This is a genomic window from Xanthomonas sp. WHRI 7065, from assembly GCF_040203115.2.
Classification (GTDB): domain Bacteria; phylum Pseudomonadota; class Gammaproteobacteria; order Xanthomonadales; family Xanthomonadaceae; genus Xanthomonas; species Xanthomonas arboricola.
On sequence record NZ_CP168194.1, the window covers coordinates 1,541,326 to 1,598,996 of the forward strand.

The window sequence follows — 57,671 nt, forward strand, 5'->3', positions numbered from 1 at the left end:
CGCCAGCCTCAATGCCCGGCGTGCACCGTCCAGGCCACCAGCCGTATCACCAGCGGTCGCACCACCAGCACGCAGCAGAACGCGGTGGGCATCGCAATGCGGTAAGCGTCCAGCACGCGCCACAGGTAGCCGGGGGCAAGGCCGGTGTTGGCGCCGGTGATCACCAGGCACATCAGCAAGGCCATGATCGTGGCCATATAGAACGCGAACACAAACGGGGTGGTGCGCACGCCGAGTTTCCAGCGCGGGCGCAGCAATGAGGAGGAGGGGGGAGATGACGACATGCAGTGGCCTCGGTTGCCGTGGATCGGCGTGATGGGCAGCACTGTAGAGACGCCACCGCGGGCGGGGTAGATCGCGTAGCCTTGCGGCTTACGTAAGAAAAACTTACGAATCGTTTGGTAATACTTGCCTAGCCAATGAACATTCTTCAGTCCATCCGTAGCTTTGTCAGCACTGTCGATGCCGGCAGCATTGCCGGCGGTGCCAAGTTGCTGGGGATCAGTGCGGCCGCGGTCAGCCAGAACATCGCGCGACTGGAGCAGCACCTGGGCGTGCGTCTGCTGCACCGGACCACGCGCAGCCTGGCGCTGACCGAGCGCGGCACGCTGTACTTCGAGCAGGTGCGGCAGCTGGAGCGCGACCTGGAGCGCGCGCGCCAATCAGTGGCCGGGCCGCAGCAGGCGCCGGCGGGGCGCTTGCGGGTGGCCAGCACCGCGGCCTTTGCGCGGCACGTGCTCGCCCCGATGCTGCCGGCCCTGCGTCAGCAGTATCCGCAGCTGGAGATCGAACTGCTATGCACCGACCGGGCGGTGCAGCACGCGCAGGAAAGCGTGGATGTCAGCCTGCGCATCGAAGCGCAGTTGGAAGACGGCCTGGTCGCACGCTGCATCGCCCAGGTGCCGCTGGTGGTCTGCGCAGCGCCCGAGTATCTGGCGCGTTGCGGGACGCCGCAGGGTGCGGACGACTTGAAGTATCACGATTGCCTGCTGCTGCGTTACCCGGTCGACGGGCGCTGCCTGCCGTGGAATTTCGTGCGCAATGGCGTGCGCTTCCAGCCGGAACTGGGCAAGGCAATGGTCAGCGACGATATCGACGCGCTAGCCACCATGGCCGCGGCCGGCGGCGGCATCGCGCGGCTGGCCGCCTATGTCGTGCAGCCTTACCTGCAGCGCGGCGAGCTGCAGCCGCTGTTTGTCTCCGATCTCGGCAGCACCGCCCAGGCATTACCGGAGCCGCTGCGGATCTACCTCTGCGTCGCCGACCGCCGCGACTTCACCCCGAAGGTGCGCGCCTTCATGGAACACGTGCTTGAACGCCTGCCGGTGCAATGGCGTACTGCCGAGCCTGCGCTGACGCCGGCTCACGCAGCAACCGGAGTGTAGCCAGCATTCGACATCTGGAGAGCGCCTGGTCCGTGCGCTGTTCGACAGGGCGCACGCGGGGGTGACGTGCTGATGCGTGATGCATGCCGGGTTGCTTGAGAGCGGTCGACGCTGAAGACACAGTTTGCGCAGTCGTCGTTCTCGACCAACGACTACGGCGGCAGTTGATGCTGCCGCCGCCATCGCTCACTCCAGCTTGAGCATCACGACCGAGCGCGCCGGCAGCGCGACAGTCACTGCGTTGCCTTGCATGCGTGCCCCCTTGAACGCCTTGGGTTCCACCGCATGTGGCTGGGTAAAAGTGTTGTGCGCAGTGATCGCCGGCCCGGTCAGAATCTGTCCGGTCATCCCGCGCGCCGTCAGGCCATCCACCTGCACACTGACGCTCGCGGCCGACGTCGCATCCAGATTGGTCAGGGCGATATAGACGTGTCCATCCCTGGCCTTGACCGCCGAGCCGTGCACTGCGGGCACGTGGACATCGCCGTGGCGATACTCGGGTGCACTTAGTCGCAACGGCAGCTGGGTGGCGTCCTGGTAGGGCTTGTACAGCGCGAACACATGGTAGGTGGGCGTCAGCACCATCTTGTCGCCGTCGGTGAGGATCATCGCCTGCAGCACATTGACCATCTGCGCGATGTTGGCCATGCGCACGCGCTCGGCATGCGCGCTGAAGATGTCGATGTTCAACGACGCCACCAGTGCATCGCGCAGCGTGTTCTGCTGATGCAGGAAGCCCGGGTTCGCATCCGGCAGCCCGGCGTACCAGGTGCCCCATTCGTCCACCACCAGCGCGACCTTCTTGCCTGGGTCGTAGCGGTCCATGATCGCGCTGTGTTTGCGGATCAGCTCGTCCATTACCAGCGTGCGCGACAGCGTGTCGATCCAGGCGGCTTCGTCGAAGTCGGTGGAGGAGGCGCGCGGCGGCCAGCCACCGGGCACGGTGTAGTAGTGCAGGCTCAGGCCGTCCATCAGCGTGCCGGCCTCGCGCATCATCACCTCGGTCCAGTGGTAATCGTCGTTGTTGGGGCCGGGCGCGATCTTGAGGATCTTCTGATTGGCCGGCGCCTTGACGAAGGTCTGGTAGCGCCGATAGACGTCGGCCGCGTATTCCACGCGCATGTTGCCGCCGCAGCCCCACAGCTCGTTGCCCACGCCGAAGTAGGGCACCTGCCACGGTGCATCGCGGCCATTGGCGCGGCGTTCGTTGGCCAGGCTCGAGCGGGTCGGTGCCGTCATGTATTCGGCCCACTGCGCGATCTCGTCCGGCGCCGCATTGCCCACGTTGCCGGCGATATAGGCCTGGGTGCCGAGCAGCTCGGTGAACTCCATGAACTCGTGCGTGCCGAAGCGGTTGGACTCTTCCACGCCGCCCCAGTGCGTGTTGACGCTGACCGGGCGCCTGGCCGGCGCACCGACGCCATCGCGCCAATGGTATTCGTCGGCAAAACAGCCGCCGGGCCAGCGGATGTTGGGCACCGCAATCGCCTTCAACGCGGCCAGCACATCGTTGCGATAGCCGCGCGTATTGGGAATCGCCGAGTTCTCGCCGACCCACACCCCGCCATAGATGCCGGTGCCCAGATGCTCGGCGAACTGGCCAAACAGTTGCCGCGACACCTGCGCACCGGGCTGGTCCACGCGCAGCGTGCCGGTCACCTTGACCTCGGCCGCGGGGGCGGCGAGCGCGCTGGCGAGCAAGGCCGCGGCAACGACAGCCTGCAACAGCCGTCCCGGTGAGATTCGCAAAGTGGGGGAAATCCACTGCATCGGCTTGGCGCTCCTGTGCTGATCGATCGAGGGGGGGCGCACGCCGCTGCGGGGCGGGCGCGTCGCTAGCCTAGTGCCTGCGATGTCTGCTTGTCGCTGCATCGCGATCAATCAGCCAGAGGCTGGCGCAGGTCTCGCCGACATGGTCATCACGTCGCACGCCAGGATGTGCGCCGGGGCATGGCCGGCGACCGCGCTCCCCCGCTATGCTCGCCAGCTTCCAGTATCGGCAGGACGATCCATGCAGCGAGTGTTCGGGCAGTTGCCAGACGGTGTCGAAGTCCACGCGCTCACGCTGCGCAGCGATGACGGCCTGGAGGCGGAGGTGCTCACCTACGGCGGCATCCTGCATGCGCTGCGGCTGACCACCGAGCACGCGGTGGTGCCGCTGCTGCTGGCATTGCCGGATCTGCCGGCCTACGCCGCCGATGGCGACAGCCTCAACATCCTGGTCGGCCGCTTCGGCAACCGCATCGCCGGCGCGCGCTACACGCTGGATGGCGTCACCCACACGCTGGCGGCCAATGAAGGGCGCAACCAGTTGCACGGCGGCCTGCGCGGCTTCGGTCGGCGCGTGTGGAGCGTGCTGGAGCAGGCGCCGGACCAGGTGCTGCTCGGTTACGACTCGCCCGATGGCGAAGAAGGCTATCCCGGCAATCTGCAGGTGCGTGCGCGGCTGCACCTGCAAGGACGCAGCCTGCAGCTGGACTTCGAGGCGCACTGCGATGCCGCCACCGCGTTGAACCTCACCCATCACCCGTACTTCAACTTGTCCGGCGACCCGCATCGGCGCGCCGCGCTGCAGGTGCTGCGGGTGCCGGCCGATCGCTATTTGCCGGTGGATGCCGAATCGATCCCGACCGGCGAAATCACCTCCGTCGCCGGCACGCCGTTCGATTTCCGCCATGCTGCGGCGTTGGCCGACAAGATCAATCCGTTGCACCCGCAGGTGGTGCTCGGCAAGGGCTACGACCAATGCCTGGTGCTGGCCGCCGGGGCCGATTGCGTTGCCGAGCTGTACTCGCCGCACAGTGGCGTGGCGCTGCGCATCAGCAGCGACGCGCCGGCGGTGCAACTCTACGAAGGCCAGCATCTGGACGACCACCATCCCGGACTCGGCCGCGGCGTCTGCCTGGAGCCGCAGGACTACCCGGACGCGCCCAACCACCCCAATTTCCCGTCGACGATCCTGCGGCCCGGGCAGGTCTATCGCCGCCGCATCGCCTATCACTTCGCCAGCCCGGGGCCGGATCAGCCGTGGGCGGTGGTGAGCGCTGCGCTGGACGCCTGAGCGCGGGTATCGTAGCGACGGCGGGGCCGGGACGGGCCTGAATCCAACGCGATCAGCGCGGCCCCAACACCAGCTCGATCACGAACTTGCTACCGAAGAACGACAACACCAGCAGCGCCATTGCGGTTAGCGTCCAGTGCACCGCCTTGGTGCCGCGCCAGCCGTTACGCCAGCGGCCGATCAGCAGCGCACCGAACACGATCCACGACAGGATGCTGAGTACGGTCTTGTGCAGCAGCCGCTGCGCCAGGAAGTCCTGCACGAACAGCAGGCCGGTCAGCAGGGTCAGGCTCAACAGCACGAAGCCGACGGTGATCGTGCGGAACAGCAGCGTCTCCAGCTCGGTCAACGGCGGCAGCGCGCGCAGCCAGGTGTGGAAGTCGCGCCGGCGCAGGGCGCGCTCCTGCAGCCACAGCATGATCGCCAGCAACGCGGCGATGCCCAGCGTGGCATAGGCCAGCAGCGCCATCCATGCGTGCAATTCCAGCCGCCAGCCCAGGTCCGAGCTCGGTTCGTGGCCGTAAGCGTGATAGCAGGCCAGCAGGATTGCCGACAGCGGAAACACCACCACGCCCACCGCCGCCATGCGCCCGCGCGCGCCGAACACTGCCGTCAGCGCGGCCATGCCCAGGCCGCATAGCGATAGCGCCGCGAAGAAATGCATGTCCGGCCCGCCGGCGGTGCGCAGCGCCACCAGCACGTGGTACCCGGCGTGCAGCGCCACGGCCGCCAGTGCCGGGATCAGCCAGCGGGCAGGCGCCTGGTTGCCATCGCGCAGCACCGAGCGGGTGAGCAGTGCCGTGGCCAGCAGATACAAGGCGAACGCGATGAGAACGATTGTCATCGTGGAAGTTTCGCATATTGGGGGCTGGGATTCGGGAATCGGGAATCGGGAATCGGGAATCGGGAATCGGGAATCGGGAATCGGGAATCGGGAATCGGGAATCGGGAATCGGGAATCGGGAAAAGCAGTTGCGAGCTGCGGGGGCTGGAGGTGGGCTGGCGTGCTGGGGGCGGAGCGCGAGCGGGCAGGGGCTACCTGCTGGCACCGCAGTTGCCGTTCCTGTCCTGGCGCTGCTGCGCTGGTTGGCTGTGCGCGTTGGTGAGGCTGCTCGCGGGTCGGCTTCGCCGGTCGGGCGCTGGCGGCCGCCGGGGCGGCCGGGGCGGCCGGCTGGCCGGTGCCGCTATAATCGACGCCCGTTTCCCCTCACGCGGTCCCTTGCGCATGTTCGAGTCCCTTACCCAACGTCTCTCCGGCACCATGGAGCGCCTGCGCGGCCGCGGCCGCCTGACCGAGGAGAACATCCGCGAAGCCACCCGTGAAGTGCGCATCGCGTTGCTCGAAGCCGACGTGGCGCTGCCGGTGGTGCAGGCGCTGATCGAGCGCATCAAGGTGCGCGCGGTCGGTCAGGAAGTGCTCAAGTCGCTGACCCCTGGCCAGGCGCTGATCAAGATCGTCCGCGACGAGCTGACCGCCGTGATGGGCGCGGCCGCCACCGACCTCAACCTCAACGTGCCGGCGCCGGCGATCATCCTGATGGCCGGCCTGCAGGGCGCGGGCAAGACCACCACGGTCGGCAAGCTCGCCAAGCACCTGAAGGAAAAGCGCAAGAAGAAGGTCATGGTGGTCTCGGCCGACGTCTACCGTCCGGCCGCGATCGAGCAGCTCAAGACCCTGGCCGAGCAGGTCGGCGTGCTGTTCTTCCCGTCCGACGCCTCGCAGAAGCCGGTCGACATCGTGCGCGCCGCCATCAGCGATGCGCGCAAGTCGTTCGCCGACGTGCTGCTGGTCGATACCGCCGGCCGCCTAGCCATCGATGCGGCGATGATGGAGGAGATCAAGGCGCTGCACGCCGCGGTCAACCCGACCGAAACCCTGTTCGTGGTCGATGCGATGACCGGCCAGGACGCGGCCAACACCGCCAAGGCCTTCGGTGAGGCGCTGCCGCTGACTGGCGTGGTGCTGACCAAGACCGACGGCGACGCCCGTGGCGGCGCCGCGCTGAGCGTGCGCTACATCACCGGCAAACCGATCAAGTTCGTCGGTACCGGCGAAAAGACCGACGGCCTGGACGTGTTCCATCCCGACCGCGTCGCCAGCCGCATCCTGGACATGGGCGACGTGCTGTCGTTGGTGGAGCAGGTCGAGCACAGCGTCGACCAGGAAAAGGCCGCCAAGCTCGCCGCCAAGGTCGCCAAGGGCAAGAAGTTCGACCTCAACGACATGAAGGAACAGCTCGAGCAGATGCAGAACATGGGCGGCATCCATGGGCTGATGGACAAGCTGCCGGGCATGGGCCAGATCCCGGACAACGTCAAGCAGCAGGTCACCGGCAAGGAAGTGCCGCGCATGATCGCGATCATCAATTCGATGACCAAGAAGGAGCGCCGCAACCCGGCCCTGCTCAACGGCTCGCGCCGCGCCCGCATCGCCCGCGGCTCCGGCATGCAGCCGGCCGACGTCAACAAGCTGATGAAGCAGTATCAGCAGATGGAAAAGATGATGGGCAAGCTGGCCGGCGGTGGCATGAAGGGCCTGATGCGCAACATGAAGGGCATGATGGGCGCGATGGGCGGCCGCGGCGGCATGCCGTTCCGTTGAGTTTCAATCGGCGACGCGCGCGGTAAGTCCTTCGACAGGCACGCGTGGCGTTGAACTCGCGCATGACGCGTCATCACTTCAGGCCGCGCACGATGGTTTCGTTTTCGCAGATCGACGCCTTCCAGCAGCGTTTTGGTTTAGGCCTTCCCATCCTGCTCAGCCCCATGGCCGGTGCCTGCCCGGTGCCGTTGTCGGCGGCGGTTGCTGAGGCTGGCGGCATGGGCGCGATGGGTGCGGTGTTGTCGCAACCGCAGGACATCGTGGCGTGGATGACGGCCTTTCGCGACGCGAGCGCCGGGCCTGCCCAGGTCAATCTGTGGATTCCCGATCCGGCCCCTGTGCGCGACGCCGCGGCAGAGGCGCGTGTGCGCGCGTTTCTGTCGCAGTGGGGGCCGCCGGTTCCCGAGGATGCGGGCGACGCAACGCCGGCCGACTTCGGTGCCCAGTTCGACGCCTTGCTCGCCGCACGGCCCGCCGTCGCCTCATCGATCATGGGCGTGTTCCGGCCCGATCAGGTTGCGCGGCTGAAAAGCGCCGGCATCGCCTGGTTTGCCTGCGCCACCACGCTGGACGAAGCGCGTGCGGCCCAGGCGGCCGGTGCCGATGCGGTGGTTGCACAGGGCGCCGAGGCCGGTGGGCATCGCGGTGCATTCGACGCCGCTCGCGCCGAGCGGCAGATGACCGGGTTGTTCGCCTTGTTGCCACGATTGGTCGATCACCTGGATCTTCCGGTGATCGCCGCAGGCGGCATCGCCGATGCGCGCGGCATTGCCGCGGCGCTGACGCTGGGCGCAAGCGCCGTGCAGATCGGTACCGGCCTGCTGCGCACGCCCGAGGCGGCGCTGCCGAGCGCCTGGGCCGACGCCCTGGCCCAGGCCGAGCCGGAACAGACCCAGCCGACCCGCGCATTTTCCGGCCGGCTGGGGCGTGCGCTCGCCACGCCCTATGTGCGTGCTGCCATTGCCGCCGAGGCGCCGGTGCCGGCGCCGTATCCGGTGCAGCGCGCGCTGACCGCACCGATGCGTCAGGCCGCCGCGCGCGACAACCGGCTGGACGCCATGCAGGCCTGGGCCGGCCAATCGGCCTGGATGGCACCGGCCCAGCCTGCCGCGCAATTGCTAACCCAGTGGTGGGCTGAAGCACAGGCGCTGTTGTGCCGCTGATCTTCTGCAACGGCGCAGTGGCGACAGCGCAGCAGTTGGGCGCGGCCGCATTGATCAATTACGGCCACTTCACCACGTTGCAGGTGCGCGGCGGGGCGGTACGCGGGCTGGACCTGCATCTGCAGCGGCTGCAGCACGACGGCGCTGCCCTGTTCGGTGCATCAATCGATGAGGCATCCCTGCGCGCCCAGTTACGCGCTGCGTTGTTGGCTGCGAACTGCGAAGACGCCAGCGTGCGCATCACCGTGTTTGCGCAGGACTTCGACCTGCGCGATCCATTGCGCCAGCTTGCACTCGATGTGCTGATCTCCATCGCGCCCGCAGCCCGGATGCCAGCCACTGCACTGCGCGTGCAGCCGGTCCGTCATGTGCGCGAGCAACCGCGGCACAAGCATGTCGGCACCTTCGCGCTGCTGCATCTGCGTCGCCAGGCCATGGCGGCCGGCTATGACGATGCATTGCTGATCGACGCGCAGGAGCATCTGCTGGAAGGCGCTTTCTGGAATCTGGGCGTGTGGCAGCAGGGCAGGGTGGTGTGGCCACAAGGGCCGGCGCTGCCCGGCACCCAGCAGCGTCTGCTGCAGGCCGGCCTGCAGACGCTCGGTATCCAGCAGGAGTTTCGCCCGGTCGTGCTGAGCGAGCTGGGCGGCTTTGATGGCGCCTTCAGCTGCAACGCGCGCGGTCAGCAGGCGATCGTGCAAGCCGGCGCGGCGTCATGGCCGGCGCAGGCCGCGCAGCTGCCATTGCTGGAACAAGCCCTGCAGACCCAGGCCTGGCAGGGGATCTGAGCGATTCCGGGGTGACTTGGCTTCGCCGCCGGAGCCCGCTATAATCGCCGGCTTACCGCGCCATTCTGGCGACTGGGCAACTCAGGAAAACGACACCATGGTCAAGATTCGACTGACCCGCGGCGGCGCCAAGAAGCGTCCGTTCTACCACATCATCGTGACCGACGTGCGCAGCGCGCGCGACGGCCGCAACATCGAGCGTCTGGGTTACTACAACCCGGTTGCGCAGGGCGCAGAACCGCGCGTCGTGCTGGACGTTGCTCGCGTCGACCATTGGGTCGGCCAGGGCGCCCAGCTGACCGACAAGGTGCGTAACCTGTATCGCGAAGCATCCAAGTCTCAGGCCGCTGCGGCCTGATCCTGGAGGGCCGGGCGCCAGCGCCTGGCCCAGAGTCGACGCAGATGAAGCCGACCGAGCGCCGCATCCTGTTAGGCAGGATTGTCGGCGCTTTTGGTGTCAAGGGCGAGCTCAAGCTCGAATCCTGGACCGAGCCGCGCAGTGCGATCTTCCGGTATCAGCCGTGGATCGTGCGGACGCCCTCGGGGCAGGAATCGGTCGTGAGCGGCGTACGTGGGCGCGATCAGGGCAAGAATCTGATTGCGGTGTTCCCCGACGTCACTGACCGCGACACCGTCGAAGCCATGCATGGAACCGAGATTTACGTCGCGCGCAGCGTGCTGCCGCCGCCCAAGCCCGATGAATATTATTGGGTGGATCTGGAGGAGTTGCAGGTGGAAACCGTCGAGGGCGTCAAGCTCGGCACGGTGTCGCACCTGTTCTCCACCGGCTCCAATGACGTGATGGTGGTACGTGGCGATCGCGAGCGGCTGGTGCCGTTCGTGCTGCCGGATTTCGTCAAGTCGGTCGACTTCGAAGCCAACCTGATCGTGGTGGACTGGGATCCGGATTTCTGACCGGAATGGCGCATCGTGCCGCTCCGCTCTTGCTTTACCCATTCCCCACTTCCGATTCCCGATTCCCCAGTGCGCATCGACGTCATCAGTCTGTTCCCCGAGTTCATCGCGCAATGCGCGGCGTTCGGTGTGGTCGGGCGGGCGCAGGAGCGTGGCTTGCTGGAATTGCAGGGCTGGAATCCGCGCGAGCATGCGCAGGGCAATTACCGCCGGGTGGACGATCGTCCGTTCGGTGGCGGGCCCGGCATGGTGATGTTGATCGAGCCGTTGCGGGCCTGCCTGGACGCGGTGCAAGCGGCAGACGCGCGTCCGGCGCCGGTGATCTATCTCAGCCCGCAGGGGCGGCCGCTCACCCAGCCGCTCGCTCGCGAGCTGGCGCAGTTGCCACGCATGGTGTTGCTGTGCGGGCGCTACGAAGGCGTGGACGAGCGCTTTCTGGCGCAGGCGGTGGATATGGAAATCTCCATCGGCGACTACGTGTTGTCCGGTGGCGAGTTGGGCGCGGCGGTGCTGGTGGATGTGGTGACGCGGTTGCAGGAGGGGGTGTTGAACGACGCCGAATCCGCGGCCCAGGACAGTTTCGAAGGCCCGCAAGGCCTGCTCGACTGCCCGCACTACAGCCATCCATCGACCCATGACTGGGGCGATGTGCCGGAAGTCTTGCGCTCGGGCAATCACGCTGCAATTGCGCGCTGGCGTCGGCAGCAGTCGCTGGGCCGGACCTGGTTGCGTCGCCCGGACTTGCTCGATGAAGCCGGGTTGGACAAGAACGATCGCCGTCTGCTGGACGAGTTTCGCCGCGAACTCGCCCCGGGCGACGAGAAATAAGGGCTCCACCCCTAGCTCTTGCATTATCGATTGGGGTACAATATGCGGCTTGCTGGCCAGCCTTGCGTCTGGCCCTCCTACGAACCTCGAGCAATCGCCGTGCGGCGACTGCCGGTCCAATATCACCAGACACGCGGTGCCCATCATGAGCAAACTCAACAAGACCATCCTGGCTGACTTCGAAGCCGCCCAGATTCAGCGCAAGCTTCCCGAGTTCAACCAGGGCGACACCGTCGTGGTGAACGTCAAGGTGAAGGAAGGCAACCGCGAGCGCGTGCAGGCCTATGAGGGCGTCGTGATCGGTACCAAGAACGCCGGCCTGAACTCCGCGTTCACCGTGCGCAAGATCTCGCACGGCTTCGGCGTCGAGCGCGTGTTCCAGACCCACAGCGCCATCATCGACTCGGTCGAAGTGAAGCGTCGCGGTAAGGTGCGCGCCGGCAAGCTGTACTACCTGCGTGGTCTGGAAGGCAAGGCTGCCCGCATCAAGGAAGATCTGGCCGCCGCTGCACAGGCCAAGGCCGCTCGCCAGGCTGCTGCCAAGGCTGAGTGAGTCACTGGCAGGCTTGTCCTGCTGTTGCCAGACGGTCGCCTTCGGGCGGCCGTTTGTGTTGTGGGAATCGGGAATCGGCATTGGGGAATCGAGATTAGGGATTAGGGATTCGCCGGTTGTGCGTACGCGATGCTCACAGGTTTACACGTGAGCGCGCGGATGTTGCGCAGTGGGGCGGGATGTCTTTTCGTGGCGACTTGGCGAGCGATGGCGTCCGTCGGCTGGGCCGATCACTCAAGAAATCCCTGCGCGCTGTCTTGATCATTTCAATACAGCGCCTGGCTCCTGCTTTCGCGTGATGTCGGCCGGTGTGGCAGCGTTCCGCCTGGTGCCAGCCGACGTCAGCGCTGGCGGGGCTGCGGCGCGCCTGCGATGGGCGCGGTATCGGCGACCGGCGAGGCCGGATGCGCCGGCACTTCGGCGGCGGCGGCGAGTCCGGCAGGATCTGCCGGCGTGGTCAGCATGCGTGCCTTGCGCCAGCCGCCCCAGCGGTAATACGCCAGCGACAGCAGCATCGAACACAGCGAACTGATCGGAAGACTCCACCAGATGCCGTCGGCTCCCAGATGCGGAATCAAGGCGTTTGCCAGCGGCACGCGCACGCCCCACAGACCGAAGGCCAGGATCAGCAGCGGCGGGATCACCGCACCGGTGGCCCGCACCACGCCGGAAACCACGAAGCTCACGCCGAACAGCAGGAACGACCAGATCCCGATGTGGTTGAGATGCCGCGCGACCTCCAGGGTCGGGCTGTCGGTCGGCAGGAACAGCGCCAGCGTCCAGCGATCGAACACGATCAGCAGCCCGATCAGCACGCCGGTCATCAGGAAGTTGGCCGCGATGCCGGTGCGTGCGGTCGCATCCACGCGTGTCCACAATCCCGCGCCCACGTTCTGCGCGGCCATCGTCGAACACGCCGCGCCCAGTGCCATCGCCGGCATCTGCACATAGGTCCACAGCTGCAACGCGGCGCCGTAGGCGGCTGCGGTGTCGGTACCGAAGCCGTTGACCAGCGTCATCATCGCGATCATGGCCAGCGAAATCAGCACCATCTGCAGGCCCATCGGCACGCCTTTGACGATGAGCGCGCGCAGGATGGTCGGCGCGATGCGGAACAGGTGCAGATCGGCGCGGCCCAGCCACAGTACATGGCGTTTGCTGCGCAGATACAGCAGCAAACCGCCCAGTGCCACCGCCTGCGCCAGCAAGGTGGCCCAGGCCGCGCCGGCGATGCCCAGCGCCGGGAACGGGCCCAGGCCGAAGATCAGCAGCGGGTTGAACACGATGTCCAGCACCACCGACACCAGCAAGAAGCGGAATGGCGTGCGGGCATCGCCGGTACCGCGCAGTGCCGCCGACAGAAACGCAAACACATAGATCAGCGGCATCGCCAGGAAGATCACCCGCAGGTACTCCTCGGCCAGTGTCTGCGATGCAGGCGGCGTGCCCATGGCGGTCAACAGATGCGGGGCCAGAAACCAGCCCAGCACCGCGATAAGCGCCGATAGTCCGCCGAAGAAACTGGCACTGGTGCCCATGACCTTGCGCGCCTGCGCAATGTCGCGCGCGCCCATCGCCTGGCCGATCAGGATGGTCGAAGCCATGCCGATGCCGAACACCGAGCCGATCAGGAAGAACATGATGCTGTTGGCATTGGCCGCCGCAGTCAGCGCCGCCTCGCCGAGGTAGCGGCCCACCCAGATCGCATTGATCGAGCCATTGAGCGATTGCGCGATGTTCCCGGCAAGGATCGGCATCGCAAACAGCAGCAGATTCTTGCCGATCGGGCCTTCGGTCAGGACAGCGGATTTGGGCATCGCAGGCGCGCCGTGGTGCGGAAGCTGCGAACACTAGCATTGGCAGGTGTGAGGCGTGCTGTCGCCAGGTCGATGACACGGAGCACGCTGTGCGGACCAGTCTGTATGAGTCAGCCAGCGTGTAGAAGGAAGGCTGTACTTGGACGGCGGCGACGCTTGAGTTACAGCGGGCTTGCCCAGATATTTCCCGCTCAACGCAGCCCGTTGCGACGCGCCGATGCAGCGGCGATCACGGCAGCGGCCCGCAGCCCATTGGACCCGACGGCAAGCACAACGCGATGACTCAACTGGTGGAACAAGCGACGACGGTCAGGCTGGATGTCTGGCTGTGGGCGGCGCGCTTCTTCAAGACGCGCAGCCTGGCCAAGACGGCGGTGGACAACGGCAAGGTGGACGTCGCCGGCCAGCGGCCCAAGCCCTCGCGCACGCTGCGCAGCGGCGAGCAGTTGCGCATCGACCGTGGCGGCGAGATCTTCGAGATCACCGTTGCCGCGCTGAGCGATGTGCGCGGCCCCGCTCCGGTCGCACAGACGCTGTACGTGGAAAGCGATGCCTCACGCGAGGCGCGGGCGCAATGGCGGCTGCAGCGCGCCGCCGAACGTACCGGCTATCGCGCACCCGAGGGCAAGCCGGACAAGCGCGCACGCCGGCTGATCAACGCGCTTGGCGATATCGACGCGTTGTAGCACTGCGCGGGCTATTCGCTGCGAATCGACTGGCGGAAACAAAAAACGCCTGGGCCTCCGTCATGTTGTTCAATCAATAAAAACGGCGCTTCTCCATCGCGGGGAAGCGCCGTTTTCTGTTGCGGTGCGCGATGTAGCCGGTGCAGAACCATCGATCGGAAGCTTGAGAACCGCTCATAAGACCTGGCCGGCTGGCTAGCGGTCGAGTGGTGGCGGTGTTGGTGCAAGCCGCACAGTATCCAACCAGCGCACGTCATGCTCTGCTCTTAACCAAGCACACACCGACCATCTCGACGGGTCCTTGCCCGCTCACCGTCGCGGGACCTTACGCGGCATGGATGCCGCGTAAGAGCCTGCAGGGACGTACTTGCGGCGTGTCCCGCGAGGGTGGGCGGGCAAGGGCCTTGCAGCCAAACCGCAGACCCGCCGCTCCACTGACGTCTTCAGGGCCGAGTCGAGCTCTTGCGTGTATTTCAACACCGCTGCATGCGCACGCACGAGGGCGTGCGCCTTGCAACTCACGCCAGATCGAAACGATCCAGCTGCATCACCTTGGTCCAGGCGGCGACGAAGTCCTGGACGAACTTCTCCTGTGCATCGGCACTGGCATAGACCTCGGCCACCGCACGCAGGATCGAGTTGGAGCCGAACACCAGGTCCACGCGCGTGCCGGTCCACTTGGCTTCACCGGTGCTGCGGTCGCGGCCTTCGTAGATCTCCTTCGATTCGGAGGTGGCTTTCCACTCGGTGCGCATGTCGAGCAGGTTGGCGAAGAAGTCATTGCTCAGCACGCCGGGGCGGGCGGTGAATACGCCATGGCTGGAGTCGCCGACATTGGCGCCGAGCACGCGCAGGCCACCGACCAGCACGGTCAACTCGGGCGCGGTCAGCGTCAGCAGCTGTGCCTTGTCGATCAGCAATGCCTCCGCAGGCACTGCGTAGCGTTGCTTGGCGTAGTTGCGGAAGCCATCGGTCACCGGTTCCAGCACCGCGAACGATTCGACATCGGTCTGCTCCTGCGAGGCATCGGTGCGGCCGGGTGCGAACTGCACGGTGACGCTGTGACCAGCGGCCTGTGCGGCATGTTCGACCGCGGCATTACCGGCCAGCACGATCAGGTCGGCCAGCGAGATCTGCTTGCCGCCCGACTGCGCGCCATTGAAGTCGGCCCGGACGCGCTCCAGCGTGCCCAGCACCTGTGCAAGCTGCGCGGGCTGGTTGGCCTGCCAATCCTTCTGCGGTGCCAGACGGATGCGTGCGCCATTGGCGCCGCCACGCTTGTCCGAACCGCGAAAGGTCGATGCCGATGCCCACGCGGTGGACACCAGCTGCGCCACGCTCAGGCCGGAGTCGAGGATGGTCTGCTTGAGGGCGGCGGCGTCCTGCGCATCGACTAGCGGGTGGTCGACGGCCGGCACCGGGTCCTGCCACAGCAGTTCTTCGCTCGGCACTTCGGTTCCCAGGTAACGCGAGCGCGGGCCCATGTCGCGGTGGGTGAGCTTGAACCAGGCGCGGGCGAACGCGTCGGCGAACTGGTCGGGGTGTTCGTGGAAGCGACGCGAGATGGCCTCATAGGCCGGGTCGAAACGCAGCGCCAGATCCGTGGTCAGCATGGTCGGCCGATGCTTCTTCGCTGCATCGTGGGCGTCGGGAATGATGGCGTCGGCATTCTTGGCCACCCACTGGTGCGCGCCGGCCGGGCTCTTGCTCAGTTCCCACTCGAACTTGAACAGATGGTCGAAGAAGTCGTTGCTCCACTGCGCCGGGGTGGTGGTCCAGGTGACTTCCAGGCCGCTGGTGATGGTGTCGGCGCCCTTGCCGCTGCCGTAGCGGTTGTGCCAACCCAGGCCCTGGCTCTCCAGCTCGCCGGCTTCCGGCTCGGCACCGACGTTGTCGGCCGGGCCGGCGCCGTGGGTCTTGCCGAAGGTGTGGCCGCCGGCGATCAGCGCCACGGTCTCTTCGTCGTTCATCGCCATGCGCGCGAAGGTGTCGCGAATGTCGCGCGCGGCGGCGACCGGGTCGGGCTTGCCGTCCGGGCCTTCCGGATTGACGTAGATCAGGCCCATCTGCACGGCTGCCAGCGGGTTCTCCAGATCGCGGGTGTGCGGCACTTCGCTGTCGTCGTCCTTCACCAGCACGCCGTGCGCTTCGTCGACGCCGGGCGAACCACGCGAATAGCGCTCGTCGCCACCCAGCCACTTGGTTTCGCGGCCCCAGTACAGGTCCTGATCCGGTTCCCAGGTGTCTTCGCGGCCACCGGCAAAGCCGAAGGTCTTGAAGCCCATGCTTTCCAGCGCGACGTTGCCGGTGAGGATCATCAGGTCGGCCCAGGAGATCGCCTGGCCGTACTTCTGCTTGATCGGCCACAGCAGGCGGCGCGCCTTGTCCAGGCTGACATTGTCCGGCCAGCTGTTGAGCGGTGCGAAGCGCTGCTGGCCGCGACCGCCGCCGCCACGTCCGTCGCCGATGCGGTAGGTGCCGGCGCTATGCCAGGCCATGCGCACGAACAGCGGCCCGTAATGGCCGAAGTCGGCCGGCCACCAGTCCTGCGAGTCGGTCATCAGCGCACGCAGTTCCTGCTTGAGCGCGGCCAGATCAATGCGCTTGAACGCCTCGGCATAATTGAAGGTCTGGCCCAGCGGGTTGGACTTGCTCGAATGCTGGCTGAGCAGGTCCACGCGCAACTGCTTGGGCCACCAATCGCGGTTGGTGGTTCCGGTGCCGACGACGGCGTGATTGAAAGGGCACTTTGCTTCGGTTGTCATGGCAATACCTGTGTGCGTGAGCACTTGGGGAGCTGTGTGCCGAAACTGCGGACACGTGCTGGTGGAATCGAAAAGGTGGGCAATGCGTCAGCGGTGGTCATCGATCGAAGGCGCAGATGCGGCCATGGGGTTATCGAGAATGGTCGCCGGGTGTGCCGATGCTAGCGCCTGCCTGCAGGCGCCGGTATAGGTCGATATGCAGACTGTGACTGGCAGACAGACGCATCAGGCGGACTCATCGTGGTGGCGTGCGCACACGATAAGCAGCATCGATCGGTTGGGGAATTCGAATTATTCAACCATATCGATAGCGAGACGCTATGGATGGCACGCCGGTGCCGAACCGACCTGTGCCTGCGATCTCAGCGCTTGCCGAACAGGCTGCCGCCGAGCTTCATGACATCGCCCAGTCCAAGCTTTCCGTCGCCGTCCTGATCCAGCACGCTGCCCAGCAAGCCGTTGATCCCGGTGTTGCTGCTGGCGCGCTGCTGTTCCTGCGCCAGGGCCGGGCCGAGCTGGCTGCTGGCATCGGCAGTGCCGCCGAGGAAGCGCTTGGCCAGATAGGCCATCACGATGGGTGCCAGCAACTGCAGCAGCTGATTGGCCTTGCCGGTTTCCAGCCCGGTGGCCTGGCCCAGACCAGCGGCAGCCTGCGGCGCCCTGTCGCCGAACAGATGCCCCACGATACCGGCGCCATTGCCTTGCGCACCGCTGGCCGAGCCGCCCAGCAACGTACCGAGCAGGCTGCCGATGTCCGGGCTGCCGGCATGATCGCGCTGCAAGGCACCCAGCAACGCATCGGTGCCGCCGGCCTGCTGGCTGTTACGGCCCAGGGCGCCCATCAACAGCGGCAGCGCGGTCTGCACCGCCGATTGCGCCTGCTCGGGCGCAATGCCGAGCCGGCTGGCGAGCTGCTGCAACTGCGGGCCTTGCAACTGCGCGGCGAGTTGATCGGTCAACGAGGCGGACGTGGTCATGGGTGTCTCCAATTGGACAAAACGTTGCCGCAGCGTGCGCCCGTCGCGGCAGCAGAGCAACACGGCACGCGTCGCAATGCAGGGCGAGGGCAGCGATACCGCACAGTGGCAGTCAAGCCACTTCCTCCGACAACAACACGGCAACGGGTTGACCAACCCCGCAAGGCTTAGAGCCAGGCAACTACGCTCTTACGATTCCCGATTCCCGATTCCCGATTCCCCGCACTCAAAGCAACGCCTTCAACCGATACAAGGCTTCCAGCGCCTGCTTGGGCGTGAGTTCGTCCGGGTCCAGCGCCTGCAGCGCTTCCTGCGCAGCGGACGAGGGCGCGGTAAACAGGCCGAACTGTTGCGGGGCGTCCAATGCGGCCGGCGCCATCTGCGCGACATGGCTTTCGCCGCCGCGTTGTTCCAGTTCGGCCAGACGATGACGCGCCTGGGTCACCGCGGCCTTGGGCAATCCGGCGAGCGCGGCCACCTGCAGGCCGAAGCTGCGATTGGCCGGGCCGTCCTTGACCGCATGCATGAACACCAGGCGCTCGCCGTGTTCGACTGCGTCCAGATGCACGTTGGCGATGCCGCTGGCACCGCCGGCATGCGACTCGTCGGCCAGTGCGGTGAGCTCGAAGTAATGCGTGGCAAACAGCGTGTAGCAGCGGTTGGTATGCGCCAGATGGCGTGCGACGGCATCGGCCAGCGCCAGGCCGTCGTAGGTGGATGTGCCGCGGCCGATCTCGTCCATCAGCACCAGCGATTGCGGCGTGGCGTGATGCAGGATGTAGCTGGTCTCGGCCATTTCCACCATGAAGGTGGATTGCCCGCGCGCCAGATCGTCGCCCGCGCCGATGCGGGTGAGGATGCGGTCGATCGGCCCGATCACCGCGCGGCTGGCCGGCACATAGCTGCCGATGTGCGCCAGCAGCACGATCAGGGCGTTCTGGCGCATGTAGGTCGATTTACCGCCCATGTTCGGGCCGGTGATGACCAGCATGCGGCGGTCGGCATGCAGCTCCAGATCGTTGGGTTCGAACGGCTGGTCGCGCACCGCTTCCACCACCGGGTGGCGTCCGCGTTCGATGTGCAGGCAGTGGGCGCTGTCCAGTTCCGGCTGCGACCAATCCAGTGCCTGCGCGCGTTCTGCGAATCCAGCCAGCACGTCGAGTTCGCTCAATGCACTCGCGCAACGCTTGAGACCTTCCAGCTCGCTGCCGAGTGCATCGAGCAGGCCTTCGTACAGCAGTTTTTCGCGCGACAACGAGCGCTCGCGCGCCGACAGCACCTTGTCCTCGAAGCTCTTGAGTTCTTCGGTGATGTAGCGCTCGGCGTTGGTCAGGGTCTGCCGGCGGCTGTAGTGCAGCGGGGCCTTCTCGGCCTGGCCCTTGCTGATCTCGATGTAATAGCCATGCACGCGGTTGTAGCCGACCTTGAGCGTGGCGATGCCGCTGCTGGCGCGTTCGCGCTGTTCCAGGTCGATCAGGAATTGATCGGCATTGGTGGACAGCCGGCGCAACTCATCCAGATCGGCGTCGTAGCCGGTGGCGATCACGCCACCGTCGCTGAGCTTGAGCGGCGGTTGGTCCGCCACCGCGCTGATCAACAGGTGCGCGGTGGCATCGTGCTCGCCGAGTTCGGCGTGCAGCGTCTGCAGGCGCGGCGAATCCAGTGGTGCGAGGATCGCGCGTACCTTCGGCAACAGCGCCAGGCCATCGCGCAAGGTGGAAAAATCGCGCGGGCGCGCCGAGCGCAGCGCCACGCGGGTGAGGATGCGTTCCAGATCGCCCAGCGCGCGGAAGGCCTCGCGCACGTCGGCATCGGCGCCGCTGTCGATGAGGGTGCCGACCGCGTGGTGGCGCTGCACCAGCACCTCGCGCAGGCGCAGCGGGCGGTGCAGCCAACGCCGCAGCAGGCGCCCGCCCATCGGCGTGACCGTGCTGTCCAGCACCCCGAGCAAGGTGTTGCGGGTGTCGCCATCGACGCGCGTGTCCAGCTCCAGATGCCGGCGCGTGGCCGCGTTCATCGAGATCGCTTCGCTGGCCACTTCCATTGCGATGGAGGTCAGATGCGGCAGCCGCTGTTTCTGGGTTTCCTCGACATAGCCCAGCAGCGCGCCAGCGGCGGCGGTAGCGCAGGGCTTGTCGTCGATGCCGAAGCCGGACAGATCGTGCAACTTGAAGAACGCCAGCAACTGGCGCCGGCCGCTGTCGGCGTCGAACAACCACGTTGGCCGCCGCCGCACGCCGACGCGGCCGCGCAGGAACTCCGGCCAGTTGTCTTCGTCGGGCACCAGCAGCTCGGCCGGTTCAAGGCGTGCGATCTCCGCTTCCAGCGCGTCCACGCTGTCCACTTCGTTGACCAGAAAACGCCCGCCGGCCAGATCGGCCCAGGCCAGGCCGTAGCCTTGCTTGCTGCGCGCGATCGCCATCAGCAAGGTGTCGCGACGTTCGTCCAGCAACGCCTCGTCGGTGACCGTGCCGGGGGTGACGATGCGCACCACCTTGCGCTCGACCAGACCCTTGGCCAGCGCCGGGTCGCCGATCTGCTCGCAGATCGCCACCGACTCGCCCAACGCCACCAGCCGCGCCAGATAGCCCTCGTAGGCATGCACCGGCACGCCGGCCATGGGGATCGGCGCACCGCCGGAGCTGCCGCGCTGGGTCAGGGTGATGTCGAGCAGCCGCGCAGCCTTGCGCGCATCGTCGTAGAACAGCTCGTAGAAATCGCCCATGCGGAAAAACAGCAGCAGGTCGGGGTAGTCCGACTTGGCGGCGAAGAATTGCTTCATCAGCGGGGTGTGCTCTGCAGCCCCACCGGTGTTCTTGGTTTTTTCTTTTGTGTCAGTGCTTTGCAAGAAATGTTCTTCCGGGATGTGGCGGTCAATCAGGGTCGCCAGCGGCGAGTAACGGTGATTTGTTGCGAGGCTGTTGCGACGACCCTCCAAACGAGATCAATCGATGTTGCGACGAAACGGACGAAGCGTTGGACTGGCACGGGATGTTGTGACGGAACCAGGAGCCGCCTCACGTCGGCGCGGATGCAAGTTTAAGCCCACCCACCGACAAATCCTTGCGCTGGCGGTCGAGAGGGTGCCGGCCCTGGGTCCAAGTGGGCGATTGGCCATCGGGCCAGGGCCTCCAAACCTCCATTGCCGGCTCGCTCAACGCATACCGCCGCTGTCGCAGACGAATCCGCGACAGCGGCGCTAGTGCGCACGGCTGCCGGCTGGGCGTCCTGATCCCTGAGCGTGTGGCTCGGTCAGCCCGAGCACGTGCTGCTACGTCACGACCTGTGGACTTCCCGCAAGTCAGTACCAGTCAAGATGAGACCTCTACGGTCAATGTTGATGACAAAACTTGGCAGGTGTTGGACCGCCGACGCTGTCGTGCGGTCCTTGTTGGTTGTCGTCGGCCAGCCATTGTCCGTTCTGTTCGCGGAACGCGCTTCGCGTACGCAAGATGCAGCCATGCGAGCACCAACAACGCAGCGTGCGGCGCGGCCATCAGCCGTCAAGCGACGCATGCCCGGCTTGCTTGGCACGCTGTTCGGCGCTCACGGCGCAAAGGCCCGCGTGTGCGCGGCGCATTGCACCAACCGCCTGTTGCTTTGGGACTCTTTCGCCTTGGGAAAAGCTAAGATCGAAACTTGTGCAAAGTCGGAGGCGCTAATGATCGATCGTCGTACCTTTCTTGCCACGGGTGTGGTGGCCGCCGCCAGCTTCAGTGCCTCGGCAGCTCGCATCGCGCAAACGCCACGCGCCAGCAGCCCCGCGCCGTGGGGTGCGGTGCCCAGCGCGCGACAGCTGCGCTGGCATCGGTGGGAGCAATACGCCTTCGTGCATTTTGCGATGAACACCTTCACCGACAAGGAATGGGGCTACGGCGACGAGAATCCGCGCAAATTCGATCCCAGCGATTTTTCAGCCGATCAAATTGTTGCTGCTGCCAAGGCCGGCAATCTGAAAGGGCTCATTTTCACGGCCAAGCATCACGATGGGTTTTGTCTTTGGCCGACGCGCTTGACCGAGCATTGCATCCGGAACTCGCCCTACAAGAACGGCAACGGTGACATCGTCGGCGAAATGGCAGCGGCGTGTCGACGCGCTGGCCTGGCGTTCGGCATCTACCTGTCCCCCTGGGATCGCAATCATGCCGAGTATGGGCGTCCCGGCTATCTCGACTATTTCCGCAAGCAGATCGTCGAACTCTGCACAGGCTATGGCGACCTATTCGAGTTCTGGTTCGACGGCGCCAATGGCGGCGACGGCTACTACGGTGGAGCGCGCGAATCGCGCAAGATCGATGCGCCCGCTTACTACAACTGGCCACGGATGATCGAGCTGGTGCATCGGCACCAGCCGATGGCCTGCACCTTCGATCCGCTCGGCGCCGATATCCGCTGGGGCGGCAACGAGGACGGTATCGCTGGCGATCCGAGCTGGCCAACCATGCCCAATGCCCCGTATACCCAGGAAAACGGCAATTCCGGCGTGCGCGGCGGGGCGCTGTGGTGGCCGGCCGAAACCAACACCTCAATCCGCCCTGGCTGGTTCTACCATGCCGATGAAGACGGCAAGGTGCGCAGCCCGGAAAATCTGGTGCGCTATTTCGACACCTCGGTCGCGCGCGGCACCAACATGAACCTCAATCTTCCGCCCGACCGACGCGGCCGCATCCCCGACCACGATGTGGCGGTGCTGCAGAGTTTCGGCGACGCGATCCGCGCCAGCTTCGCCATTGATCTGGCCAAGGGTGCCAAGGCCAGTGCCAGCGCATCGCGTGGCCCCGGGTTCGAGCCGGCGCGCGTCCTCGACCGCCAGCCGGACAGCTACTGGTCCACGCCGAACGAGGTCACCGCGCCGACGCTGACGCTGGAATTGTCGGCGGTGCACAGCTTCGACCTGATCCGGCTGCGCGAGTATCTGCCGCTGGGCGTGCGCGTCACCCGCTTCGCGGTCGAAGCCGAGGTCGATGGGCAATGGCGGCGGCTGGCCGAAGCGCAGTGCATCGGTGCACAGCGCATCATGCGGCTGGACCGCCCGGTCGCCGCACGTCGGGTGCGCCTGGTCGTGCTGGAGGCGCCGGTGTGCCCGGCGATCAGCGAATTCGCGCTGTTCCGCGCCGTTGCGCCCGTGCCGGTCGCGCGGCCGATCGCGAACGCGCCAGACGTGCTGTCCACCGCCGGCTGGCGAATTGTCGAGGCCAGCGCGCCAGGGGCGGACATGTTGCTCGACGACGATGCCAGCACGATCTGGATCACGCCCGCTCCCACGCCGGGCCATCCCGTACAAGCAACCATCGACCTTGGTGCGCTGCGTCAGGTTGCCGGCTTCAGCCTCACACCCTCGCGCACGGTGATGAACGGTGCGGCGCCGCCTAAAGGCTATCGCGCTGAAACCAGCGAAGATGGGCAGCACTGGCAGCCGGCTGGCGCCGGCGAGCTGTCCAATATCGCTTATGCGCTCTCGACCCAGCGCCTGAATTTCCCCGAGATCCGCCAGATCCGCTACCTGCGGCTGTCGTTCGCGGAGACGGCGGTGCCCGCCGACCGGTTGGCGATCGCGGGTATCGGTGCGTTCTCGCGCTTGCGATGAGGCTTGCGCTCCCGCGCCGCCACGCGCCGCGCGGGAGCACATCGTTGCGGTGATGCAGTGTCGCGGGCCTGAGATGGGTCAGGCGAAGCGATGGAGATAGAAATCACGTGTTCGCATCACGTGATGACCTGAATCTCGAACCGTGCTTGCACACCGCCGTTCCGGATGGCGCGCTATGGTGCGCGGCGCATGGGGCAAGCGATCGGTTGGGTATGGAACAGAAACAGCAAGAGTGGATGCAGGCCGTGACCGAGGCGCTCAGCGACCTGCTGGCCGCACGCGTGGCGCAGGCCACGCTGCTGGAAGCGATGATGGTCTCGCATCCGGATCCGGTGATGCTGCGCAAGGCGTGGGACGAGCTGTCGTCCCAGCGCATCGCGTATGTCGCGCAGAAAAAAGCGGTCGCCACCGATCCGCGGCCGATGGATGCCTACACGCTTGAGCAGTTCCAGGCGTGGGAAGAAAAGCTCAGCCGCTACTTTCCGCGTGCGCCGGATTCAGGTAGCACGGATGCGTGAACCCGCCCGCCAGTGGTCCAGTCGCCGGGCGTAACAGCGATGGGCCGGGCGGGTGTAACCACTGCATGTCGCCTGCGCACGCGGGCGCAGGCGACTGACTGTGCCGGGAGCCGGTCATGGCTCCCAGTCCTGCGGTCGGTTGGTCCCGACATGGGTCCTGATAATCACTGCAGCCGCTGCTACGGCCTGCGTCAGGCCACCGATGCGCGCAGTTTGGCCTTGTCGGCCTCCAGGCGCAGGGTGGCAGCGGCAAGGCCGGGTGCGGTGGCCTGCAAGACGATGCTGCCGGCGCTGCGCGTGCTCTGCAGCAGGGCCGCACACAGTCCATTGAAGGCCTTGCGTTGCGGCGCCTTGTCGTCCTCATGGCTGGCGGGGTCGCCGTTGCCCACGCCGATCAACCGCGCAGGCCCGCGCAGCGCGAACTGCACCAGGCTGTCGGCGGTCGGTACCAGGCGGCCCTGCGCATCGACGATCTCCACCTTGACCACCGCCACGTCTTCGGCATCCGCGCGCACTGCATTGCGGTCGCAGCTCAGGCGGATCGCTGCCGGTTTGCCGGCCGTCTCGCGGCGTTCGCTGAGCACCAAGTTGCCGCCGCGATAGCCGCGTGCCTCGATCACGCCCGGTGCGTAGACCACGCGCCATTCGACATGGCCGTAGGCCGGCACCTGCTGCAGGCCCTGGCTGACGCCGTTGACCAGCAGTTCCACCGCTTCGAGATTGCTGTGGCACCAGACCTGGATGCGGCCCTTGTCATCGGGCTGCAGCAGGCCGTCCCAGTTCCAGTGCGGGAACAGATGCAGCACCGGTTCGCTGGTCCATTGCGCGCGGTAGTACCAGTAGTTGTCCTTGGGAAACCCGCAACTGTCGAGCACGCCGAACTGCGAGGCGACATTCGGCCAGCGGTTGTAGGGCGTGGGTTCGCCGCGGTAATCGAAGCCGGTCCAGATGAAGCCGCCAGCGATATACGGGCGCTGCGCGACATAGCTCCACCAGGCTTCGGCGGTGCTGGCCCACCATGGGTGGTCGGTGTCGTAGGCGCGGGTGTAGCCGCGCGCATCGTCGCGCCGGTAGTTGCCACGCACCGACACCGTGCTGCCGGTTTCGCTGCCGTAGATCGGAATGTGCGGATATTGCGCGTGGAAGCCATCCATCTGACTGGTGCGGTAGTTGAAGCCGACCACATCCACGACCTGGCCGACGCCATCGCCAAAGCCCTTGTCCATGGCGAAAGTGGTGGGACGGGTGGGATCGAGCTGGCGCACGCGTTGCTGCATGCGGCTGACGATGCGTGCGCCGCGCTCGGTGACCTGCTGCGGCTCTTCGTTGCCGAGCGACCACAGGATCACGCTGGGATGATTGCGCCCGCGCCGCACCATCGTCTCCAGCTCGCCCATCGCCTCGGGGTCGGTGGACATGCGGCGGGTTTCCTCGATCACGAACATGCCGAGCCGGTCGCACAGCGCGAGCAGTTCGGGCGTGGCCGGATTGTGCGAGCTGCGGTACGCGTTGCAGCCCATCGACTTGAGCTGGCGCAGGCGCCATTCGTGCAGGCTGTCGGGGATGGCGGTGCCGACGCCGGCGTGGTCCTGGTGATTGTTGGTGCCGTGCAGCTTGAGTGGCGTACCGTTCAACAGGAAGCCGCGCTGTGCATCGAAGACGGCCGTGCGCACGCCGAACGGGGTGACCAGCGCATCGACCGCCTTGCCGTCGCTGTGCACGCTGGTGGTCAGGCGGTAGAGCTGCGGAGTGTCGATCGACCATAGCGCCGCTTCGCCGAGCGGCAGGGTCTGTTCGACGAGGTGCACCTGGCCGGGTGCAACGGTGACCGCGGTGCTGGCTGCCTGTGCGACGACGCGTCCATCCGGTGCGGTCACGCGCGCCTGCACCGTGCACTGGCGCGGGGCGCTGCCGTCGTTGCGCACCTCGGTGGACAGCTGCGCGGTTGCGGTGGCGCCTTGCAGCGTGCTGCGCACGAACACGCCGTCCTGCGGCAGATGCAGCGGGTCAGTCTTGTGCAACCACAGATGGCGATAGATGCCGGCGCCTTCGTAGAACCAGCCTTCGCCCAGCGTGGCATCCACACGCACCGCGATCAGGTTGGGCTTGCCGTAGTCGAGCACGTCGCTGAGGTCGACCTCGAAGCCGCAATAGCCGCTGGCGTTGCGCCCGACGATGTGGCCATTGCAGAACACGACGCAGTCGCGGAACACGCCGTCGAACACCAGGCTGATGCGCTTGCCCAGATCGTCTGCGGGAATCTGCAGCACGCGGCGATACCAGCCCACGCTTGTTTCCGGAAAGCTCGTGCCCAGCGGCTTGTAGCCGTGCGCGGCGGCCGGATCTTCCTCGGTGATGGTGGCCGAGATCGGTTCCTGCCGGAAGGGCAGGGTGACGGCCCAGTCGTGCGGCAGATCCAGCAGTTCCCAGCCACTGTCGTCGAAGGCGAGTTGCGCGGCGGTCGCAGTGTCCTTGCCGGCCTTGGCGAAGCTGCGCTGGAAGGTACCGAACTCGAAGTCGCGCGACGGGTCGCTGGCATGGCCCAGATGGAAGCGCCAGCCGAAGTCGAACAGCAGCCGTTCGCGTGGTGCCAGGGCTGCATCGCCGAGCGCGGCAAGCGGCGTGGCGGTGTTACCTGCAGCTGGTGCAGCAGCTGCGATGGCGGGCAGCAACGCACCGGCCGTACCGACCGGAAGTGCGGCGCTTACGCCGCTGGCGAGCATGCCGCGCAGCAGCTCGCGGCGATTGATGCCGGTCATGGCTGGGTCCTCTTGTCGGTATCCGCAGCGTTGCCTGGCGTGCCCGCAGCGGGGGTGCTTGTCGTTGCAGGTACGCCGGTATACGGGTGGCGCATGAAGTCGATCGCCGGCAGCACTTCATTGGCGTGCTTGAAGTCGAAGAAGCTGGCGTTTTCCCACGACGAGCCGGTACCCCAGCGGGTCTTGCAGCTGCTGCTGGTCCATGCCGGCTCCCAGTACACGACGCCGGCGCCGCCGGTATCGATCACCAGCTGGGTGAGATCGACCATGTAGCGGAACTGACCCTGCGGCGTGGCCGGGTAGCCGGGAATCAGCGAGTCTTGGCCGAGCAGATTGTGCGAGGTGTCGCCGGAGTCCAGCGTCCACGGATAGGCGGTTTCCACCACCACCACGTCGGCATCAAAGCGGCCGCGCAGGCGCTTGATGGTCTTGCCCAGCTCGGCCATCGACTGGGTCGACCACTTGCGGTAGTAGCTGATGCCGATCAGATCGTAGTCGGTGACGCCGGCCTTGGTCGCGGCGGCAAACCACGGTTCCACATTCTCCGGCTGGGCGATATGCAGCATCACCCGTGGCTTGATCGCCGAGCGTGCGCCGATATCGCGTACCGCCTTGATGCCGGCGTTGAACAGCTTGGCGTTGCGCTGCCAGTCGATGGGGCGCTTTTTGTCCCATGGCTTGCTGTCCATCAGATCGGAATTGCTTTCGTTGCCGACCTGCACCAGCTCCGGCATCAGGCCGGCACGGTCGAGCGCGCTGAGCGTGTCATAGGTGAAGTCGTACAGCGTGCGTGCCAGTTCATCGGTATCGGTGATGCTGGCCCAGGCCTTGGGAATCAGCTGTTTTTCGCCGTCGGCCCAGTCGTCGGAATAGTGCAGGTCCAGCAGCACCTGCATGCCTTGCGCGCGTGCACGTGCGATGGTCTTCTTGACGTCGGACAGGTCGCTGTAGCGGGTCCAGCGGGCATCGTTCCACAACCGCACGCGCACCAGATTGGCACCGTGCGCATGGAACAGTTCGAACGGGTCCTTGACCACGCCGTTCTCGCGGTATTGCACACCGCATTCCTCCATCTCGTTGACGTAGGACAGGTCCGCGCCCAGATACAGCGTGGCGGGGGCCGGGGCGGCGTGTGCGAAGGTGGAGATGGCCAGCGCGAGCAGCGCGGGCGTCCAGAGGCGGCGTGTGGAGCGCATGCAATTCCTCGACAGATGAAACGCGGAGCGGGTGACAGCTTGCCGCATGCGGCGGTGCCGTCGTGCGGGCGGTGCGCGCAATCACAACGTCAGCGACGCAGGCGATTGCGCACACCGCCCGCAGTGGTGGAGCAGGCGTGCAGCAGCGGTGTCAGCGATGCCTTAGAACTTGTAGGTCGCTTCCAGCGAGTAGCGACGGCCGAACACCTGATAGCCGCCGTCGTCCTGGTTGGCCAGACGGTTGGGCTTGTTGTCGGTGTACGCGCGCAGCGGTTCGTTGGTGAGGTTGCCGGCCTGGAAGCGGAAACCGAGCTGCTTGCTGTACTGCCAGTTCAGGCTCAGATCCACCGTGCCTTCGCTCTGCAGCCGTGCCAGCCGCGCCGCATTCCAGCCGTACACCACGGTGTAGGGGCTGTGGTACTTGTAACCCACGCGCGCTTCGAAGCTGCCGTTGCTGTACCACAGGTCGAAGGTGCCGGTCTTGCGTGCCAGCCCGCTCAGCGGCAGCGGATTGTCTTCCGGCGAGAACTCCTTGAGGTTGGAATCGACCAGCGAGAAGTTGGAGTAGACGCCGAAGTTTTCCATGTGCGGGATGAAGTAGAACGGCGTCTGGAAGGTGAGTTCCACACCGTTGATATGCCCGCCGCCGCCATTGAACGGCGCGCTGACCAGGTAATCCAGGCCGTTGATCACTTCGCGGTCGGTGCGGTAGCCGATGCTGGAATCCACTTCCTTGCGATACACCGCAATCGCCGCCAGCGCTTCCTTGTGGAAGTACCACTCGTAGGACAGGTCGACCTGGGTGGCCTTGAACGGATCCAGCTGCGGGTTGCCGCCGCTGCCGGTGAGCTGGCCGACGGTGACGTTGGGGTCGTCCAGGCGCCGGCCGGTGCGCAACTCGTCCAGCGGCGGACGCGCGATGACCTTGGCCACCGCAAAGCGCAGGATGCGTTGATCGTCGATCAGGAAGTTGACGGTGGCACTGGGCAACACGTCGGTATATTCCTTGCTGTCGCTGCTGGCCTGCACGGTGGTGCCGACCGAATCGAAGCCGTCACTGGTGGTCTTGGTGTTGACCAGGCGCACGCCGATGTTGCCGGTGACATCGGTGCCGAACAGCTGCGAGCTGAACACCGCCTTAGCGAAGGCTTCGCGCACGTCTTCCTTGACGTTCCAGTGGTCGAGCAACTGCTCGTCGAGCGTGGCCGGGTCGAATCCGCCGAAGCCGATCTGGGCGATGGCATCCATGTTGCCGCCGGTCAGCGTGGGCACGTTCAAGTCCGGCATGGTGACCGGATAGATCAGGCCCTGGTACGCCGAGATCGGCTGGTCGTAACCGGACTGGTTACTGATGAAGCGGCGGTTCTGCTTCTCGCGGCGCGCGGCGCGTGCGCCGAATTCCAGCGAGGTGAACGCCGCGGTATCGACCGGGCGGCTGGCGTTGAGCGCCAGCGCGGCGATCTTGTCGCGTAGCCCCTGCGGCTCGGTCTGGCCGGCGATGCCCCACTCGGGCGTGTCCGAGCTGGTGCTGATGGTGGGGGTGACGCTGCGGCGGAAATCGAACGAGACGGTGTCCGGGTTGCTGCCGAAGCGTACCGCCTGCCAGGTGTTGTCACGCTTGGCCTGCGAGAACGACAGGTCGCTGCCCAGCGTCCACACGTCGCCGCTCCACTTGGCGTTGAGGCCGCCGGCGGTGAGCGTCTTGACCTCGTTGTAGTGGCTGACCACATGGTCGACCTGCAGGTTCGAGTTGGCCAGCGTGCCGGCCACCACGTCGCCATCGACGATGGTGTAGGACGAGCCCGGCGTGGTGTATGGATTGGCGCCGGTCGAGAAGGTGCTGTAGGCCAGGCCGTTGAACCAGTTCTGCAACTGGTCCTCGTCGATCTCGATACGCGAATACAGGCCGTCGAACTTCAACTCGAAGTTGCCCGAGCGCCATTGCACCGTGCCCATCGCACCGGTGCGGGTCTGCTCGGTGAGCTTGAGCTGGTCGGCCGCGCCGAACGGGGTCGGGTCCACGCGGCCGTCGCCATCCACATCGCGCGAGGTGGTGGCATCGGTATAGCCCCAGCTGCCAATCGAGGAGTTGGAGTTCTTCTGCTTCTGGTAGGTGGCACCCAGCGCAACCGCCAGGTTGTCGTTGATGTGGTGCACCCAGCTGGCACCGAAGCGGCTGCCCCACGGGGAATAGCCGTCCACGTCCTTGGCGTGGTCGTAGAACACCGGGCCGGCGGTGCCGACAAAGCCCGGGCCGGTGTAGTCCAGCGGGCTGATGGTGGAGATGTCCACCGTCGCGGCAAGGCCGCCGGCGACCAGGTCCGCCGACTGGGTCTTGTAGACCTTGACGGTGGAGACGATCTCGGTGGGAAACACTTCCCAGCGCACTGCACGATTGGGCTCGGAGGAGGCGATTTCGCGCCCGTTGACGGTGCCCATGGTCATGCGCGGGCCAAGGCCGCGCACGGTGGCCAGGCTCTCGTTGCCGCGGTCGCGGGTGCCGTTGACGCCGGGCAGGCGCACCAGCGCTTCGGCCACGGTGACGTTGGGCATCTGGCCCATGTTGTCTGCGGAGATCACTTCCATGACGTGATCGGACATCTGCTTGGCCTGCACCGCCTGGTTCAGGCTGGCGCGCTGGCCGATCACGGTGATGTTGTCGAGCGTGACCGGCGGCGCAGCACTGGTGGTGGCGTCAGTGGCCGGCGGCGCGGCAGGCGCGCTGTCCTGTGCCTGCGCACTGAACGCGGTGGCCAGCACGCAGGCGATGGTGGTGCAGAGGACGTCGCGCACGGGCGTGCGGCGCAGGCGCCGGCTGGCCAGGTGGCCGGTGTGGTGAACGGGCATCGTTTGATCCCTCCCAGGACAAAGTTACCGAATGGACTAGTAGCCGCTGGTGCGGCGCTGTGGCGCGGCTGCGCGTTGGCGTGTCCAACGCGGGCATGGCGGTTGTTGCGGTGTGGAGCTGATTGATCGTTTGCGTGACGCTGCGACGATGGTCGATCGCCTTGACGTCCCCCTGTCCTGCATGTGTCCGCTTCAGGGTAGAAGCGCAAGCCATTCCATTCCAATGAAGCATTTTGCGTGAGCTATCTCGCGTTGGAATGCTGCAGTGCAGCGGTAGCGTCTGCCTGGTCACAGTTGCGGCGTGAGTTGCGTGTACCGGGAACCACGGTTGCCTGGTGGACGCGACGGACCCGGGTCTCGGCCTAACGCGCCTTGGCAGATAATCGGGGCAGTGCCGGAAAGGCGCGCTGCACGCAGTCGTTGCGTTCGCAGGTCAGGCAGCCGGGGCCGATCGGCACCGCATCGTCCACCGCGTCCAGGTCCCAGCCGCGCGCATACACCAGTTGATCGGCATGGCGCAGGTCGCAGCCCATCGCCAACGCAAAGGTCTTGCGCGGGCGGCCGTAGCCCGGCGCGCCGCTGCTGACCTGGCGCGCCAGCCAGAAGTAGCGCCGGCCATCGGGCATGCGTGCGATCTGGGTCAGGATGCGGTCGGGCTGGTTGAAGGCCTCGTAGACGATCCACAGCGGGCAGGCGCCGCCAACATGCGAGAAGTGGAAGTCGGTGGCCGAGTGGCGCTTGGACACATTGCCGGCACGATCGACCCGCATGAAGAAGATCGGCAGCCCGGCGGCACCGCGCCGCTGCAAGGTGCTGAGCCGGTGGCAGACCGCCTCGAAGCCGACGCCGAAGCGATCGGCCAGCCATTCGATGTCGTACCGCGAGCCTTGGGCGCTGCGCAGGAATTGGCCATACGGCATCACCAGCGCGCCGGCGAAATAGTTCGACAGCCCGATCCGCGACAACGCGATACGCTCGGCATCTTCGAAGCCGGCGTCGGCGATGCGTGCGTCGAGCAAGGGCGCGCATTCCAGCAACGCCAGTTGCGCGGCCATCTGGAAGGCCTGCTGGCCGGGGCGCAGATGCGCGGGCAGCCACAGCACGCGCGCCTGCGTATCCACACTGCGCTTGTCGCTGTGCAGATCGGGCGCATCCTGCACCAGCAGGCCGTGGCGATCGGCCAGGCGTTGGCGCAGCCGCAGCGGCAGGTTGTCCGAGGTCAGGCCGAGTTCGGCATACAGCGCCTCGGCGCGCTCATCCAGTTCCGGCAGATAGTTGTGCGCGCGGTTGAAGTAATCGCGCACCTGCTCGCCCGGCGACAGCGAGGGCAGTGCGGCGTGGTCGGCGCCGATCTGTATTTCCAGTGCGGCGGTGCGCTCGAGCAGGTGCTGGTGGGCGCGGTGCAGGTCCAGCAAGGCCTGGGCCACCTGCGGCAGGTTGCCGGTGAGCACGCGCAGCTCGGCGGCCGACAGGCTGTGGCCCAGGCTGCGCAGCGATTCGTCCAGCGGCTCGACCAGCGCGGCCGGGTCGTCCAGGTCGAGCAGGCCGTCCAGATCGCCCAGCGCGACCTTGAGCCGCTGCTGGATTGCCAGGGTCAGGGGGCGCTGGTTGCGCTCGATCTGGTTGAGGTAGCTCGGCGACAGCCCGAGCCGGCGCGCCAGCTCCGCCTGGGTCAGGCCGTGGCGCTGGCGCAGCCGCTGCAGGCGCAGGCCGAGCTGGTGACGGAGCGGGAGTTGCGACTGGGGCATTTGCAAGATTCGCAAAATAGTGGCGGCAGCTTAGCGCGATTAAGCAGTCTCGGGCTGGGAATGCCAGGTCGCGGTGCGAACAATGCGAAGTATCTGTAGCAACCTTCTGCGAGCGACCCTGCAATGAGTGATTCCGTCCCGCGCGTTTCCCTGTTGATCGACGGCCAGTTCGTCACCTCCGCCAGCACCCACTGGCAGGACGTGGTCAACCCGGCCGACCAGTCGGTGCTGGCACAGGTGCCGTTCGCCACCAGCGGCGAAGTGGCCGCGGCGGTGGCGGCGGCCAGCCAGGCCTTCGTGAGCTGGCGCAAGACCCCGATCGGCACGCGTGCGCGCATCTTCCTCAAATACCAGCAGTTGATCCGCGAACACATGCCCGAGCTGGCCGCGTTGTTGAGCGCCGAGCAGGGCAAGACCCTGGCCGATGCCGAAGGCGATGTGTTCCGCGGGCTGGAAGTGGTGGAACACGCCGCGGCGATCGGCAACCTGCAGTTGGGCGAGCTGGCCAACAACGTCGCCAACGGCGTGGACACCTATAGCCTGCTGCAGCCGCTGGGCGTGTGCGCGGGCATCACCCCGTTCAACTTCCCGGCGATGATTCCGTTGTGGATGTTTCCGATGGCCATCGCCACCGGCAACACCTTCGTGCTCAAGCCATCCGAGCAGGACCCGATGGTGACCATGCGGCTGGTGGAACTGGCGCTGGAGGCGGGCATTCCCAAGGGCGTGCTCAATGTCGTGCACGGCGGCGAAGACGTGGTCAACGCGTTGTGCGACCACCCGGACATCAAGGCGCTGTCGTTTGTCGGGTCGACCAGGGTCGGCACGCACGTCTATCGGCGCGCCTCGCTGGCCGGCAAGCGCGTGCAATGCATGATGGGTGCGAAAAATCATGCCGTGGTGCTGCCGGACGCCAATCAGGAACAGACGCTCAATGCGATGGTCGGCGCCGCCTTCGGTGCGGCCGGCCAGCGCTGCATGGCGGCATCCACACTGGTGCTGGTGGGCGAGGCGCGGCAATGGATTCCGGCGCTGGTGGCCAAGGCCAAGGGCCTGACCCTGGGGGCGGGTAATGCGCCGGGCACCGAGGTCGGGCCGCTGATCTCCTGCGCGGCGCGCGAGCGTGTGGAAGGCTTGATCGCCTCCGGCGTCGAACAGGGCGCCACACTGGAACTGGATGGGCGCGCGCCCAGCGTGCCGGGCTTCGAGCAGGGCAACTTCGTCGGCCCGACGATCTTCTCCGGCGTGAGGCCGGGCATGCGCATCTACGACGAGGAAATCTTCGGACCGGTGCTGGTGATCCTGGAGGCGGCCACGCTGGACGAGGCCATCGCCCTGGTCAATGCCAACCCCAATGGCAATGGCACCGCCTTATTCACCCAGTCCGGTGCGGCGGCGCGGCGTTTTCAGGAAGACATCGACGTGGGCCAGGTCGGCATCAACGTGCCGATCCCGGTGCCGGTGCCGCTGTTCTCGTTCACCGGATCGCGGGCCTCCAAGCTCGGCGACCTGGGCCCGTACGGCAAGCAGGTGGTGATGTTCTACACCCAGACCAAGACCGTGACCGCGCGCTGGTTCGACGACGAAACGCTGGGCCACGGCGTCAACACCACCATCTCCCTCAAGTGACACGATCGCCATGAATGCAGCCATCCAGCTACACGCCAATACAGCCGATTTGAATGACGAGCAGGAAGCCTTCCGCGCTGCCGCGCGCGACTTTGCCGACAAGGAACTCGCACCGCACGCCGCGCAGTGGGATGCGGAAAGCCACTTCCCGCGCGAGGCGATCGCCAAGGCGGCCGAGCTGGGATTCTGCGGGCTGTACACCGATGAGGGCGTGGGCGGCCTGGGCATGCGCCGGCTCGATGCCGCAGTGGTCTTTGAGGAACTCGCCACGGTCGATCCATCCACCTCGGCGTTCATCAGCATCCACAACATGGCCACCTGGTTGATCGCCAGTTACGGCAACGACGCGGTGCGCGCGCAGTGGGGCGAGGCGATGACCAGCGGCGCCAAGCTGGGTTCGTACTGCCTCACCGAGCCGGGTGCCGGCTCGGACGCGGCCTCGCTCAAGACGCGCGCACAGCGCGACGGCGACAGCTACGTGCTCAACGGCAGCAAGGCCTTCATTTCCGGTGCGGGCGCCACCGATGTGCTGGTGGTGATGGCCCGCACCGGCGACGACGGCGCGCGCGGCATCAGCGCCTTCGTGGTGCCCGCCGATGCGCCCGGCATCAGCTACGGCCGCAAGGAAGAGAAGATGGGCTGGAACAGCCAGCCCACGCGCGGGGTGAGCTTCGAGAACGTGCGCATTCCGGCCGGCAATCTGCTGGGCAAGGAAGGCGAAGGTTTCAAGATGGCGATGAAGGCACTGGATGGCGGCCGCATCAATATCGCCGCCTGTTCGTTGGGAGCGGCGCAAGGCGCGCTGGACGCCGCCCGCCGCTACATGGGCGAGCGCCGGCAGTTCGGCAAGAAGCTGGCCGATTTCCAGGCGCTGCAGTTCAAACTGGCCGACATGGCCACGCAACTGGTGGCCGCGCGGCAGATGGTGCACACCGCTGCACGCAAGCTCGATGCCGGCAGCCACGATGCCACCGTGTGGTGCGCGATGGCCAAGCGTTTCGCCACCGACGCCGGCTTTGCGATCTGCGACGATGCCTTGCAGATCCACGGCGGCTACGGCTATATCCGCGAATATCCGATCGAGCGCCTGCTGCGCGACAGCCGTGTGCACCGCATCCTGGAAGGCACCAACGAGGTGATGCGCATGATCATTGCGCGCCACCTGCTCAACGGCGAGGAGGAATTGCGATGAGCGATTGGGCAACACGCACGCATACCGGTTTACATGTCGAACGCGACGGCCATGTCGCCATCGTCACCTTGCGCAATCCGCCAGCCAACACCTGGACCGTGCACAGCCTTGCGGCCTTGCGCGATCTGGTCCGCGCGCTGGATGCGGATCGCAGCATCTACGCGCTGGTGATCACTGGCGACGGCGAGAAGTTCTTCAGTGCCGGCGCCGATCTCAAGCAGTTTGCCGATGGCGACAAGGCTGCTGCACGGGAGGCCGCGCGTCGCTTTGGCGAAGCCTTCGAAGCCTTGAGCGCGTTTCGCGGCGTGTCGATTGCTGCCATCAACGGCTATGCGATGGGCGGTGGCCTGGAGTGCGCGCTGGCCTGCGACCTGCGCATTGCCGAGCAACACGCACAGTTGGCCTTGCCGGAAGCCAGCGTCGGCTTGTTGCCGTGCGCCGGCGGCACCCAGAACCTGCCGCGCCTGGTCGGCGAGGGTTGGGCCAAGCGCATGATCCTGCTCGGCGAGCGTCTGGATGCCGCCACAGCACACCGCATCGGCCTGGTGGAAGAGGTGGTGGGCACGGGCGAGTCGCGCGCGCTGGCCATCGCCTGGGCACAGCGCGCCGGCAAGCAGAGTCCGGCCAGCGTCGCGGCGTGCAAGCGCCTGGTGCAGTCCACCCGCCACGGCACGCATGCCGCCGCGCTGGTGGCAGAACGCGAAGCCTTCGTCGACCTGTTCGAGCAGGCCGATCAGGCCGAGGGAGTGGCGGCCTTTCTCGAGAAGCGCGCACCGCAGTGGAGCAATGGCTGATGCTGGATGTGAGCCTCCCCGAAGAAGCCCCGGTGCTGTTCGAACAACGCGATTGCGCCGACGGGCATCGCATCGGCATCGCCACCTTGAATGCGCCCAGGACGCTCAACGGCCTGTCCTTGCAGATGACGCGCTTGCTGGATGCACAGCTGCGCGTCTGGGCCGACGACGCGCAGATTGCCTGCGTGGTGCTGCGTGGTGCCGGCGAGAAGGCGTTGTGCGCGGGCGGCGACCTGCATGGTCTGTACCAGAGCATGCGCGCGCATCGTGAGGCGGTGCCGGACGCGCAGCAACGTCGCGCGCAACCGCAGGGCAATGCGCACGCCGCTGCGTTCTTCGAAGAGGAATATCGGCTCGATCATCGCATCCACACCTACCCGAAGCCGCTGCTGTGCTGGGGCCACGGCATCGTCATGGGCGGCGGCATCGGCTTGATGTCCGGCGCCAGCCATCGTGTGGTCACCGAGCGCTCGCGGCTGGCGATGCCGGAGATCAGTGTCGGCCTGTTTCCCGACGTGGGTGGCAGTTGGTTGTTGCGCCGCGTGCCGCACGGCGCCGGATTGTTTCTGGCACTGACCGGCGCGCCGCTGGATGCCAGCGATGCCATCTATGCCGGGCTTGCGGATGTCCGCCTGGAACATGCGCAGTACGCGGCAGTGCTGGACGCCCTGGACGCGCATGCCTGGACAGGCGATGCCGATGAGGATCGCGCCCAGCTCGGCGCATTCCTGCACGGGATTGCGCAACCGCTGGAGCCGGGCCCGCTGCAGGTGCATGCGGCGCTGATCGCGCAATTGGTGGCAGGCCAGACGCTGCAGGAGGTGGTCGCCGCAATCCTGGCACTGCAAAGCGAAGATGCCTGGCTGCAGGCCGCGCGTGCCACGCTGGCAGCCGGCGCCCCCGGCTCGGCGCGCCTGGCCTGGGAGCTGCAACGTCACCCGGGCACCGGCACGCTGGCAGACACCTTTCGCACCGAGTACGTGGTGGCGCTGTATGCCGCCGCGCATGGCGACTTCGCCGAAGGCATTCGCGCGCTGTTGATCGACAAGGACCGCACGCCGCAGTGGCAGCCTGCCGCGCTCGAGCAGGCCGATGCGCAATGGGCGGCGGCATTCCTGCAATCGCCCTGGCCACCCGCACGGCATCCGCTTGCCGATCTTGGTGCAGGTTGAGTCGCTGACACGCCGCCGCGAACGGTCTTGGCGGATGCGGACAATGAGCCGCATCCGCATTGCAGGACCGAGGGACGCCACTGCGCCCGTTTGCCGCGCTGCGCTGCGGCCGGGCACACCATTCGACGGCCGCGCCAGTTGGTGATGGCCGCCCAACCCTGGAAAACCACACCATGAGCAAAATCGCTTTTATCGGCCTGGGCAATATGGGCGGGCCGATGGCCGCCAACCTCAGCAAGGCCGGGCACCAGCTGCGGGTATTCGATCTGGTGCCCGCTGCGCTGGACGCGGCAGTTGCTGCCGGCGCGCATGCCGCCAGCTCCGCACACGACACCCTGGCCGACGCCGAGATCGTGATCTCGATGCTGCCGGCCAGCCGCCATGTCGAAGCGCTGTACCTGGGCGAGGCCGGGATTCTGGCGCAGATTCCTGCCGCTGCCCTGGTGATCGACTGCAGCACCATCGCACCCGCCAGCGCACGCAAACTCGCCGCCGAAGCGCAGGCGCGTGGCCTGGCGGTGCTGGATGCGCCGGTCTCCGGCGGGACGGCGGGCGCGGCGGCAGGCAGCCTGACGTTTATCGTCGGCGGCGCCGCGCAGGTATTGGAGCGTGCGCGGCCGGTGTTGCAGGCAATGGGCAAGAACATCTTCCACGTCGGCGACAACGGCGCCGGCCAGGTCGCCAAACTGTGCAACAACATGGCGCTGGGCGTGATCATGGCCGCCACCGGCGAGGCGCTGGCGCTCGGTGTTGCGCAGGGGCTGGACCCGGCGGTGCTGTCGCAGATGATGGCGGTCAGCACCGGGCGCAGCTGGGCCACCGAAGTGTGCAATCCTTGGCCGGGCGTGTTGCCCAACGCGCCGGCATCGCGCGCTTACAGCGGCGGCTTCGGCAACGATCTGATGCTCAAGGACCTGGGGCTGGTCGCCGAATCCGCAGTGCAGGCGGGCGTGTCGATTCCGCTCGGCGAGCTGGCGCGCAATCTGTACGCGATGAACAGCCAGGCCGGCAACGGTGCGCTGGATTTCTCCAGCGTGATCAAGCTGGTGGCCAAGGTTTGAGAGCGGCTAACAAAGCGTTTAGGCCCACCGTCAAGGAGGAGTAGCCGGAGTGGCAGTTCGCATCTGTCTGGAGAGTTGATCGAACTGGGAAGTCGGCTGTAGAGCGGATGATCTGCGGCTTGGCTGCGAGGTCCTTGCCCGCCCACCATCACAGGACACGCCGCAAGTACGTCCATGTAGGCTCTTACGCGGCATCCATGCCGCGTTAGGTCCCGCGACGGTGGGCGGGCAAGGACCTGTCGAGTTGATTGGTGTGCATGGTTTTCAGTAAGACAGCCAGCAAACTGTCTGGTGCGGTGTCCTCGCCGATTGCGGGACCGTGTGGCGGCATGGATGCCGCCACCGAGCCCCCAGGGACGGGTTCACGGCGTGTCCCGCGAGCGGTGAGGGCACCGCGCACTCGACGCTGTGGTTTTGCTGCAGGGCCCTTGCCCGCCCACCATCGCGGGACACGCCGCAAGTACGTCCATGTAGGCTCTTACGCGGCATCCATGCCGCGTAAGGTCCCGCGACGGTAGGCGGGCAAGGACCAGTCACGATGGTAGGTACGCATGGTTGCAAGCAGTGCAAGCAGTGCAAGCAGTGCAAGCAGTGCAAGCAGTGGAAGTAGTGCAAGCAGTGCAGCCGTCCGATGAGGTGGGGTCTGATCAGCTTCTTTCTATCCGAGCAATGTCACCGCCAATACGACATCACTCCACCCGCTAACGAAAGCGAGGGTTGCCGACACGTTGCCGCCATCGCTGCGGCGTTTGAGAGGTTCTGTTGGCCGCTCCAAGTCGCTACCCGGCCTGGGCAACAAGGTGCAACGCCGCGCTCGCGTGATGTGATGTCATCACGCCCGGGTGTAATAGTCTCCGCCATCGCGTGCGCCTAAGGTGCGCGCATTGCACGAGGCCACCGCATCCATGGGACACGACCACAACCACGCACCCAGCGAAATCCGTCACGAGACACCGCTGTGGTGGGCGCTGGGACTTACCGCCACGTTCCTGTTGGCGGAAGTCATCGGTGCGTTCATCACCAACAGCCTGGCGCTGCTGTCCGACGCCGCACATATGGCCACAGACACCGTCGGCCTGATGATCGCTCTGCTTGCCGTGCGCCTGAGCCGTCGTCCTGCCGATGCGCGCCGCACCTATGGCTATGTGCGGCTGGAAGCGCTCGGCGCGCTGGCGAACGGCGCGCTGTTGTTCGCAGTCGGCGCCTACATTCTGTGGGAGGCCGCGCAGCGCTTCCGCGCACCGCAAGATATTTCCTCCAGCGGCATGCTGCTGATCGCCGGTTTCGGCCTGGTGATCAATCTGATCGCCATGAAGCTGCTGCACGCCGGCAGCGGCGAGAGCCTCAACGTCAAGGGTGCCTATCTCGAGGTCTGGAGCGACATGCTTGGCTCGGTGGCGGTGATCATCGGCGCGTTGCTGATCCGCTGGACCGGCTGGCAGTGGATCGACCCGGTGCTGGCCGTGCTGATCGGCCTGTGGGTGCTGCCGCGCACCTGGGTGCTGCTGCGCGAGGCGATCAACGTGCTGCTGGAAGGCGTGCCCAAAGGCATCGATCTGCCGCAGGTGCAGCAGGCGCTGAGCAGCTACCCCGGCGTCGAAGACGTGCACGACCTGCATGTCTGGGCACTGGCCTCAAGCACGCCCGCACTCACCGCACACGTGGTGGTCAGTGAAACCACCGACCGCGACCGCCTGCGCGACGCCCTCGCCGAGCTGCTGCACGCGCGCTTCGAGATCACCCACGTCACCTTGCAGGTGGAGAGCGGCGACTGCGGCACCGAGCCGTGTGGCGCGGCGCCGGCCGCGCAAGGCTCCGCGCATGACGATCACCGTGGTCACGCGCATTCGCACGGCGGCCACTCGCACTGACGCGGACCACGCCGCCAGTGGGCTTGTTGTCTGATCGGCGGTCGAATGGCGTTGCCTGGAGCAGGACCCAGCCAGGCCAGCCTGTCCGATAGAGGGAAGAGCCGTCCGGCTGCCGAGCTGCCGCCCAGGCCGTATGATCGAGCCGGGAAAGACTGCGAGGCCGGCGGCGCGATGGCGGTACAGATCGAACAACGCAACGAACGCATTGCTGCGCTGATTGCCGAGGCGGGCGCGGCGGCATCGGCCGGGCAATGGCAACAGGCCGAGCAGTTGTGGACACAGGTGCGGCAGTTGGCGCCGACGCACCCGCAGGCCTTGTACAGCCTGGGCGTGCATGCCTACCAGCGCGGCGATGCGACGGCGGCGCTGGAGTACCTGGCAGGCGCACGCGCAAGCAGCCCGGGCGATCCGATGGTCGTGCTGACCATTGCGGTGGTGAAGCAGGCGCAAGGCGATGTGGAGGGCGAATGGCAGGCCATCAGCGCGGCGTTGGCGCTGGATGCGTACTTCCTGCCCGGGCTGCTGGCAAAGGCCGCATTCCTGCAGGCGCGCGGCCGTCCGCGCGCCGCCGCCGGTGTCTATCGCGATGCGCTGAAGGTCGCGCCACCGGAGCCGCAGTGGCCGGCGGTGTTGCGTCGCAAGCTGGCCCTGGCCACGCAGGCAGTGGAGCAGGACACGCTTGAGCTGGAGGCGCAATTGCGCGCCGTCCTGGATGCTCCTGGCATCGCGTTGGACGCCGCGCTCGCAGGACGCTGGGCGGAGGCAGCCGCGATCGCATGCGGGCGCAGTCGCCCGTTCCATTCCCAATCCAACCGCTTGTACATCCCGCGACTGCCAGCCCTGCCGTTTCACCCGCCGGACGCGTTCCCCTGGATCGCTGCAGTACAGCGTCAGACCGAGGCGATCGCGCAGGAACTGCGCGCCGTCATGCACGAGGACAAGGGCGGCTTTGCACCGTATATCGCCTACGCGCCGGACCAGCCGGTCAATCAGTGGAAAGACCTCAACCATTCGCCGGCATGGAGTTCCTATCCGTTGTGGGCACATGGACAGCCGGTGGATGAACATCTGCGGCAGTGCCCGGCAACCGCCGCCGCGTTGGCATTGGTCGATGCGGCGCAGATCGACGGCGTGTGCCCCAACGCGATGTTTTCGGTGCTTGCGCCGCAGACGGTCATTCCGCCGCACCATGGCGAGACCAACGCACGTCTGGTGGCGCATCTTCCGTTGATCGTGCCCGAGGGCTGCAGCTTCCGGGTCGGTTACGACTGGCGGCAGTGGGGGGTCGGCAAGGTGCTGGTGTTCGACGACTCGATCGAGCATGAGGCGCGCAACACGAGCGCGCAGCTGCGTGCGGTGCTGATCTTCGATGTCTGGAACCCGCTGCTGAGCAAGGAGGAGCGGCAGATGGTCAATGCCATGGAGACGGCGATTGCGCACCACCGTGCGGGGTGAGGTGGTGCCGGTAGTCGGCCGGTTCAGTCCGCAGGCGTGATGCCAAACCGGGCAAGCGTGTCGCGCAGCGGAGCGAGCTGGGTCGCGTAGGGTTTCCAGCGTCCGGACGCATCGCCATGCAGGGGCTGGCGCACCTGCCAGTAGCTGGCTGTTTTGACGGCTCCGGGTGCCTTGTGGAAATCCAGGCAATCCGGTTCCCAGGGCAACTGCAAAAAGTCCAGCAGTGCACGCAGGCTGCGTTCCGGCGCGGCGACGAAGGCGTCATAGTCGAAGGTATGGATGCTGTCCGGGTACAGCGACAGCCAATGCGCCATCAGTCGCTGGTAGGCGGCATAGAAATGCCCGATGTCCTCCAGCCGGCCCGCATAGTCAAAGCGTTGTGGATTGAGCTGCTGCATGAAGATCGACAGCCCGTTATCCAGCGGGTGACGACGTGTGTGCACGATCCTGGCCGCCGGAAACAGCTGCTTGATCAGCCCGATCAGCAGAAAGTTGTCGGGGCGCTTGTCGGTGATGTAACGCAGTTGCGCGTGATGGGGGACGGCCGCAGCCACGCGTCGACGATAGGCCGCGGCCAGCTGCGCCAGCGTGTGCGAGGACAGATGCTGCGCGGCTTGCGGGAATGGCGACAGCGACTGTGCAACCAGTCGCGGCAACGCATCCAGTTCGCCCCCTGCAGCAATGCACGAGTGGCGCGACAAGGCCTGTTCGATCAAGGTGGAGCCGGAGCGGAACATGCCGCAGATAAACAGTGCCGGCACCGCGTCGCCGACAGCATCCATGGGCGGTGGCTGGCGCGCGTCGCTTGCATCGGCAAATACCGCAGCGATGCTGTCGAACTGCTGTTGTGTGCGGATCGGGTCGTAGCGCCGCGCATGTGCATGGCCATGCCGGTTGGCGGCACTGGCCGCAGCGAATGCCTGGCTGTGCAGGCCGAGGCGGTCGTAGGCATGGGCCAGTGCATGCAGCAGCGTGGCCGTCAACGCAGGATCCTGCCCCGCGACCGAGCCTGCCTGCGCAAGTGCAAGCAGGCGTGTGTCCTGCGCATGCGTGGGAGGATCCAGGTGCAGCAGGCGTGCGGTGGCTTGCAACTGCAGCGCCCGTGTCTGGGCATCGACAGAAGGACTGGCGAGCAGCCGACGATAGGCGGCGACCGCCTGGTCGCGTGCGCCCAGCTCTTCCTGCAGGTTGCCCAGATTGAGCAAGGCCGGGGCGTAGTCCGGCCGGCACTGCAGTGCCAGATCAAGTTCCTTCAGCGCTGCCGCCTCCTGATGTAGATGGTCGCTCAGCAACGCGGCGCGATTGAGATGGATTTGCTCCGGCAGCGCGGCACCGTGCTGCAATGCCTGCGCATAAGCGTCCAGTGCGGCGGATGCCTCGCCGGTCTGGCGCAGCAGATATCCCAGGTTGTACCAGGCATCGGCGCATCGGGGCTGCGCCTGCAGGATGTGGCGATAGGCGGTGATCGCCTGCGCCAGATGGCCTTGTTGCAGTAAGCGTGCGGCGTGCTGCAAGGACGGGTCCAAGGCGTTTTCCAGGCATTCTTGCAGCGGGTGGGAGAGCTGCAGCTTAGGCGGCGCCAGCGGTGCGTTCAATCGCCCCGCGGCCGGACGGTGATGAGCGGTCTTTCCTGCGTTCGCCACTTGCCTTGTATGCTCTGCTGCAATCGACGAGTGAAGATGCGCGCATGCACAAGCGAGTGGTGTGGGGGCTGACGGTGTTGAGCTGCGCCTGGGCGGCATCGGCGCAGGACGTGCCGACGCATCGCTGCGCCGAAGTACTTGATCCCTTGCCGCGGCTGGCCTGCTACGACGCCAGCTTCCCGCCAACGCAGGCGGTGCGGGCGGCGGAGGCGGATAGGGCAGTCAGGGCATTCGGCCGCAGCAGCCAACAGGCCTCGGCAGCGACAGGCGCGCAGCAATCAGCGCCTGCGCAACTCACCGCGAAGGTGCTTGCAGTGGCGTATCAGCCAGACGGCACGCGCATCGTGTCGCTGGACAGTCGCCAGCGCTGGGGGCTGACAGAAGCGACCAGCCGCGGGCCGCTGGCCGAGGGCGAGGTCGTGGTGATCCGCAAGGCCGCAATGGGAAGCTACATGCTGGTCACCGCTGCCGGTGTGGCGCTACGCGCCCGCCGTATCGACTAGCCAGGCCAACGACGGCATCGCAACAAACAGAAGATAACGAATGACTGAGAGACAGCTGCGCGCACTGTTGCACAACGGGTATCAACTGCTGCGTCAGGGACGTTATGCCGAGGCAGCTGTGTTCGCCGACCGCGCCTGCGCAGAGCAGCCTGGCAATGCGCATCTGCTGGAGCTTGCCAGTGAAGCCCGGCTGGCCAACGGCGATCCGCAGGCCGCAGCCGACCGCATCGCACAGGCCGCGGCGGTTGCAACGTCACCGCTCCCGCTGTTGATCAAGTACGGTAGCTTGCTGCTGCAGCTGCGTCGCCGCCGCGAGGCCCGGCTTGTCGCCGGCCAGGCGCAGGCGTTGGCGGCCGCCGACGGCGCTGCATGGTGGCGGATCGGTGCGCTGTACAGTGGCTGCCACGAGGTGGCGGCCGCCCGCAACGCGTATCGGCATGCGATGACATTGCTGGGAGAACAGCCCGGCTTGCTGTACGACCTCGCCACCATGCAGTTCTTTGGCGGTGAATTCGATGCGGCTGAGCTCACCCTGGAGCGGCTATTGCAACTGGCACCCGGCACGGGCGATGCCTTGTATCTGCGCGCCACGCTCCGGCGCCAGACCGGGCAGCACAACCACCTTGACGATCTGCGTCGCCGCTTGACCACGCTATCGGAACCATCCGCCCGGGCGGCAGGCCTGTACGCCTTGAGCAAGGAGCTGGAGGACCTGGGCCAGCATGCGGAGTCGTTCGAGACATTGACCGCCGCAGCGGCCTGCAAGCGCAAGACTTTGCAGTACGACGTTGCTGCCGAGTGTGCGCATATTGCCCAGGTGCGCGAGGCGTATGGCCCGGCTGCCTTGCGCGCACTGCAGCCCGGTCATGCGGGCGAGGGGGCGATCTTTATCGTCGGTTTGCCACGTTCCGGCACCACCTTGCTGGAGCGCCTGCTGATCCAGCGCGGCGGTGCACGCTCGGCCGGGGAGCTGATGGATTTCGGTGCGTTGCTCGGCAGTGCGACCTCCGGCGTACTGTCGACCAATCCCGAACTGACCGCCGCCCAGGCATCGCTGCAGATCGATTTCGCGGCGCTTGGGCAGGAGTATCTGCGCGGCGCCCGTGAGCTGGTGCACGACCATCCGGTGTTCATCGACAAGATGCCGGTCAATTACCTGTATTGCGGCATGATTGCCGCCGCGCTGCCACGCGCACGCATCATCCATCTGGTGCGCGATCCGCTGGACACCTGTTATGCGATGTACAAGACCTTGTTCTACAACGCCTATCCGTTCTCGTATGCGCTCGATGAGCTCGCGGATTACTACCTGGCCTACCAGCAGACCATGCGGCACTGGCATGCAGTGCTGCCCGGCAGCATTCTCGACGTGCACTACGAAGAGTTGGTGCGCGACACCGACCAGCAGATCACGCGGGTGCTGAGCTGGTGCGGGCTGACGCGCAGTGACACCATCACCGAACTGGAGCATGTGCCGTTCGTGACTGCGAGCGCGGCGCAGGTGCGCGGCGATGTCCACCAACGCTCGGTGCATAGCTCTCGCCGGCATCTGGACGGACTGCTGCCCTTATTGACGCGACTTCAGGCAACCGGAGTGGTCTTACCCGGCGTCGAAGCGTCGTAAGAGTTTTCCGTTGGCCGACCAACAGTTCTTGCAACTGAGCGAGCGGTTGGCTCGCGACCGACGAACGAACGAACGAACAAGGCGGAATCGGGCTCCACGAGAGAAAAGAGCGCCGTCGGGCCGCTTTTCCGTGACATCCGCACTCTTTTGGGGATTCGCCGCACCGATTCGGAGCATTTCTGAATGGCGCTTTAATTCTCCTCAACGTGGTCTTAACATCGGGTTGGCAACGTTTTTTCGGGCGCTTTTTCGTCCGGCCGTTCGCCAGTGTGGAAGCGCAGTTTGATGCGCTTGCCAACGACGTCGCAGCACGTGCCGGCATTGCCTCAGATGCTGATGCGGTGCGTTGCGCTTACCCGTTCGAACTTCTCGGAGAGAGAGATGAGATTGAAGACCACCAAGCTGCGCGACGCCATCCGGGTATCGCTCACGGTTGGCGCTGCGGCGTTGGCCCTGTCGGGAACCGTGAGCGCGCAGGAGCAGCCCTCGACGGAACTCAAGAGCCTGGACGCGATCAGTGTCACCGGTACGCGCATCAAGAGCCAGACGATGACTGCCTCCAGTCCGGTGGCAGAGATCAACAAGGAAGAATTCCAGTACACCGGCTCGACCAAGGTCGAAGATCTGATCAATCAGTACCCGCAGCTTTCGGCGAGCTTCGACAACTTCGCCAACAATGGCTCGCAGGGGTATGCGACCGTCGATCTGCGTGGATTGGGCGCGCAGCGCACCTTGACCCTGGTCAACGGCAGGCGCATTCCCAAAGGCATCGGCGAGAGTCCGGACATCAGCATCATTCCGGCAGCGCTGGTGCGCCGCGTGGACATCCTGACCGGCGGCGCCTCGGCGGTGTACGGCTCCGATGCCGTCGCCGGCGTGGTCAATTTCGTGCTCGACGACGAGTTCGAAGGTGTCAGTGTCGACATGGGCTACAACGCCTACCAGCACGACAACGGCAACACCTTGATGCGCGGCCTGATGGACGACGCCGGTTACGATTATCCGACTGGAAACTCCGGTTTCGACGGTATCTCGCGCAATGTGGACCTGGCCATCGGCGGCAGCTTCGGTGAGGCGGGGCATGCCACCGCATGGGCCACCTGGCGCGAGAACGATCCACTGCTGCAGGGCCAGCGCGATTACTCCGCATGCGCGTTGAGTAACCGCGGCACCGCGTGCGGCGGCTCTGCCACCGCAGATCCGGCCAACTTCTATGTCGTCGCTCCGTCGGCTGGCGCGTTCTACGTGCAGCCTTCAGCCGGCGGCACCTGGTCGCAGGTCGCATCTCCGAATCTCTACAACTTCGCGCCATTGAATTACTACCAGCGTCCGGACACGCGCTACACGGCCGGCACCAACATCAAGTACGAGGTCAACGAGCACTTCAAGCCTTATCTCGAAACCCTGTTCGTCAACCGCAAGAGTTCGACCCAGATCGCGCCGTCGGGCGCGTTTTTCACCGACCTCAACGTCAACTGCGCCACCTCGGTGATCGGTAGCCTGTGCAACGATGTGGGCATCACCGACGACGAGTTCACCGTCTACGTGGCCAAGCGCAACGTCGAAGGCGGCCCGCGCATCACCGACTCGGATACCAACAGTTTCAGCATCACCACCGGCGCCCAGGGCGACATCAACGACAACTGGTCGTACGACGCCTCGTTCACCTACAACCGCAGCACCACCAAGTCGGAAAACAGGAACGACTTCGTGACCACGCGCGTACGCGATGCATTGCTGGGCTGTCAGCCTGGCTCGTTTGATGGTTGCGTGCCCTACAGCGTGTGGACCGACAGTGTCACCGCAGCAGAGGCAGAGGCGTTGCAGGGCGTGGGTATCGTCAACTACGAAACCTCGATGCGCGTGTTCAACGCCTATGTGACCGGCAATTTCGGCTACAGCCTGCCGTGGGCCGGCGATAACCCGATCAGTCTGGTCGGTGGTGTCGAGACCCGCAACGAGACCTTCAAGCGGGTGGCCGACAGCAACATGCAGACCGGCAACTTCACCGGCCTGGGTGGCCCGACCTCCAATGTGTCCGGCGACATCGGCGTCAAGGAACTGTTCCTCGAAGGCGCAGTGCCGCTGGTGGCGCAGGCCGGTAGCCTGGATCACCTCGACATGCAGCTTGGCTATCGCTACTCGGACTACGACACCTCCGGTGGCGTGAGTACCTACAAGGCCGGTCTGGGTGCAACATTCGTCGATGGCAAGTACCACCTGCGCGCGGGCTGGAACCGTGCGATCCGCGCTCCGAACGTGACCGAGCTGTACAACGAAAATACGATCGGACTGTGGAGCGGTAGCGATCCGTGTGCCGGTGCCAATCCGGTCTTTACCCAGGCCCAGTGCGCCAACACCGGTGTAACTGCGGCGCAATACGGCCGTGTTGCAGCCAACCCGGCCGGCCAGTACAACGAAATCGGCGGCGGCAATACGACATTGCAGCCGGAAACGGCCAACACCTGGACCGTCGGTTTTGCCGCCAGCCCGATCAAGGGGCTAGATCTGAGCGTGGATTACTACGACATCAAGATCGACGACGCGATCCGCAGCATCGGCTCGTCCAACATCCTTACCGCATGCGGCGTGACCGGTAATGCGGATATCTGCAGCCGCGTGCGCCGCAATGCCACCACGGGCGATCTGTTCCGCGGTAGCGATCCGGACGTGTCCGGTCTGATCCTCAATTCCCAGGATAATTTTGGTTCGTTGCATTTCCAGGGCGTGGATCTGACCGCCTCGTATGCCTGGAGCGTCGGCCCCGGGCGCCTGACCGCCTCGATGATGGGCAGCTACGCCATCAAGCAGGAGTACGAGCCGGTTCCGGGTGTGCAGGAAGTGACCTACGACTGCGCGGGCGTGGTCAACGTGGCCTGCAACAGTGCCGAATGGCGGCATGTGCTGAGCACGCGCTACAGCTTCGATCGCTACACCGTCAGTCTGCGCTGGCGCTATATCGGTGAGCTGGATTACCAGAACACCGACGGCACCCGTGGCACAACCGACGTACGCCTGGTGAACCAGGACAACAAGGTGTCGGCGTACAACTACTTCGACCTGTCCGGTTCGATGCAGTTGGGCGATTACGTCACCTGGACCTTGGGCATCAACAACATCGCCGACAAGGAGCCGCCGCTGGTGGGCGGCAGCCTGACCTTCAACGGCAACTCGCTCGCCGGTTACGACCAGGCGGGCCGTTACTTCTTCACCAGTGTGGGTCTGCGTTTCTGAGGCATGTTGCAAGTTGGTAAAAACAACGGCGAGCCTTGGCTCGCCGTTGTTCTTTGCTGCCTGCGAAGCGTGGGTCGATGGCTTGCCGCGCTGCAACCTGCAGATCACCCCAGTCGCCGATCGCCCGCCGCTTGCGTGGCTGATCGACGTCGAAGACAGCGTCGACGGCTCACGCCACCGGTTCACGCAGCAACGGCGACTGCCAGCCCGGGCGCGGCGCGAAACGCTCGCCATAGCGCGCCTGCAGTGCCTGCAGACGTGCCAGCAAGGCGTCGGCGCCGACACTGCGGATGTGCTGGATCGGGCCGCCGCGGAACGGGGCAAAGCCGGTGCCGAAGATCACGCCGGCGTCGAGCAGGTCCGCGTCGGCCACCACGCCGTCGTGCAGGCAGGCGACGGCTTCGTTGAGCAGCGGCAGGATCAAGCGATCTTCCAGGTCTGCCGGCGCCTCGTAGCCGCTGGCGACCTCGGGCTTGACCGCGCGCCCGTTCTCCCACTTATACAGGCCCTGGCCGTCCTTCTTGCCGCGCTTGCCCGGCTCCACGGTGGCCAGCGCCGCCGGAATCGGCAGGTGCAGGAACGGTGCGAGCTCCGCGCCCACGCCGGCGGCAACGTCCAGCCCCACCGTGTCGATCAGTTCGATTGGCCCCATCGGCATGCCGAACTTCACTGCGGTCTTGTCCAGCACCGGGCCCGGTACGCCTTCGGCATAGGCGGTCGCCGCTTCGAGCAGGTACGGGAACAGCACGCGATTGACCAGGAAGCCCGGGGTGCCGGCCACCGGTACCGGGAATTTGTCCAGCGCTTTGCAGAACGCCGCCAGGCGCGCGACGTTGGCCGGATCCAGCCCGTCGTGCTGCACGATTTCCACCAGCGGCATCATCGATACCGGATTGAAGTAGTGCAGGCCGGCAAACTGCGCCGGGCGCTGGATATGCCCCCGGAGCTCGGTCAACGGAATCGACGAGGTGTTGGTGGTCAGCAAGGCATCAGGCTTGAGCTGCGGCTCGATGGACTGATACAGCTCGCGCTTGGCCTGCGGGTTCTCGATGATCGCTTCGATCACCAGGTCCGCCTGCGCCACGCCCGTGCCGGCCAGGTCGCCACGCAGGCGCGCCGCCACCGCCGGCCGCTTGGCCTCGTCCTTGACGCGCTTAGCGAACAACTCGCCGCCGCGGCCCAGCGCCGTATCGATGAAGCGCTGCTCGCGATCCTGCAGCGTCACCTCGAAGCCCTTGTACGCCGCCCAGGCCGCGATATCGCCGCCCATCACGCCGGCGCCGACCACATGCACATTGCGGATCGGAGCCGGCGCCGCAGCGCCGGCATCCTTGCCACCCAGCGCTTTCAGGCGCTCGGTGAGAAAGAAGATGCGGATCAGGTTGCGTGCGGTCGGCGTGCTGGCAAGCTTGACCACCGCCTTGCGCTCTGCCGCCAGGCGCGCCTGGATGCCGCTGCCGCCGGCACGCTCCCACACATTGATCAAGGCGTAGGGCGCCGGGTAATGCTCCTTGCGCGCCTTGCGCGCGACCTGCTTGCGCATCTGTGGCGCCAGCAGCTTGCGCGCGAGCAAGGTATTGGTGGCCCACGCGGTGGCGCGCTGCTTGAACGGGCGTTTGCTGCCGGTGAGCGCCAGCGCGGCCGCGACATCGACCAGCACCGCGGGCGCGGCGACCTTGTCGACCAGGCCCATCGCGCGGGCGGCCTTGGCCGCGACGGTGCGGCCGGTCAGCATCAGGTCCATCGCCGCTGGCGCACCGATCAGGCGCGGCAAGCGGGCGCTGCCGCCCCAGCCGGGAAAGATGCCGAGCTTGGTTTCCGGCAGGCCGATGCGCGTGCTGGCATCGTCGGAGGCCACGCGATACCGGCACGCCAGCGCAATCTCGGTGCCGCCGCCCATGCAGAAGCCATGGATCGCCGCGACCGTGGGGCAGGGCAGTTCGGCCAGCTTCTGGAAGACGCTCTGGCCGCGATGGATCGCATCGTTGACGGTGCCCTTGCGGTCGAACTCCTGAAATTCCTTCAGGTCGGCGCCGGCGATGAAGCCGTTGGGCTTGCCCGAGCGCACCACCACGCCCTTGGGCGGGTCCAGCGCCAGGCGTTCGACCAGCGCGCCCAGTTCGAGCAGCACCTCCTGCGAAAACGCGTTGACCGGTGCGGCCTGACGATCAAGGCTGAGCACGACCACGCCGTCCTCGCGCAGGTCGGCCTGCCAATGGCTGAATCGGAGCCCGTCGAAACCTGGAAGCATGCGTCTGGCCGTCCGGAGATATAAGGAAAGGTCGTTATCATCCAGAGGTTGTTTCCTTCACGTCAAATACCCATACCTGTCGGCAGGGCGGCGCGCGCCTCGTGCGAGGCGTCGCCAGTGGCGCATCGGTGCAGCTAGTCTGATGCGTGACGATCGTACGGATCGGTATGAACTTTTCTTTTCAATGGTTGTCTCATTGCCCGACTTCGGTGGGCTGACAGGAGTGCGGCCCGACATGGCCGAAGTCGATACACCTCAGGAGCTGGACCTGGAACTGGTCCGGCGTGTGCAGCGCGGCGAGAGCGCAGCGTTCGATGTGCTGGTGCGCAAATACCAGCACCGCATCGTTGCGTTGATCGGGCGTTACATCGCCGACTGGAGCGAGTGCCAGGACGTGGCCCAGGATACGTTTGTGCGCGCCTACCGCGCGATCAACAGTTTCCGCGGCGACTCGCAGTTCTATACCTGGTTGCACCGCATTGCCGTCAACACTGCCAAGAACCATCTGGTTGCGCACAACCGCCGTCCGCCCACCGACGATATCGAGATCAGCGATGCCGAACAGTTCGATGGTGCCACCCGCCTGCGCGATACCGACACCCCGGAGCGCGAATTGATGCGACAGGAGCTGGAACAAACGGTGATGCGTGCGGTCCAAGCTCTGCCGGAAGAACTTCGGTCGGCCATCACCCTGCGCGAGGTGGAAGGGCTGAGCTACGACGAAATCGCGCGAAAGATGGATTGCCCGATCGGAACGGTGCGCTCGCGCATCTTCCGGGCGCGCGAGGCCATCGACATCGAGCTGCGGCCTCTGTTGGAGACCGAAAGCGCTACCCGTGAGCGACACCGTGTATGAGCCATAACCCTGCCATGTCCACCACCGACAAGTTCGAGCGTCACTACCGCCAGCAGCTGTCTGCGCTGGTGGATGGCGAATTGAGCGCCGACGAGTCGCGCTTCCTGCTGCGCCGTCTGGCCCACGACGAAGAACTGGCCGGCTGCCACGAGCGTTGGCAGCTGTGCGGCGATGTGCTGCGCGGTGCGGCCAGCGCGCCGGCACCGCTGGATTTTGCCGCGCGCGTGCGCAGCGCCATTGCCGATGAGCCGGTGCCGCAGGCGCAGCCAGCCACGCGTCCGGCCACGCGCTGGCGCTGGGGTGGTGGTGCGGCGATTGCGGCATCGGTCGCCGCGATTGCCCTGTTCATGGCGCGCGAGCGCCTGCCCGAGACCGTACCGCCGGCCGAGCAGGTCCCGGTGTTCGCCACGACAGCGCAGCTGCCGGCGGCCACGCAGGCCGCCGCCACGCCCGCAGCACCGAAGGCTCCGGCCGAGCCCGGCCCGGCCGCCCCCGACGAGGTGGCCGCGCTGGCCGCTGCGGTGCCAGCCGCTGCGCTGGCATCCACGCGCCGTGGCGCGGCCACACGCAACCAGCAGGTCGCCCGCAGCGTCGCTTCGCGTCAGCAGCAGGCGCCAACCCGCATGCTGGCGTCCGCTGCTCCCGCTGCGACGACGGCCACGGCCGGTGCGGCGGCGCCATCGAATCCGTTCACACATCCAGATACCACTTTGCAGGCACGCCCATGGCCGCGTGCGGCGCTGTCCGGTGCCGGCGAAAGTCCGCTCAATGCCAGCTTCCGCCAAGGCGGACAGGGCACCGCGTTCTATCCGTTCGAGCCTGGGCCGCAGGGTGTTGCCAGCCCGGCGCCCAACCGGCCGCTGCCGGTGCAGCCGCAGCCGCCGCAGGATTGATGCCGCCGCCGATCTTCATCCGTTCGGCGCCCTCCCTCCCGTTATCGTGCCGGACCCCTGCAGTGGCAGGGGCTTTGGCCCCTGTCGCCCTGCCATCGGAGGCAACCTGATGAACCACCGCATTCGTACCCAGATGTTCGGCCTGATCGCCATGACCCTGCCGCTGGCCGCCTGCGCGCAGCAGTCCGCGCCCGCGGCCAAGGATGTTGCCCCGATTGCCGCCAACCGCAGCGCCACCCCGGCTCCGCAGCTGGTGAGCGGCTTGCCGGACTTCACCAATCTGGTCGAGCAGGTCGGCCCGGGTGTGGTCAATATCGAAACCACCATCACCCGCAAGGACGCCATGGCGCGCCAGCGGCGTGGTGGTCCGGGTGGGCAGGACGGCGGCGCGATGCCTGGCGACGAGCAGATGCCGGAATTCTTCCGCCGCTTCTTCGGGCCGGATTTCCAGATGCCGGGCGGGCCGCGGCAGGGGCCGGGCCAGGGCGGCGATGACGATGGCGGCATCGCCGGCAAGTCGATGGGCTCGGGCTTCATCATTTCCGCCGACGGCTATGTGCTGACCAATCACCATGTGGTCGATGGCGCCAGCGAGGTCACCGTCAAGCTGACCGACCGCCGCGAGTTCAAGGCCAAGGTGGTCGGCAGCGACGAGCAGTTCGACGTGGCGCTTCTCAAGATCGAGGCCAAGGGCCTGCCGACGGTGCGCCTGGGCGATTCCAACACGCTCAAGCCGGGCCAGTGGGTGGTGGCGATCGGCTCGCCGTTCGGCCTGGACCACTCGGTCACTGCCGGTATCGTCAGTGCGACCGGGCGCAGCAATCCGTATGCGGATCAGCGCTACGTGCCGTTCATCCAGACCGACGTGGCGATCAACCAGGGCAACTCCGGCGGCCCCTTGCTCAACACGCGCGGCGAGGTGGTCGGCATCAATTCGCAGATCTTCTCCGCCTCGGGCGGCTACATGGGGATCAGTTTTGCGATCCCGATCGACCTGGCCTTCAGCGCTGCCGAGCAGATCAAGGCCACCGGCCATGTGAGCCGCGGCATGCTGGGCGTGGCGGTTGGCCCGATCGACTCGCTCAAGGCGCAGGGCCTGGGCCTGCCGGATACACGCGGCGCGCTGGTCAACGACATTCCGCCCGGCAGCCCTGCCGCCAAGGCCGGAATCGAGGTTGGCGATGTGATCCGCGCCGTCAACGGCAAGCCGATCGATGTTGCCAGCGATCTGCCGCCGATGATCGGCCTGATGGCGCCGGGCACCAAGGTCAACCTGGATGTGTTGCGTGATGGCAAGCCGCGCAAGGTGGCCGTCACCCTGACGACGCTGGACAACCCCGCCGGCAACGCCGCCCCGCGTACCGCGGCTGACGACGCCAAGCCCAGCGCCCCGGCCAGCGTGGAGCTGCTCGGCCTGCAGGTCGCCGATCTCACCGCCGCCGAGCGCAGCCGCCTGGGCCTGGAGGCCGGCGAGGGCGTGCGCATCGCCTCGGTGACCGGCGCGGCAGCACGCAGCACCCAACCGCCGCTGTCGCCGGGCCTGGTCATCGCCCGCGTCGGCCGCACCAAGGTCGGCAGCGTCGCCGACCTCAACCGCGCCCTGTCCAGCTACAAGAAGGGCGACGTTGTCATGCTGCTGGTCACCGACGGCAAGGCGACCAGCTATGTGGCCCTGAAGGCCGGCGGCTAACGGAGGGAATGGAGAATCGGGAATCGGGAATGGCAAGAGCGGCTCCGCGAGGCGATAGCCCGCCTGGCTTTTGCGATTCCCGAATCCCGATTCCCCAATCCCCGGCCCCAAAGGGGCCGACCGTGCGATAATGCTGCGTTACCCTGACGACGGCACCGCCGGCGCCCACCTCAATGTCCTCTGATTCAATGCGGAATATCCGCAACTTCTCCATCATCGCCCACGTCGACCACGGTAAATCCACCCTGGCCGACCGGATCATCCAGCTTTGCGGCGGCCTGCAGGCGCGCGAGATGGAGGCCCAGGTCCTGGACTCCAACCCGATCGAGCGCGAACGCGGCATCACCATCAAGGCGCAGTCGGTGTCCTTGCCGTATACGGCCAAGGACGGGCAGGTCTACCACCTGAACTTCATTGACACTCCCGGGCATGTGGACTTCTCCTACGAAGTCAGCCGCTCGCTGGCTGCGTGCGAAGGCGCGCTGCTGGTAGTGGATGCGGCCCAGGGCGTGGAAGCGCAGTCGGTCGCCAATTGCTACACCGCGGTGGAGCAGGGCCTGGAAGTGGTGCCGGTGCTCAACAAGATCGACTTGCCGACCGCCGACATCGAGCGGGCCAAGGCCGAGATCGAGGCGGTGATCGGCATCGACGCCGAAGACGCGGTGGCGGTCAGCGCCAAGACCGGTCTGAACATCGATCTGGTGCTGGAAGCGATCGTGCAGCGGATTCCGCCGCCCAAGCCGCGCGACACCGACAAACTGCAAGCGCTGATCATCGACTCCTGGTTCGACAATTACCTGGGCGTGGTGTCGCTGGTGCGCGTGATGCAGGGCGAGATCAAGCCGGGCAGCAAGATCCTGGTGATGTCCACCGGCCGCACCCATCTGGTCGACAAGGTCGGCGTGTTCACGCCCAAGCGCAAGGAGCTCGCCGCGCTGGGCGCTGGCGAAGTGGGCTGGATCAATGCCTCGATCAAGGACGTGCATGGCGCACCGGTCGGCGACACGCTGACCCTGGCGGCCGACCCGGCGCCGCATGCGCTGCCCGGTTTCCAGGAAATGCAGCCGCGCGTGTTCGCCGGCCTGTTTCCGGTTGATGCCGAGGATTACCCGGATCTGCGCGAGGCGCTGGACAAGCTGCGCCTGAACGATGCGGCGCTGCGCTTCGAGCCGGAAAGCTCCGAAGCGATGGGCTTCGGCTTCCGCTGCGGCTTCCTTGGCATGCTGCACATGGAGATCGTGCAGGAGCGGCTGGAGCGCGAGTACAACCTCAACCTGATCTCGACCGCGCCGACCGTGGTCTACGAGGTGCTCAAGACCGACGGCAGCATCATCCCGATGGACAATCCATCCAAGCTGCCGCCGCTCAACAACGTGGAAGAGATCCGCGAGCCGATCATCCGCGCCAACATCCTCACCCCGCCCGATTACGTCGGCAACATCATTACCTTGTGCGAAGAAAAGCGCGGCACCCAGATCGGTATCAACTATCTGGGCAGCCAGGTGCAGATCAGCTACGAGTTGCCGATGGCCGAAGTGGTGCTGGATTTCTTCGACAAGCTCAAGTCGGTCTCGCGCGGTTACGCCTCGCTGGATTACCACTTCCTGCGTTTCGACGCCGGCCCGTTCGTGCGTGTGGATACGCTGATCAATGGCGACAAGGTCGATGCGCTGTCGATCATCGTGCACCGCAGCTACGCCGACCGGCGCGGCCGCGAACTGTGCGAAAAGATGAAGGATCTGATCCCGCGGCAGATGTTCGACGTGGCGATCCAGGCCGCCGTGGGCTCGCAAATCATCTCGCGCTCCACGGTCAAGGCGATGCGCAAGAACGTGTTGGCCAAGTGCTATGGTGGCGACGTTTCGCGCAAGAAGAAGCTGCTCGAAAAGCAGAAGGAAGGCAAGAAGCGCATGAAGCAGGTCGGCCGCGTGGAGATTCCGCAGGAAGCCTTCCTGGCTGTCTTGCAGATGGATAAGTAGCAGGGATTCGGGAGTCGTGATTGGGGATTGGCAACGACTTGCCAGCCCCGTGCTTTTGCGAATCCCCAATCTCCAATCCCAAATCCCGTTCCGAAGGAACATCAATGAAATGGTTTGAAATTGCCCTGGTTGTGTTGACGCTGGGCACCGGCTTCATCTGGCTGCTGGACAAGCTGTTCCTGGCCAAGCGCCGCGCGGCACGCGCCGGTCTGCTGGACAGCGAGCCGGCCATCATCGACTACTCGCGCGCCTTCTTTCCGGTGCTGGCGGTGGTGTTGATCCTGCGCAGCTTCGTCGCCGAGCCGTACAAGATTCCGTCCAGTTCGATGATGCCCAATCTGCTGATCGGCGATTTCATCCTGGTCAACAAGTTCGCTTACGGGTTCCGTCTGCCGATCACCAATACCAAGTTCATCCCGACCGGCGAGCCCAAGCGTGGTGACGTGGTGGTATTCAAGCCGCCGCATGCGCCGGACCAGAACTGGATCAAGCGCGTGGTGGGTCTGCCGGGCGACAAGATCGGCTTCCACGGCGATACGCTGTACATCAACGACAAGCCGATGCGCTACACGGTCAAGGGCGAATACATCGGCAAGGGCAAGGGCGCCGAGATGACCGGCACCACCTTGCTGGTCGAGGATTTGCCGGGCCGCACCCACACGGTGCTGGAGTGGGTCGATCGCAACATGCCGGCCGGGCAGGGCGACTGGACCGTGCCGGCGGACAGCTATTTCGTGATGGGGGATAATCGCGACAACAGCGAAGACAGCCGGTTCTGGACCCAGACGCACTTCCTGCCGGAAGCCAACCTGCGCGGCAAGGCATTCCTGATCTGGCTCAATTGCGAAGGGTGGTTCTGCAAGGGGAGTTTCGATCCGTCGCGGATCGGGACCGGAATCCAGTAATGCACGCACGGCGTGCCGGGGGAAGCACAATGAAGCGCAAGCAAAGCGGTATGACGTTGACGTCGTTCGTGGTGGTGCTGGCGGTAGTGGGGTTCGCGCTGTACATCGGAATGAAGCTGTTTCCGATGTACCAGGAATACTATTCGGTGCGCACGGCCATGAAAGGCCTGGCCAAGGAACCCGACAGCGCCAACATGGATCCGTCCAAGTTGCAGGATCTGTTCTTTCGTCGGCTGTACATCAACTACTCGGAAAACGTCAAAAAAGAGGACGTCAAGTTCGAGCGCGTCGACGGTGGCTGGCGCATGAAGGTCAACTACGAAGTTCGCCGCGAATTGATCGGCAATCTGGATGTCGTCGGTAAATTCGAGACGTCCCAGGACATGACGGGACGTGGTGGCGAATAGGACTTTCCAGCGTGGCGATCCGATCGGGCATGCGTTTGCCGATCCGGGATTGCTCGCCCAGGCGCTGCGGCACCGCAGCGCCGGGACACCGCATAACGAACGACTGGAATTCCTCGGCGACGGCATCGTCAACCTGCTGGTCGCCGAGGCCCTGTATCAGCGCTGGCCCAAGGCCGACGAAGGTGCATTGACCCGCGCGCGTGCCGAACTCGTACGCGAAGGGGCACTGGCAGTGATCGGCCGCACCCTCAACCTGGGCGAGCGGCTGACGCTGGGGCCGGGCGAGCTGAAATCCGGCGGCCATCGACGCGATTCGA

General features: G+C 66.0%; 42 protein-coding genes (1 of these 42 running past the window's edge). 29 read left to right on the forward strand and 13 right to left on the reverse strand.

The window, feature by feature from the left end; all coding sequences use genetic code 11:
* Nucleotides 1-8 precede the first annotated feature (8 nt).
* Complete coding sequence (locus tag ABQY64_RS06625; protein WP_047128339.1) at nucleotides 9-284, reverse strand: DUF2798 domain-containing protein; 276 nt, start codon at nucleotides 282-284, stop codon at nucleotides 9-11.
* Nucleotides 285-419: 135 nt separating this feature from the next.
* Here ABQY64_RS06625 and ABQY64_RS06630 point away from each other — a divergent pair, with 135 nt between their 5' ends.
* A complete protein-coding gene (locus tag ABQY64_RS06630) occupies nucleotides 420-1,385 on the forward strand; it encodes a LysR family transcriptional regulator (protein ID WP_349779143.1) in 966 nt (321 codons plus the stop codon).
* 186 nt (nucleotides 1,386-1,571) lie between these two features.
* Here ABQY64_RS06630 and ABQY64_RS06635 read toward each other — a convergent pair whose 3' ends face one another.
* On the reverse strand, nucleotides 1,572-3,155 hold the full coding sequence (locus ABQY64_RS06635) for an alpha-L-arabinofuranosidase C-terminal domain-containing protein (protein ID WP_349779142.1): 1,584 nt from the start codon (nucleotides 3,153-3,155) through the stop codon (nucleotides 1,572-1,574).
* A 241-nt stretch (nucleotides 3,156-3,396) separates the two neighbouring features.
* Between ABQY64_RS06635 and ABQY64_RS06640 the strand changes: the two genes are divergently transcribed.
* Nucleotides 3,397-4,446, forward strand: a complete 1,050-nt coding sequence (locus tag ABQY64_RS06640) for an aldose epimerase family protein (RefSeq protein ID WP_349779141.1) — start codon at nucleotides 3,397-3,399, stop codon at nucleotides 4,444-4,446.
* Nucleotides 4,447-4,498: 52 nt separating this feature from the next.
* Here the strand turns inward: ABQY64_RS06640 and ABQY64_RS06645 are convergent, their stop codons facing one another.
* Entirely contained in the window at nucleotides 4,499-5,290 is a 792-nt protein-coding gene (locus ABQY64_RS06645; protein WP_016901491.1) for an inner membrane protein YpjD, read from the reverse strand.
* Nucleotides 5,291-5,671: 381 nt separating this feature from the next.
* Here ABQY64_RS06645 and ffh point away from each other — a divergent pair, with 381 nt between their 5' ends.
* The 7 genes from ffh (at nucleotide 5,672) to rplS (ending at nucleotide 11,295) form a co-directional block, all read left to right on the forward strand.
* Complete coding sequence (gene ffh / locus ABQY64_RS06650) at nucleotides 5,672-7,048, forward strand: signal recognition particle protein (RefSeq protein ID WP_016901489.1); 1,377 nt, start codon at nucleotides 5,672-5,674, stop codon at nucleotides 7,046-7,048.
* A gap of 92 nt (nucleotides 7,049-7,140) precedes the next feature.
* Complete coding sequence (locus tag ABQY64_RS06655) at nucleotides 7,141-8,211, forward strand: nitronate monooxygenase (protein ID WP_349779140.1); 1,071 nt, start codon at nucleotides 7,141-7,143, stop codon at nucleotides 8,209-8,211.
* Complete coding sequence (locus tag ABQY64_RS06660; RefSeq protein WP_349779139.1) at nucleotides 8,202-8,999, forward strand: aminotransferase class IV family protein; 798 nt, start codon at nucleotides 8,202-8,204, stop codon at nucleotides 8,997-8,999. The genes ABQY64_RS06655 and ABQY64_RS06660 overlap by 10 nt, the downstream gene beginning before the upstream one ends.
* A 97-nt stretch (nucleotides 9,000-9,096) precedes the next feature.
* On the forward strand, nucleotides 9,097-9,357 hold the full coding sequence (rpsP, locus tag ABQY64_RS06665; RefSeq protein ID WP_011036396.1) for a 30S ribosomal protein S16: 261 nt from the start codon (nucleotides 9,097-9,099) through the stop codon (nucleotides 9,355-9,357).
* 44 nt (nucleotides 9,358-9,401) lie between these two features.
* Nucleotides 9,402-9,914 (forward strand): ribosome maturation factor RimM, encoded by a 513-nt coding sequence (gene rimM, locus ABQY64_RS06670; RefSeq protein WP_016901486.1) that lies wholly within the window; start codon nucleotides 9,402-9,404, stop codon nucleotides 9,912-9,914.
* 69 nt (nucleotides 9,915-9,983) lie between these two features.
* A complete protein-coding gene (gene trmD / locus ABQY64_RS06675) occupies nucleotides 9,984-10,742 on the forward strand; it encodes a tRNA (guanosine(37)-N1)-methyltransferase TrmD (protein ID WP_039520068.1) in 759 nt (252 codons plus the stop codon).
* 145 nt (nucleotides 10,743-10,887) lie between these two features.
* Nucleotides 10,888-11,295: a 50S ribosomal protein L19 gene (gene rplS, locus ABQY64_RS06680; protein WP_005989873.1), complete on the forward strand. Its 408-nt coding sequence runs from the start codon at nucleotides 10,888-10,890 to the stop codon at nucleotides 11,293-11,295.
* A 341-nt stretch (nucleotides 11,296-11,636) separates the two neighbouring features.
* On the opposite strand, the gene ABQY64_RS06685 is transcribed toward rplS, so the two are convergent.
* A complete protein-coding gene (locus ABQY64_RS06685) occupies nucleotides 11,637-13,112 on the reverse strand; it encodes an MATE family efflux transporter (RefSeq protein ID WP_349779138.1) in 1,476 nt (491 codons plus the stop codon).
* Between the two features lie 278 nt (nucleotides 13,113-13,390).
* On the opposite strand from ABQY64_RS06685, the gene ABQY64_RS06690 reads away from it, so the two are divergent.
* Nucleotides 13,391-13,798, forward strand: a complete 408-nt coding sequence (locus tag ABQY64_RS06690; RefSeq protein WP_016903197.1) for an RNA-binding S4 domain-containing protein — start codon at nucleotides 13,391-13,393, stop codon at nucleotides 13,796-13,798.
* Between the two features lie 518 nt (nucleotides 13,799-14,316).
* On the opposite strand, the gene katG is transcribed toward ABQY64_RS06690, so the two are convergent.
* From katG to mutS, 3 genes are all read right to left on the reverse strand, one after another.
* Nucleotides 14,317-16,563: a catalase/peroxidase HPI gene (gene katG / locus ABQY64_RS06695; RefSeq protein ID WP_349779137.1), complete on the reverse strand. Its 2,247-nt coding sequence runs from the start codon at nucleotides 16,561-16,563 to the stop codon at nucleotides 14,317-14,319.
* Nucleotides 16,564-16,925: 362 nt separating this feature from the next.
* The gene (locus ABQY64_RS06700; protein WP_349779136.1) at nucleotides 16,926-17,540 is read right to left on the reverse strand and encodes a DUF937 domain-containing protein; all 615 of its coding nucleotides are present in this window, start codon (nucleotides 17,538-17,540) and stop codon (nucleotides 16,926-16,928) included.
* Nucleotides 17,541-17,766: 226 nt separating this feature from the next.
* Nucleotides 17,767-20,322 (reverse strand): DNA mismatch repair protein MutS, encoded by a 2,556-nt coding sequence (mutS, locus tag ABQY64_RS06705; protein ID WP_349779135.1) that lies wholly within the window; start codon nucleotides 20,320-20,322, stop codon nucleotides 17,767-17,769.
* 879 nt (nucleotides 20,323-21,201) lie between these two features.
* On the opposite strand from mutS, the gene ABQY64_RS06710 reads away from it, so the two are divergent.
* Together ABQY64_RS06710 and ABQY64_RS06715 are read left to right on the forward strand one after the other, a co-directional pair.
* On the forward strand, nucleotides 21,202-23,127 hold the full coding sequence (locus tag ABQY64_RS06710) for an alpha-L-fucosidase (protein ID WP_349779257.1): 1,926 nt from the start codon (nucleotides 21,202-21,204) through the stop codon (nucleotides 23,125-23,127).
* A gap of 212 nt (nucleotides 23,128-23,339) precedes the next feature.
* Complete coding sequence (locus ABQY64_RS06715; protein WP_349779134.1) at nucleotides 23,340-23,645, forward strand: hypothetical protein; 306 nt, start codon at nucleotides 23,340-23,342, stop codon at nucleotides 23,643-23,645.
* Between the two features lie 191 nt (nucleotides 23,646-23,836).
* Here ABQY64_RS06715 and galA read toward each other — a convergent pair whose 3' ends face one another.
* The 4 genes from galA to ABQY64_RS06735 form a co-directional block, all read right to left on the reverse strand.
* Nucleotides 23,837-26,404 carry a beta-galactosidase GalA gene (gene galA / locus ABQY64_RS06720; protein ID WP_349779133.1) on the reverse strand — a complete coding sequence of 856 codons (2,568 nt, stop codon included), beginning with the start codon at nucleotides 26,402-26,404 and terminating at the stop codon, nucleotides 23,837-23,839.
* A complete protein-coding gene (locus ABQY64_RS06725) occupies nucleotides 26,401-27,600 on the reverse strand; it encodes an arabinogalactan endo-1,4-beta-galactosidase (protein WP_349779132.1) in 1,200 nt (399 codons plus the stop codon). The genes galA and ABQY64_RS06725 overlap by 4 nt, the downstream gene beginning before the upstream one ends.
* Before the next feature lie 162 nt (nucleotides 27,601-27,762).
* Complete coding sequence (locus tag ABQY64_RS06730; protein ID WP_349779131.1) at nucleotides 27,763-30,447, reverse strand: TonB-dependent receptor; 2,685 nt, start codon at nucleotides 30,445-30,447, stop codon at nucleotides 27,763-27,765.
* 362 nt (nucleotides 30,448-30,809) lie between these two features.
* Nucleotides 30,810-32,195, reverse strand: a complete 1,386-nt coding sequence (locus ABQY64_RS06735) for a short-chain fatty acyl-CoA regulator family protein (RefSeq protein ID WP_349779130.1) — start codon at nucleotides 32,193-32,195, stop codon at nucleotides 30,810-30,812.
* Nucleotides 32,196-32,318: 123 nt separating this feature from the next.
* On the opposite strand from ABQY64_RS06735, the gene ABQY64_RS06740 reads away from it, so the two are divergent.
* The 7 genes from ABQY64_RS06740 to ABQY64_RS06770 all read left to right on the forward strand — a co-directional run bounded on the left by ABQY64_RS06740 (nucleotide 32,319) and on the right by ABQY64_RS06770 (nucleotide 41,369).
* Nucleotides 32,319-33,824, forward strand: a complete 1,506-nt coding sequence (locus tag ABQY64_RS06740) for a CoA-acylating methylmalonate-semialdehyde dehydrogenase (RefSeq protein ID WP_104552914.1) — start codon at nucleotides 32,319-32,321, stop codon at nucleotides 33,822-33,824.
* Nucleotides 33,825-33,834: 10 nt separating this feature from the next.
* A complete protein-coding gene (locus tag ABQY64_RS06745; protein WP_102583613.1) occupies nucleotides 33,835-35,016 on the forward strand; it encodes an acyl-CoA dehydrogenase family protein in 1,182 nt (393 codons plus the stop codon).
* Nucleotides 35,013-35,810: an enoyl-CoA hydratase gene (locus ABQY64_RS06750; protein ID WP_016903185.1), complete on the forward strand. Its 798-nt coding sequence runs from the start codon at nucleotides 35,013-35,015 to the stop codon at nucleotides 35,808-35,810. Before ABQY64_RS06745 ends, ABQY64_RS06750 begins: the two co-directional genes overlap by 4 nt.
* Entirely contained in the window at nucleotides 35,795-36,982 is a 1,188-nt protein-coding gene (locus ABQY64_RS06755; RefSeq protein WP_349779129.1) for an enoyl-CoA hydratase/isomerase family protein, read from the forward strand. Before ABQY64_RS06750 ends, ABQY64_RS06755 begins: the two co-directional genes overlap by 16 nt.
* A 158-nt stretch (nucleotides 36,983-37,140) precedes the next feature.
* Nucleotides 37,141-38,043 carry a 3-hydroxyisobutyrate dehydrogenase gene (gene mmsB, locus ABQY64_RS06760; protein WP_349779256.1) on the forward strand — a complete coding sequence of 301 codons (903 nt, stop codon included), beginning with the start codon at nucleotides 37,141-37,143 and terminating at the stop codon, nucleotides 38,041-38,043.
* Nucleotides 38,044-38,948: 905 nt separating this feature from the next.
* Nucleotides 38,949-39,914, forward strand: a complete 966-nt coding sequence (locus ABQY64_RS06765) for a cation diffusion facilitator family transporter (RefSeq protein WP_349779128.1) — start codon at nucleotides 38,949-38,951, stop codon at nucleotides 39,912-39,914.
* Nucleotides 39,915-40,085: 171 nt separating this feature from the next.
* Nucleotides 40,086-41,369 carry an aspartyl/asparaginyl beta-hydroxylase domain-containing protein gene (locus ABQY64_RS06770; RefSeq protein ID WP_349779127.1) on the forward strand — a complete coding sequence of 428 codons (1,284 nt, stop codon included), beginning with the start codon at nucleotides 40,086-40,088 and terminating at the stop codon, nucleotides 41,367-41,369.
* A 23-nt stretch (nucleotides 41,370-41,392) separates the two neighbouring features.
* On the opposite strand, the gene ABQY64_RS06775 is transcribed toward ABQY64_RS06770, so the two are convergent.
* Nucleotides 41,393-42,895, reverse strand: a complete 1,503-nt coding sequence (locus ABQY64_RS06775) for a sulfotransferase (RefSeq protein ID WP_349779126.1) — start codon at nucleotides 42,893-42,895, stop codon at nucleotides 41,393-41,395.
* Between the two features lie 161 nt (nucleotides 42,896-43,056).
* Here ABQY64_RS06775 and ABQY64_RS06780 point away from each other — a divergent pair, with 161 nt between their 5' ends.
* From ABQY64_RS06780 to ABQY64_RS06790, 3 genes are all read left to right on the forward strand, one after another.
* Entirely contained in the window at nucleotides 43,057-43,515 is a 459-nt protein-coding gene (locus ABQY64_RS06780) for a hypothetical protein (protein ID WP_349779125.1), read from the forward strand.
* A gap of 40 nt (nucleotides 43,516-43,555) precedes the next feature.
* Nucleotides 43,556-45,139 carry a sulfotransferase gene (locus ABQY64_RS06785; RefSeq protein WP_104600856.1) on the forward strand — a complete coding sequence of 528 codons (1,584 nt, stop codon included), beginning with the start codon at nucleotides 43,556-43,558 and terminating at the stop codon, nucleotides 45,137-45,139.
* A gap of 381 nt (nucleotides 45,140-45,520) precedes the next feature.
* Nucleotides 45,521-48,373 carry a TonB-dependent receptor gene (locus ABQY64_RS06790; protein ID WP_102254556.1) on the forward strand — a complete coding sequence of 951 codons (2,853 nt, stop codon included), beginning with the start codon at nucleotides 45,521-45,523 and terminating at the stop codon, nucleotides 48,371-48,373.
* Nucleotides 48,374-48,542: 169 nt separating this feature from the next.
* Here ABQY64_RS06790 and ABQY64_RS06795 read toward each other — a convergent pair whose 3' ends face one another.
* On the reverse strand, nucleotides 48,543-50,624 hold the full coding sequence (locus ABQY64_RS06795; protein ID WP_349779124.1) for a 3-hydroxyacyl-CoA dehydrogenase NAD-binding domain-containing protein: 2,082 nt from the start codon (nucleotides 50,622-50,624) through the stop codon (nucleotides 48,543-48,545).
* 235 nt (nucleotides 50,625-50,859) lie between these two features.
* Here ABQY64_RS06795 and rpoE point away from each other — a divergent pair, with 235 nt between their 5' ends.
* From rpoE to rnc, 7 genes are all read left to right on the forward strand, one after another.
* Nucleotides 50,860-51,480, forward strand: coding sequence for an RNA polymerase sigma factor RpoE (gene rpoE, locus ABQY64_RS06800; protein WP_016903799.1), 621 nt, complete (start codon nucleotides 50,860-50,862; stop codon nucleotides 51,478-51,480).
* Nucleotides 51,477-52,373, forward strand: a complete 897-nt coding sequence (locus tag ABQY64_RS06805; protein ID WP_349779123.1) for a sigma-E factor negative regulatory protein — start codon at nucleotides 51,477-51,479, stop codon at nucleotides 52,371-52,373. The genes rpoE and ABQY64_RS06805 overlap by 4 nt, the downstream gene beginning before the upstream one ends.
* A gap of 109 nt (nucleotides 52,374-52,482) precedes the next feature.
* The gene (locus ABQY64_RS06810; protein ID WP_104573846.1) at nucleotides 52,483-54,063 is read left to right on the forward strand and encodes a DegQ family serine endoprotease; all 1,581 of its coding nucleotides are present in this window, start codon (nucleotides 52,483-52,485) and stop codon (nucleotides 54,061-54,063) included.
* A gap of 188 nt (nucleotides 54,064-54,251) precedes the next feature.
* Nucleotides 54,252-56,042: a translation elongation factor 4 gene (gene lepA / locus ABQY64_RS06815; RefSeq protein WP_024938035.1), complete on the forward strand. Its 1,791-nt coding sequence runs from the start codon at nucleotides 54,252-54,254 to the stop codon at nucleotides 56,040-56,042.
* A gap of 104 nt (nucleotides 56,043-56,146) precedes the next feature.
* Nucleotides 56,147-56,947: a signal peptidase I gene (gene lepB, locus ABQY64_RS06820; RefSeq protein WP_011036465.1), complete on the forward strand. Its 801-nt coding sequence runs from the start codon at nucleotides 56,147-56,149 to the stop codon at nucleotides 56,945-56,947.
* On the forward strand, nucleotides 56,947-57,354 hold the full coding sequence (locus ABQY64_RS06825) for a DUF4845 domain-containing protein (protein ID WP_024938034.1): 408 nt from the start codon (nucleotides 56,947-56,949) through the stop codon (nucleotides 57,352-57,354). Before lepB ends, ABQY64_RS06825 begins: the two co-directional genes overlap by 1 nt.
* Nucleotides 57,344-57,671, forward strand: the beginning of a protein-coding gene (gene rnc, locus ABQY64_RS06830; RefSeq protein WP_039511552.1) for a ribonuclease III. The gene runs 353 nt beyond the window's last position; only the first 328 of its 681 coding nucleotides appear in the window; its start codon is at nucleotides 57,344-57,346; its stop codon lies beyond the right edge, outside the window. The genes ABQY64_RS06825 and rnc overlap by 11 nt, the downstream gene beginning before the upstream one ends.

Coding starts and splice junctions, on each gene's coding strand:
- ABQY64_RS06645 (WP_016901491.1), bottom strand. CDS start 5,290: ATGACAATCGTTCTCATCGCGTTCGCCTTGTATCTGCTGGCCACGGCA.
- rimM (WP_016901486.1), top strand. CDS start 9,402: ATGAAGCCGACCGAGCGCCGCATCCTGTTAGGCAGGATTGTCGGCGCT.
- ABQY64_RS06685 (WP_349779138.1), bottom strand. CDS start 13,112: ATGCCCAAATCCGCTGTCCTGACCGAAGGCCCGATCGGCAAGAATCTG.
- rpsP (WP_011036396.1), top strand. CDS start 9,097: ATGGTCAAGATTCGACTGACCCGCGGCGGCGCCAAGAAGCGTCCGTTC.
- ABQY64_RS06640 (WP_349779141.1), top strand. CDS start 3,397: ATGCAGCGAGTGTTCGGGCAGTTGCCAGACGGTGTCGAAGTCCACGCG.
- ABQY64_RS06825 (WP_024938034.1), top strand. CDS start 56,947: ATGCACGCACGGCGTGCCGGGGGAAGCACAATGAAGCGCAAGCAAAGC.
- ABQY64_RS06790 (WP_102254556.1), top strand. CDS start 45,521: ATGAGATTGAAGACCACCAAGCTGCGCGACGCCATCCGGGTATCGCTC.
- ABQY64_RS06625 (WP_047128339.1), bottom strand. CDS start 284: ATGTCGTCATCTCCCCCCTCCTCCTCATTGCTGCGCCCGCGCTGGAAA.
- ABQY64_RS06795 (WP_349779124.1), bottom strand. CDS start 50,624: ATGCTTCCAGGTTTCGACGGGCTCCGATTCAGCCATTGGCAGGCCGAC.
- ABQY64_RS06745 (WP_102583613.1), top strand. CDS start 33,835: ATGAATGCAGCCATCCAGCTACACGCCAATACAGCCGATTTGAATGAC.
- ABQY64_RS06715 (WP_349779134.1), top strand. CDS start 23,340: ATGGAACAGAAACAGCAAGAGTGGATGCAGGCCGTGACCGAGGCGCTC.
- ABQY64_RS06805 (WP_349779123.1), top strand. CDS start 51,477: ATGAGCCATAACCCTGCCATGTCCACCACCGACAAGTTCGAGCGTCAC.
- ABQY64_RS06630 (WP_349779143.1), top strand. CDS start 420: ATGAACATTCTTCAGTCCATCCGTAGCTTTGTCAGCACTGTCGATGCC.
- ABQY64_RS06700 (WP_349779136.1), bottom strand. CDS start 17,540: ATGACCACGTCCGCCTCGTTGACCGATCAACTCGCCGCGCAGTTGCAA.
- ABQY64_RS06750 (WP_016903185.1), top strand. CDS start 35,013: ATGAGCGATTGGGCAACACGCACGCATACCGGTTTACATGTCGAACGC.
- ABQY64_RS06710 (WP_349779257.1), top strand. CDS start 21,202: ATGATCGATCGTCGTACCTTTCTTGCCACGGGTGTGGTGGCCGCCGCC.
- ABQY64_RS06780 (WP_349779125.1), top strand. CDS start 43,057: ATGCACAAGCGAGTGGTGTGGGGGCTGACGGTGTTGAGCTGCGCCTGG.
- ABQY64_RS06730 (WP_349779131.1), bottom strand. CDS start 30,447: ATGCCCGTTCACCACACCGGCCACCTGGCCAGCCGGCGCCTGCGCCGC.
- ABQY64_RS06810 (WP_104573846.1), top strand. CDS start 52,483: ATGAACCACCGCATTCGTACCCAGATGTTCGGCCTGATCGCCATGACC.
- lepB (WP_011036465.1), top strand. CDS start 56,147: ATGAAATGGTTTGAAATTGCCCTGGTTGTGTTGACGCTGGGCACCGGC.
- ABQY64_RS06655 (WP_349779140.1), top strand. CDS start 7,141: ATGGTTTCGTTTTCGCAGATCGACGCCTTCCAGCAGCGTTTTGGTTTA.
- ABQY64_RS06770 (WP_349779127.1), top strand. CDS start 40,086: ATGGCGGTACAGATCGAACAACGCAACGAACGCATTGCTGCGCTGATT.
- ABQY64_RS06635 (WP_349779142.1), bottom strand. CDS start 3,155: ATGCAGTGGATTTCCCCCACTTTGCGAATCTCACCGGGACGGCTGTTG.
- ffh (WP_016901489.1), top strand. CDS start 5,672: ATGTTCGAGTCCCTTACCCAACGTCTCTCCGGCACCATGGAGCGCCTG.
- ABQY64_RS06725 (WP_349779132.1), bottom strand. CDS start 27,600: ATGCGCTCCACACGCCGCCTCTGGACGCCCGCGCTGCTCGCGCTGGCC.
- rpoE (WP_016903799.1), top strand. CDS start 50,860: ATGGCCGAAGTCGATACACCTCAGGAGCTGGACCTGGAACTGGTCCGG.
- ABQY64_RS06785 (WP_104600856.1), top strand. CDS start 43,556: ATGACTGAGAGACAGCTGCGCGCACTGTTGCACAACGGGTATCAACTG.
- ABQY64_RS06740 (WP_104552914.1), top strand. CDS start 32,319: ATGAGTGATTCCGTCCCGCGCGTTTCCCTGTTGATCGACGGCCAGTTC.
- rplS (WP_005989873.1), top strand. CDS start 10,888: ATGAGCAAACTCAACAAGACCATCCTGGCTGACTTCGAAGCCGCCCAG.
- ABQY64_RS06765 (WP_349779128.1), top strand. CDS start 38,949: ATGGGACACGACCACAACCACGCACCCAGCGAAATCCGTCACGAGACA.
- lepA (WP_024938035.1), top strand. CDS start 54,252: ATGCGGAATATCCGCAACTTCTCCATCATCGCCCACGTCGACCACGGT.
- ABQY64_RS06735 (WP_349779130.1), bottom strand. CDS start 32,195: ATGCCCCAGTCGCAACTCCCGCTCCGTCACCAGCTCGGCCTGCGCCTG.
- ABQY64_RS06690 (WP_016903197.1), top strand. CDS start 13,391: ATGACTCAACTGGTGGAACAAGCGACGACGGTCAGGCTGGATGTCTGG.
- katG (WP_349779137.1), bottom strand. CDS start 16,563: ATGACAACCGAAGCAAAGTGCCCTTTCAATCACGCCGTCGTCGGCACC.
- galA (WP_349779133.1), bottom strand. CDS start 26,404: ATGACCGGCATCAATCGCCGCGAGCTGCTGCGCGGCATGCTCGCCAGC.
- mutS (WP_349779135.1), bottom strand. CDS start 20,322: ATGAAGCAATTCTTCGCCGCCAAGTCGGACTACCCCGACCTGCTGCTG.